The sequence below is a fragment of the Paenibacillus lacisediminis genome, from assembly GCF_046567315.2.
Window position 1 is genome coordinate 1 of sequence record NZ_JBKIAX020000001.1, and the last position, 57116, is coordinate 57116.

Below are 57116 nucleotides of genomic sequence, written 5' to 3' on the forward strand. Positions count from 1 at the left end.
GCTTTTTCCCACCGGGCAGTTTGTCTAGTCGATCCGGATGGAGATGCTGAATCGCTTGGACCAATTTCACAAATACAGCTTGTAGCGTATCGGTGCACAGGGTGGTCGTTTTCCGGGACAACGCCGATGGGCTGATGGACGAAAGCCCGGTAATTGCTTGCAACGGCACATGCGCCTGCAGTTGTTCGGTGATCATGTCGTACGACGTGGCGCCGAGCAGTTGGCCCGCGACATGCAGTTGAATGGTGTTGCCGGTGAAGAGCTTCTTTGCCCAGTGATCGCCCAGAAGTGAACGGAAATCTTGAAGCTCCAGCAACTTTAGGCATTGACAAATGGTCGATAAATTCGGTACGTTATCCATGGGATTTCTCCTTTTGTGAGTGTGACGGATAACGTGTGCCACACTTCCACATTAGGAGAATTTTTTTTACTTGGGAAGACCAAATCCTGGAAAGTGCTTGAACTTTTTCGTTCCCTTTAATTCCTAACGTTTCATGTTAGATTTTACGCATGGCTAGTGACCGGAGAGCTCTTATTTGCCCCAAAAAGTCCAAAAACCGCCGTTTAACCGCCAAATAAGGCCTCTGGTGTCCGTTACATTCCGAAAACTCTTGATTTCGCTAGAATAACGGCGCTGTGGTCCGTTAGGATCGGAGGCGGTACTGGATGTAGACTGCTGGCAACTTGGCTCACTTACACTAAACGGCCGGAGTGTGGTCAGCAGCCGCAATGTATGAGCCGCCACTGACATCTCCCCAACTGTGTATTGGCCGATGTGCTCTGCAACCGCCACGAACGAGCCGAAGCAGACATTTCGCCAGCCGCGTATGAGAAGCCAGCCTGTTATGAGAAGCCACCCGCGTATGAGAAGCTCCGCCTACCCCGGCCTACCCCCGTCCATGTCGCAGCATCGCAACTTTCGGCTTTTCGTACAGCTTGATCCGCACCCATACCGTGTTGAGCAGAAGCAGGATGCCAGAGATGATAAACAGGCCTTCGATCCCGATAAAACCGGAGAGGAAACCGCCGATCAGCGAGCCCAGCATGTTGCCAAGGGCGAGCGTGCTGCTGTTGAAGCCAAACGCCCGGCTCTCCATTCCGTCGGGGGTGTAAAAGCGGATCAGCGCGTTGACGCTTGGCAGCAGCCCGCCCATAAAGACGCCCATCAGAAACCGGATCACGATGAGCTGCCAGACGGTATGGACAAACGCCTGCGGGATCAGCGTGGCCGCCGCCCCGATCAGGCAGTAAGTCAGGATGCGGTGGGCTCCGACCTTGTCGCTGACCCGGCCAAGCACCGGCGAGGTGACCATGTTGGAAATGCCGGTGACCGCGCTGACGAACCCGGCCCAAAACGAAACGTTGGCTGCGGCGCCATGCAGTTTCTCCACGTACAGCGGCAGCAGCGACATCGGGCTAAGCATGGCGAACTGCAGCAGAAAGGTGACGGCGAACAGCGCCGTCAGCTGCGGCGTTTTATTCAGTTCCAAAAAGCCTTGCAGCACCGAAGGTTGCGGGGTATGCGCCGCTTCCTCGCGGTTGAAGTTTTCCCGTACGAACACGAGCGCCAGCAGCGTGCCGATAAACATCAAAGCACCGGTTATGTAAAAGATCGGGCGGAAGCCGATCCATTCGGCCATCAAGCCGCCGATGAGCGGTCCCAGAATCGTGCCGGCGACGTTGCCGGATTGAATCGTGCCCATGGCAAAGCCCATCCGTTCTTTTGGCGCCGTGCCGGAGATGAGCGAAACCGAGGCGGGATTAAAGCCGGAGATCGTCCCATTGAGCAGGCGCAGCGCCAGCAAGTGCCACGGCTGGGTCGCGAAGCCCATCAAAGTGATGACGATAGCCATGCCGAACCCCGAACGAAGCAGCATGATTTTGCGTCCGTACTTATCGGAGAGCTTGCCCCAAATCGGCTGAAAAATAAATGATGTCGCAAAGTTGGCGGCGAAAATCGTCCCCGCCCACAGGCCGATGGCGTGTTCGCCCTGCACATGCAAATCCCTGGCCAGATACAGCGAGAGAAACGGTGTAATCATCGTCATCCCCGCATTGACCAAAAACGCTCCAAACCAAAGCACGATGAGATTGATCTTCCACGTCTGCAAAGTGCCTTCACTTCCTTTCCGCGCATCTGGTTGCAAACAACATCCTTTAAGAGGTAGTTTAAAAAGTCCGCTTACGATCATGTCTTTTAAGTATATCACAACTAGGCTGGCGTAGTTTGCGGGCGACTTCATTGCATTTTCATGCGATTGTCATGTGATCGTCATCCGATTCGCCGTTGTGACAGTTGTTACTTACATTTAAAAAGGGCATAATGTAAATTAGAATGTTTATAGTGTAAGTTCGCAGACATCTGTATTTAGAATTGCTCTTATAGCGTATTGGAGGCGTGTTGGTTGGTTTATAACGATCGTTTGATCCTGGCCTTGAGAGGGCAGGAGGTAGATCGTCTTCCTGTTTGGTACATGCGCCAGGCGGGCAGATATGATCCCGATTACCGAAAAATCAAAGAAAAATACAGCTTGCTGGAAATTTGCCGGCAGCCGGAGCTCGCGGCGGAAGTCACCCTGATGCCGGTCCGCAAGCTCGGGGTGGACGCGGCTATTTTGTATTCCGACATTATGAATCCGGTTGCTTCGCTTGGCGTCGAATTCGACATCGTCAAAAATATCGGTCCGGTCATCGATCACCCGATTCGCACGGCGGCGGATATCGATCGTTTGAAGCCGATTGAGGTGGAAAAGGATCTGTCCCATATTTTGGAGACCATCTCCATTCTCGACCGGGAGCTGGACGTGCCGCTGATTACGTTTGCCGGCGCACCGTTTACGATCGCCAGCTATTTGATCGAAGGCAGTCCGTCCAAAAGCTATATCCGCACCAAAGAGATGATGTACGGCGAACCGGAGCTTTGGTTCCGGCTCATGGACAAACTTGGCGATATGGTCATCGCTTATTTGCGGGCCCATGTACGAAGCGGCGGCAAAGCGTTTCAACTGTTCGACAGCTGGGTTGGTGCACTGGCGCCGAAAGATTTTCAGAAGTATGTGCTGCCGACGATCACTCGTATTTTTGCCGAACTTCAGGATTTGGATGTACCGAAAATTTATTTCCCCGGGGTAAGTTCGGGCGAGCTGCTGCCGACGCTGACCGGACTTGCGGCGGATTGCATCGGTTTGGACTGGCGCGTGTCGATTTCGGAAGGCCGTCGCCGCACGGGCGGGAAGTTTGCGGTGCAGGGCAATCTGGACCCGTACGTGTTGACCGCGCCGATGAACGTCATCAAACAGCAGGCCAAGGAAATTATCGACGATGGCGTCAAGGCCCCCGGCTTTGTGTTTAATCTCGGCCATGGCCTGTTCCCGGAAGCTTCGATCGACAAGCTGCGGGAGCTGACCGAATTTGTGCATGCCTACTCGGCCGAAGCGATCGCCAGCCAGACGGTGCCGCGGACGTAGGCAGACAGTGTAATCGCAATGGCAATTAATTTAATATCGAAATCATAGATCAGAGGTGACCCCATAATCGTGAAAACGAAAATCGGTGTTCTGGTGATGTCTTACGGCACGCCGGAAAGTATGGATCAGGTAGAGGCTTATTATACGCACATTCGGCGCGGCCATCCGCCAACCGCGGAGCAGCTCGCCGAACTCGTCGGCCGCTACGAGGCGATCGTCGGCGGCGTTTTTCCGCTGCGCGCCAACACGGACAAACAGGTCGCCGCGCTGCAGGAAACGTTAAACCGCCTGAACGCGAACGCGGACCGGGAATTCGTTTGTTATCAGGGCCTGAAGCACGCCCGGCCGTTTATCGAAGACGGCGTGGCCGAGATGGCCAAAGACGGGATCAAGGACGCGGTCGGCATTGTGCTGGCCCCCCATTATTCCGTGATGAGCATCGGCGGCTACATCAAACGGGCCGAAGCAAAAGCACAGGAAATTGGCATCCGCATGAGCTTTGTACATAGCTATCATCTGCATCCGAAGCTGATTGAGGCTTTTGCCGGCCGGGTGTCCCGCAAGCTGGATCAGTTCGAGGAAGCCGGCGCCAAGCGGGACGAGGTGAAAGTGCTGTTCAGCGCCCACAGCCTGCCGGAGAAAATTTTGGACATGGGCGACCCGTACCGCGACCAACTGCTGGAAACGTCGCAAGCCGTTGCGGACAAAGCCGGGGTATCCAATTGGCAGTTCACCTGGCAAAGCGCGGGGCGGACGGCCGATCCATGGCTTGGTCCGGACATCCTGGACACTTTGAAGGACTTGAGTCAGGAGCAGGTGGAAGACGTGCTTGTGGCTCCCGTCGGATTCGTGTCCGACCATTTGGAAGTGCTGTACGACCTCGACATTGAGGCCAAAACGATCGCCAAAGAGCTGGATATGCGGCTGGAACGGATCGAATCGCTGAATACCGAACCGCTGTATATGGAAGCGCTAAGCGACGTCATTATGAATACATGGGAAAAGAGATGAGAACGATGAGCGAATCTTCCCGCAGGGTTGTCGTCATTGGCGGAGGATTGACCGGACTCAGCGCGGCTTTTTACATTCGCAAATTTTATATGGAAAAGGGCCTGGAACCGCAAATCACGCTGCTTGAAAAAGGAAACACCCTGGGCGGCAAAATCGACACCTTGGAGCAAGACGAGTTCGTGATCGAAAAAGGACCGGACTCCTTCCTCGCCCGCAAAACGGCGATGATCGATCTGGCGCGGGAGCTGGGGCTGGAGCAGGAACTGGTGCAAATGAACCCGAACGCGAAAAAAACGTACATCGTCAGCGGCGGCCGTCTGCATCCGATGCCGTCCGGCCTGGTGCTCGGCATTCCTACCGAACTGGAGCCTTTCCTCACAACCGATCTGGTGTCCTGGAACGGCAAAATGCGGGCGATGCTCGACCTGGTCACGCCGCCGCGCATGAGCGAGGAGGACGAATCGCTGGGGGCCTTTATTGAACGGCGGCTCGGCGCCGAGGTGCTGCAAAATATCACCGAGCCGCTGCTGGCCGGCATTTACGCGGGCGACACCTACAAGCTCAGTCTGCAGTCGACCTTCCCGCAGTTTGGCGAGGTGGAGCGGGCCTACGGCAGCTTGATCAAAGGCATGATGAGCGGGAAAAAGCCGGTCGAGACTCACACCGGAACGAAGCGCAGCGCCTTCCTGACGTTCCGCAAAGGCTTGAAAACGCTCGTGGAAGGCCTGGTGGCAGGGCTTTCCGACGTGGATCAGCGCCTGGAAAGCGAAGTGGCGGAAATCCGCCGTACGGAGGAAAACCGGTACGAGGTCGTTTTGGCTTCTGGCGCAAAGCTGGCGGCGGACGACGTTATCGTGACCGTGCCGGCGTTTGCCGCGGCCGACCTGCTTAGACCGCATGTCGACGTAGCCGCGCTTGATGCGGTCAATTACGTCTCTGTGGCGAACGTTGTGCTCGCTTTTGAACGGGAAGACGTGACCGGCAGCTTCGACGGCTCGGGATTCCTCGTGCCGCGCAAGGAAGGGCTGAACATCACGGCCTGCACGTGGACCGGGATCAAATGGCTGCATACGAGCCCGGAGGATAAAATGCTGCTCCGCTGCTACGTCGGCCGCTCCGGCGATGAGGACAAAGTGTTCCTGTCCGATGAGGAGATCACCGAACTGGTGCTGGGGGATTTGCACAAGCTGATGGGCGTGACGGCCCGGCCGCTGTTTGCGGAAATTACCCGCCTGCCGAAATCGATGCCGCAGTATCCGGTAGGCCATTTGCAGAACATCGCCGCTTTCCGCAAGCGGCTGGAGACTTTGCTGCCGAACGTTTACGCGACAGGGGCTGCGTTTGAAGGCGTAGGCCTGCCCGATTGCATTAAACAGGCCAAAGAGCTGGCCGAGCGGATGGCGGCCAAATTGACAGTCGCACAGACCTAGAGACAATCCCTTTGGAGAGGGACTTTGCGACCCCTTGCCTATAAAATAGGCGAGGGGTTCTATTTATTTTCCGATCCCTGATATAATAAAATTATACGGTCAAATACAGCGTTAAAAGGAGTCTGTAATGTACCCGCGAAGATCGGATAAACACAAGCAACGGAAACTTGAAAAACAGCGGCGGCAAAACCGCATGTGGGTGTTGATCAATCTGACTCTCATCTCGTTGATCATCGTGCTGGGAACTTATTTCTATTTGGAAGAACGTACGCGGCAGGACAGCGCAAGGAACGGCGCGGAACAAGCGGGCGACGATCTGAACATAGCTCTGGGAAATCAGGGGAATAACGAAACGCCGGAGGTCTCGTCTGACGATTCCTCGTCTGGAAACGAGAACTCCGGCGAAGGAGACGCTGCCGCGAATGACGGAGCAGCCCTGGACCCGGACGAACCCGGGGTGGAGGAGACGCCGGATCCGGACGGTGCCAAAACGGAGAGCGGGGCGGAGCTGCTGATTCATTTTGCGGGCGATACGATTTTTTCCGGCAAGGTGGAGGAACAGCTCGAGAAAACCGGTTATGATTATCCTTATAAGTACGTCCAAGATTTGTTTCAAAACGATGATTTGAGCGTGCTGAACCTGGAAACGCCGATAACTGCGGGCGGAGAAGCGGCCGAAAACAAAACATTTGTGTTCAAATCCCCGCCCAAGGCGCTGGGCCCGATGGCCGCTGCCGGCGTCGACGCGGTGAACCTGGCCAACAACCATGTATTGGACCAAGGCGTGCCCGGTCTCAAAGATACGCTAAAGAATTTGCGGAAGAACGGAATTTTATATGTGGGTGCGGGCGAAAACAGCAAGGAAGCGTACGCGCCGGTTTATGTTGAACGCAAAGGCGTGAAAATCGCTTTGTTCGGCTTCAGCCGCGTCATCCCGGAGTATGAGTGGACCGCTTTGAAAAAGCACCCGGGCGTGGCGGCCGTATATGATCCCGAACCGGCGCTTGCAGCGATCCGCGAGGCGCGCAAGCAGGCCGATCTGGTGCTGGTGGTGGCTCATTGGGGCAAGGAGCGTGTGACCGAACTTGAAGATCATCAGCAGGAATTGGCCCATGCGTTTATCGACGCCGGAGCCGATCTGGTGATCGGCGGCCATCCGCATGTGATGCAGGGTTTAGAGGAGTATAAAGGGAAGTGGATTGCCTACAGTACGGGCAACTTTATTTTTACGAAATCGCTGGATCAGAAAACTTGGGAAACCGCCGTATTTGCGGCCAAATGTACACGTGAGGGAGATTGCAGTCTGCAGCTCATCCCGTATCGCACGGAGCTGGGGCAGCCAGTGCCGATGGCGGCGGAGGACGGGAAGAAACTGCTTGAAGAAGTAGAGAGCTTATCGCCGGGCGTAACCATCGATGAGAAAGGCGATGTGTCCGCCTCAGGATAATTGGCGAGCATGTCTGAACATGAGGACGAACGTCATGATCGCAGGGAGGCGATAAGCTTGCGTAATCAATGTGTAGGCCATCGCGGGTTTTCCGGCATCGCGCCGGAGAATACGATGGCCGCGGTCAAGCTGGCGATGGAGCAGCCCGATGTCCACTGGATCGAGGTCGACGTTCAGCTCTCCAAAGACGGCGTTCCGCTGCTGATTCATGATTTTACGCTCAACCGGACAACAAGCGGGCGCGGTCCGGTCAAGGACAAAACGTGGGCCGAACTGCAGGAGCTCGACGCCGGCAGTTGGAAATCGCAAGTTTACGCGGGCGAACGGTTGCTTGGCCTCAGCGAGTTCCTGGACGCGATTGCCGGCCGTCTGCGGGCCAATATCGAAATCAAGACGGAAGGCGATCTTTACACCGGCCTGGAGGAAAAAGTGATTTCCGCTGTCAAGCGGCGGCATATGGAGCAGGAGGTTGTGCTTACCTCTTTTGAGCCTCGTGTGCTGGCGAAAATCAGAGAAATCGGCCGCGGAATCCGCACCGGTCTGATCATCGACCACTATCCGAAAGATCTGCTGCTTCGGATGCAGCTTCTGCGCTGCAATTTTCTGTCCATCCATTACCGCGCCTTAACGGCGGAGCTTGCGGACAAAGCGTTTAAGCGGGGGATCGAGGTGATGGCTTGGACGATGGACGAGGTGCGGACGCTGCGGAAGGTTGCGGCGCTTCATCCCGGTATTCTGCTGTGCACGAACCGGCCGGATGTTTGGCACAAGGCTATTTTAAATTGGAGGAAATACCATGATGAACAAATTGATCGCTAATGTGTATTGCGTCGGCCGGAATTACCGGGCCCACGCCGAGGAACTGGGCAACGACGTCCCGGCCGAGCCGATGATCTTTCTGAAACCGTCCCACGCCGTAACCGTGATGGACGGAAACGGGATCTCGCTGCCGGCGGATCGGGGAGAAGTGCATTACGAAGCCGAACTCGTGCTGCGGATCGGCCGCCGTTATGAGCCGGGCATGTCGGTCGACGAGTTGGTGGACGTGATGGCGTTTGGCATCGATTTTACGCTGCGGGACGTGCAGAGCGAACTCAAAAAGAAAGGCCATCCCTGGACGGCGGCAAAAGGCTTTCTTCAATCTGCGCCGATCACGCCTTACATCGCTTTCCCCGGTGCGGCCGAAACCGCGCGGGAGGATTTCCTGCTGCGCAAAAACGGGGAAATCGTGCAGCGCGGCAACATCAGCCGGATGATTTTGTCGCTGCAGCAGATTGTGGATTACATCGCCGGACATTATGGGCTTGGTGAAGGAGATCTTATTTTTACCGGAACGCCTGAAGGAGTAGGGCCTGCTTATCAAGGGGACAAGCTGGAGCTCGCGTACGGTTCGCGAACGCTTGGCAGCTGTGTGATTGAGGCCGGCCCGTCCGCAATATGATGATGGATTGGATCGTAGGGGCGCTGTGCGCCCTGCTTGTGTCTGGAGCGGCTTACCTGAAACGCTCCTTATCCCTGTCGGGGATGGTTGCGGCTGCGGTAATGGGGACGGTGTATTATGGCGCAGGCAACCTGTTTTGGTTTGGCCTGCTTTTGCTGTTTTTCATCAGCTCGTCCGTGCTGTCTCATTATCGCGGCGACCGCAAGGAGGAATTGGAGCGCTCTTATGCCAAAAGCGGGCGCAGGGACGCCTCGCAGGTGCTGGCGAACGGCGGGCTCGGCATGTTGGCCTGCCTGGGCAACTGGATCTGGCCTGATCCGGGCTGGGGCTGGTTTTTTGCCGGCACGATGGCCGCGGTCACCGCGGACACCTGGGCGACCGAACTGGGCGGCCTTAGCCGGACGGCGCCGCGCTCCATTGTGACCGGACGGCGGATCCCTCCGGGAACGTCAGGCGGGGTGACCCTCCTCGGCAGCGCTGCGGCGCTGGCCGGGGCCGTTTTCATCGGCGGGGCGGCCTGGCTGCTGCTTGCCTGGACTGGGGGTGCGGCGGGCGCTAAGCCCGCTGGCACTGGTACTGGCGCATTTGAGCTCGTGCAGTGGGTGCTGATCGCCGGCCTGTCCGGCCTGCTCGGCGCGTTCGCCGACTCCTGGCTTGGCGCGACGGTGCAGTGGATGCACCGCTGCACCGTCTGCGGCAAAGAGGTGGAGGTCGCTTCCCACTGCGGCCGGGAGACCGTGCCGGTGCGCGGCTTCCGCTGGATGAACAACGATGCGGTGAATTTACTCAGTTCCCTGGCCGCCGGCGGGCTGGCTTGGGGAATCGGGATGATACTATAAACTATAAAGTGAAAGTTCAAAAAGTCAGGTTTTCAGCACCGAGAAGGTTGGATGAAGCTAGGGACTGAGTAGCGGAGCGTACGTTTTGGGTACGTGAGCAACGGAAGGCCCGGCTGAATTCAAGATTCGACGCCCGATCCGCTTCCTGACCTGCTTCGTGATAAGAAAAACTCTATCGGCGAACAATCAAAGAAGACAGACCGCCCTAAGCTGAAGTTTTTCTTGCGATTTAAGGAAGGCACGCTTCGGTGACTATTCATTCTTAAATCTTCAAAAGCTGACTTTTTGAACAACATCTAAATAAAGTAGGGATTAAGCATGAATATACTAACCGTGGAACATATCACGAAAACCTATGGAGAAAAGGTGCTGTTTCAGGACGTCTCCTTTGGCATGGAAGAAAATGACAAGATCGGCGTCATCGGCGTCAACGGCACGGGCAAATCGACGTTTTTGCGAGTGATTGCCGGGCTGGAGCCGGCCGATGACGGACGCATTGCCATAAACCGGGATGTGCGGGTGAATTTCCTGGCCCAGAACCCGGAATACGATCCGGAAATTTCTGTCTTGCGCGGAGTGTTTCAAGGCGGCGGGCCCGAGCTGCAGGTGGTGTCCGCTTATATGGAGGCCGAGGAAGCGCTGGAGCAAAGTCCGGAGGATGCCGCCCTGCAGGCGGAGCTCACGCGGCTGGCCCAAGAGATGGACCGGCTGCAGGCCTGGACGCTGGTCAGCGACGCTAAAAGCGTGTTGTCCAAGCTGGGCATTGGCGATTTTGGCCAGAAGATGGGCACCATGTCCGGCGGGCAGCGGAAACGGGTGGCGCTTGCTTCCGCCCTGATCGTCCCGTCCGAGCTGCTGATTATGGACGAACCGACGAACCATATCGACAACGATTCCGTGGCCTGGCTGGAAACTTATTTGCAGAAACGGCGCGGGGCGCTGCTGCTGATTACCCATGACCGCTATTTTCTCGACCGGGTCTGCAACGTTATGCTGGAGCTTGACCATGGGCGGCTGTTCCGCTACGAGGCGAATTACAGCCGTTTCCTGGAGCTGAAAAGCGAACGCGAGGAGCGGGAGGCCGCATCCGAGCAAAAGCGGCAAAATTTGCTGCGCACCGAGCTGGCCTGGATCCGGCGGGGAGCGAAAGCGCGCTCGACGAAGCAAAAGGCGCGGATCGAACGGTTTGAGCAGCTGCAGGCGGCAAAAACCGAATATAAAAGCGATACGCTTGATATTTCGGTGGCCTCTACGCGGCTAGGGCGCAAAATCGTGGAGATTCAAGGCATCCGCAAATCGGCGGAGGACCGGCTGTTAATCGGCGAGCTGACCTATACGGCGGTGCCCGGAGACCGTGTCGGCATCGTTGGCCCAAACGGCAGCGGCAAATCGACGCTGCTGAACATGATCGCCGGGCGGATCGAGCCGGATCAGGGAGAAATCGTAGTCGGCCAAACGGTTAATTTGGGGTATTTCACCCAGGAGCACCAGGAGATGGACGGCAAACAACGGGTGATCGAATATATCAAGGAAGCCGCGGAGGTCGTCACCACGGCCGATGGGACGCGGATCACCGCCGCGCAAATGCTGGAGCGCTTCCTGTTTCCGCCGGACATGCAGTGGACGCCCATATCCAAGCTGTCGGGCGGGGAAAAGCGGCGGTTGTATTTGCTGCGCGTGCTGATGGGTGCGCCAAACGTGCTGCTGCTGGACGAACCGACAAACGATCTCGACATCCAGACGTTGACCGTGCTGGAGGCGTATTTGGACGAGTTCCCCGGCGCCGTATTCGTCGTCTCCCATGACCGCTATTTCCTTGACCGGACCGTCGATAAAATCATGGCGTTCGAGGGCGGCGGCGTGGTGGCTGTGCATGTCGGGGACTACAGCGATTATGAGGAGCGGCAGCGGGCGGGCGGCGGCGGATTAAGCAAGACCGCGGTTGGCGGCGGAGCGGGCAAGCCGGCAGCCGGCGGGCCGAAAGCTTCCACCGGGAGCGGTTCGTCCGGGCCATCGGGACCGGGAGCCGGCCAATCGGACGCGGCAGCGGTAGTAAACGCCGCGAACAACCGCAGTGCTTCCCGCGGCGACAAGCTGAAATTCAGCTATAATGAACAGCGGGAATTTGAAACGATCGAGGCGACGATCGAAGCGGCCGAACAGCGCCTGGCGAACATTGCCGGGGAGATGGCAGCGGCGGTGAGCGACGCTGCCCGGCTGCAGGAGCTGATGAAGCAGCAGGAGGAGGCTGAAGCTGAGCTTGAGCGGCTAATGGAGCGCTGGACTTATTTGAACGAGCTGGCCGAAAAAATCGAAGCCCAGCGGAACTCGTAAAGCGGCTGGCTTCACGTCTGCGGAATGCACTATGCACACATCTTTTTTGGATAACTCTAAAAAATGGAGCTATTCTAGGACTTGAGCGCCAAAAAATGGATTCAACTTAAAAATCAGCGTTTGATGCCATGTCACTGAATCAACTAACCATCATCCTTCAAAAATAGCGGAACTTTATGTACTTATTATCCGGATATGATCAGGCCCAACTCCCATTAGCGGCATTTTTTGTGCTTATTTTCCTATGAATGGTGCAGATCGCGGGCATTTCCTTGCGATTCGAGAAAATAGCGGCATAAATTTCCTCTATTTCTCTATCAATGGGGATATCGCCGGAATAGGGACATTTTTTACTCTTATCTTTTTCGCCGGAGTTTCTCACATCTACATCCTAACCCGATGCGCTGAGAAATCCTGAAACCAGGCTGCCTATTCCCGGCAGGAGGGCCTAAAAAGGCGGTTTATGCATGTCTGGGGGGGAATAACGCCATAATTTTTAGCTATGAATGAGCGATGAAACGGACAACTTTACCCGAATGATGGCCACTCCGCAAAAGGTGGCCTCATCCGGGTTTTTATTTTTAATCATCCTCGGCAAAATTGCAGGGCATGTCACAAAACGGTATTTTCGGGTTGTTATATAGGTGTAAACAGCAAAGGAGGTGAGCTTTTTGCAACCAGTCATCCCCGGGGAAACGACGGACAGGAACCTAGAAATCGAAGCGCAGATTGAGCGCGTAAAAGCAGGCGACAAAGAGGCTTACGCTCCCATTATCCTCCAGTTTGAACGGCAGATGTATACGTATTGTTATTACATTTTGCGAAATCACGCGGAAACGGAGGACGCGGTTCAGGAGATTTTTATCAGGGCCTATATGAATCTTCATCAGTACAGTAATCAAGTTTCGTTTTCCGCCTGGCTGTACAAGGTAGCCTACCATCATTTGATCAATATGAAGAAGAAGCAGGGCCGATTATTGAAATTGATTGACCGCTGCCAGGAGCAGCATCCGGTGCAGGAGATTTCCACGCATCAGTCGGCGGTAGAGGAACTATTAACGTATCTGACGGCGGAGGAACGCCATATCCTGCTGCTCAAGTCGGTAGAGCAATACCGTTTTGAGGAGATTGGCGAAGTGATGGGAATTAAACCGGCGACCTTGCGCAAGAAGTATGAGCGTATACGCAAAAAGCTGATGGAAAAAGCAAATGAAAAAGGAGTGTTGGCCCATGGGACATTTGCCGGATCAAGCGGAGTCCGCTGAAATGGAGGCGATCGAGCGAATGATTCGTCATTCGGCGATGCCGAAAACAAGCATGAGCGATGAAATTATGAACAAAATTGGAGGGATAAATATGAGCAGAACGAGAAAATACGCTGCAAACAAAGGAAAAGTATGGAAACGGACCGTAGTCGCCGCTTCGGCCGCCGCTATTCTCGGAGGCGGGATCATCGGCTCGGGATTCGTGTCCCCGGCGATGGCGGAGGCTTTAAAGCAAGTTCCGGTGTTCGGTACGATTTTTAAGGGCACCACCGAAGAGGCTGTGAAGGCCGCGATGGATCAGGGGCTCGTTAAAGACCCGAACCTAAGCATAACGCATGACGGTGTGACGCTGAAACTGAGAGATCTATTGTATGACGGGACAAGATTGTCCTTTGTGCTGGACCGGGAAGGTGTGGACCTTGAGGGTGTTGTCGTACCTTTTGCCGAAAGAGAGAAGCCTGAAGACCAAATACCAAAAGGTTATATTAGAGAGGCAGGACCGACAGGATCGACGGTACTTGTTGATGGCAAAGATATCATGTTCGGTGAAGATAGCTTCGCTAAAGCTGGCGTTAGCACAGCCGGATTTGGAGATACTTCGCTTCGGGATAATGCCTACCGCGGAGAGGTGCAGTTAACCGACAAAGCGGCTTGGGGAAATGATTTTGAGCTGACGATCCGCTCCAAAGTGACGGGCGTTGATGAAGCCTTCGAATTCAAGGTTCCGGTGAAAATCGAGGACAATGCCGTGCTGCTCAAGCCTAACGCTACCAAAACTTACGAGGATTTCAGTTATACGGTAAATGAGCTGGTCATTACACCGGTGACCACCCGGCTGGTCATCGACAGCACCGGGAAAGTGCCGAGCTCCGCGGAGCAAACCGGCGATTATATCGCCAGCATGATGTATTACGATATCGTGGACGATCAGGGCAATCTGCTGACCCAGAATAAGTTCGGATATTTCCACAGCGAACCCAAAACTGAATACCATGTCGACGAGCTGTACAGTCCGTTTAACGGGACGCCGAAGTCAATCACCATCAAACCGTTTACTCTCACGGTGAATAAAAACGACTGGAGTGTTGTAGGACAGGGTAAAGATAGCAATGGAACATACAGCCGTGGCGACAAAACTTATATCAAAGAACTCGAAGTAACGATTCCGGTTGAGAAATAAGTGACGAACGGGGCGGTTCTCGGGGCGAAAGCTCGGAGAATCGCCCTTTTGACTCACTACGGCAGGTGGAGGTACGATTTTCCTTTTTATGATATCATGGGGCTAAAGATTGAATGTTCGGAGCCCATCTTGAATCAGGAGAGTGAGGAACATGGAATTTTACGGCGGCGATCATCAGCGCCCTTTTTTGAATTCGCTGGATGAAGAGGCAGCCAAGCTTAAATTCAAGGAAAATGAACAGCGGCTTCTAAATGAGGGAGTGCGGGGAGTTTTTCGTGAAGCGGCGAATTTGCTGATCACTGTGGGGATTCTCGCGCTGATTTTTGCCCTGTTCATCGCCTTTAGATGAGGACCTTTAAAAACGGAAGCTCCGGAGAGATAAATGGGGATTGGTCCCTATTAATCTCTCTTTTTTTCAGATAAACGGGGAATTGGACGATTTCAGCGGGGAGCCTTTATTTATAATTGCTGATATAATATTGTGCGGACCATTTAAGACGATCCATAAAGCTGTGACTGATAGAACTCTTCGCGCTGAAGAGTCTTTTATTTTTTCTCTTTAAATTTTTGACGAAAAAGAAGTGATTACGTGGTTAACGCAGCCATTCGCGCCAAAACGCACCGTTTTTTGCACAAACATTTCTCCGCCGAATCGATGGATTACCGGCAGATTATCGCCTTGATCATTCCGATTCTGATCGACCAGGCGTTTATCGTCGGACTCAATCTGGTTAACACGGCGATGATCAGTTCCTCCGGGGTTGCCGCGGTCAGCGCCGTCAATATGGTCGATTCGCTGAACATTTTTCTGATCAACGTTTTTGTCGGCGTCGCGACCGGGGGCACTGTCGTGGTGGCGCAGTACAAGGGAAACCGGAACGATCAGATGGTGTCCAAATCGGCGGCCGGCTCGGTTTCCTCGGTATTTTTGCTGGCGCTGGCGATCAGCTTGCTGATTATTTTGCTTCATAATCCAACCTTGAACCTGCTGTTCGGTTCCGCGGAGGCTGACGTGTTCAGCAACGCCAAAACATACTTGATCGGCAGCAGTGTTTCCTTTTGCGGGATTGCCATCGTCGAGGCGGTATGCGGGGTGCTGCGGGGGATCGGGAGGTCGCGGGCATCGCTTTTTCTGTCGCTAATCATGAACTTATCTTACGTCCTGCTGAACTTCGTGTTCATTAATCTGGCCGACATGGGCGTGTTTGGGATGACCATAGCCGTCAATGTTTCGCGGTATTTGGCCGCCGCCTGCGCGATTTATTATTTGGTCAGGGTGGACGCTGCCCTGCACATTCGGATCCGGGACATGTTGATGGCCAACTGGGGGATGCTGAAAAAAATCATGTCCATCGGCATGCCGTTTGCCGCGGAGCAGATGTTTTTTAACGGCGGGAAGATCCTGACGCAAATTTTTATCGTCAGCCTGGGAACTTACGCGATCGCAGCCAATGCGATCAGCTCGTCGCTGGCGGGCGTGGTGCAAATTCCGGCCAACGCCTTGTCGATCGCCATCGTCACCGTGGTGGGGCAATGCATCGGGCGGGGAGACGTTGGGGACGCCAAAAAGTTGACGCGCTCCTTCATCTGGCTGTCGTCGGCCACGTTCATCGTCATGGGGCTGATCATCCTGCCGCTGTTCCACCCGCTCGTGTCGCTGTTTCATCCGCCCGCCGAAATCGTGGGCGAAATCTTTGCGATTATCCTGATTAACACGATCATGCAAATTCCGCTTTGGTCGATCAGCTTTATTACTCCATCGGCTTTACGGGCGGCGGGCGACGCCAAATATACTTCGGTCGTGTCGATGCTCTCCATGTGGCTGTTCCGCGTCGTGCTTGGCTACATTTTGGGCGTCGTCCTGCCGTTTGGCGTCATTGGCGTATGGCTGGCCATGAATATTGAATGGGGGATCCGGGGAGCCATCTTCCTGCGCCGGTTCTACGGGACAAAATGGTACCGACACCGGTTGGTGGAGGCTGAGCCGGCGAAAATTGTAGCGGAGTAATCGGGATTGGTCTGCCCATGCGGTAACCTTAGCCGAAGCGCAATAGGCGGCGGTCCATCACGCCTTGATCCGCTACGTTCCCCGCCACCGCTGGCCGAAACCGCGAAAATGATAGCTTAATCGAAAGAAGCCTTAGTTGACTTTATGCCAACTAAGGCTTTTTTGTCTGGCGAATGAAACTAATCGATGGCTCCCAGCTTCCATTGGCCGCTTTTGTCCTTGACTAACCAATAATCTTCAGTGCGTTCAAAGACTTCACTTTCCATTCTGGCTTTTGTTTTGACTCTAACAATTAATCTATCATGGTCCTTCGAAATACCTTCCAAAGACTCAAAACGATAATCTCTTCCTAATAAATAATCTTCTAGAATTGCTTCGGATGGCTCGCTGTAATATACGCTGCGGAACTCCTTTTCATCCTTATTTGCCAAGGCTTCCAACGTGGTTTTCATAAGTGACCTGATTTCCTCCGTGTACAATGGATCGTCCAAGGCATCGAAGTCTACAAAAACACCGGTCTTAAAGGAATCCGTATTTTCTTCCTTCGATTGCTGATTCTGAGGGACGGTTGTACTGGTTGTGGGAACTTCGTTTTGCCCTTGAAGATCGGCATTTTTACTATCTCGTGCACATGACGTTAATATTCCTAGAGCAGCAATTGCGGTTACAGTATAGACGATTAACTTGTTCATAAACTTATTCTCCCATATTTTGCTTTTTATCTATATTGACGTTTGTGAGCTGGAAATGTTTCGTAACGGACCTGAATGACGCTAATTGCTCATTTCCCGGATATTTCCTGATTTAACGGACACAGTTGACGCTATTCGGCGCAAAATGCGGTTATTTCAGCTGATTCCATGGGAATAAGGTCGTCTGGGTCCGTTACAATTTGGGAACCGCCATTTTGAACCAAATAAGGTCTCTGGTGTCCGTTACGTCAACTGGGGGCGGCACTTTACGTGTCCTACTCTTATGCGATCGTAAATGACCCGCTTGTTTGGAACTTTCCACAACGAAAAAAAAGACAATTTTCCGGCAGATATCCTTCAAATTGTCTTTTCATTAATTCATCTTGTATGCTGTTCTTTCACTACTGAATCGCAATAATCTGCCGCAGATCGCGCGAGTCGCCGTGGAGTTTGGCTTCGGCGGCGTTCAGTTGCGAGGAGCCGTCGCCGTCGAGGAAGATGCCGTCCACGGCCGAGCCGGGGGCGATCGTCTCCTTGACGGCGGCGCGGAAGGCCTCCGCCGTGCAGCGGGTCGGCGTAACGATCAGCCACAGCCGGCCCGCATCGTCGTAGACGAGGCCGGAGCGGAGGCGCTCCTCGTCCGGGTAGGGCAGATGCTCGGCGTCCACGGCGGCCGCCCGCCATCCGGCATCGTCCCGCAGCTTCATGCTGACGCCGCCCTGGGCGAAATAGCGGCTGCGGTTGGTGACGGTAAGCTCGGCGGCGGCGGAGACGACCTGCACGGAAAAGCGGCTGTCCGCCGCGTCCCAAACGAGCGTGCCGCGCGCGTATTTGGCGTTGAACCAGCCGGAGCCGTAATCGCCGGCAGCGCCTTGGACCGGCCGGTCATCGTTGACCGCGATGGACAAAACGGCGTCATTATAAAAGAATCCGCCGTTAATACCGTACAGGCGGTAATCGCCCAGCGGCCGGTCCGCGTCCCGCAGCTCGATATGCTCCGGCGAAGCGGCCAGCGCGTGCAGCTTCACGCCATTATCCGCAGCGGTTTCATAATAAGCGTAAGCGTGGGGAAGGAGGAACCGGCTTCCCCACAAGAGCATCGCAAGGATGCCGAGAAAGATGACCGCCGCCGCGGTGGGGGCAACGGCCCAACGTCCGAGTCCACCGAGTTCTCCCGGCCTTTTGGCTCTGTCCGGACCGGTGAATTCGGACGATTCAGGGCCTTTGGTTCCGGACATTTCGGTTTCCTCGGGCGATCCTGGGCCCTTGGTTCTGGACATCCCAGTTTTCCCAGGCCGATCCGGGCTGCCGGTCCCAGGCATCCCCTTTCTGCCGTGCCGGACCTGTTCCCCGGTTCTCTCGGATCCTCCCCTGTCCTTGCTGCGCGAACGCCCTGCTTCCGGGGCATCAAGCTCCCGGCCCGGCCCGTTACTCGGCCACATACGCGGCGAGCAGGCGGGTCGTGTTGATGACGGCCTGCTTGTGCGTCCGCTCCATGGCGTGCGAAGCGTGCACGCCCGGACCGATCAGCGCGGCGCGGATGTTGTGCCCGCCGCGCAGCGCTGCCGAGGCGTCCGAGCCGTAATGCGGGTAAATGTCGACCGCATGCGGGATCCCCAAACCTCGGGCGAGCTCGATCAGCTTGCCGGTCATGTCGTAATCGTACGGCCCGCTGGAGTCCTTGGCGCAAATCGACACATCGGTTTCTTTGCAGCTTAAATCGTCGCCCATCGCGCCCATGTCGACAGCGATCATTTCGTTCACGCCGTCCGGAATCCACGATGCGCCGTGCCCGACTTCCTCATAGTTGGAAATGAGGAAAACCAGATCATGGCGCGGCGTCCAGCCCTCGCGCCGGCTCGATTCCAGCAGGCCGAACAGGGCGGCCACGCTCGCTTTGTCGTCGAGATGGCGGGATTTGATGTACCCGCTGGGCGTAATGACCGCGCGGGAATCAAAGGAAATAAAATCACCGGCGGAGATGCCCAGCTTCAGCACGTCATCCTTATTTTCCACCAGCTCATCGATCCGTATCTCCATGTTTTTCTCCTCGCGTTTGAAGTCGCGGGCGTCGGTGTAAACGTGGACGGAAGGTTGCGTCGACAAGATCGTTCCCGTGTAAATCTTGCCGCTGCGGGTGTGGATTTGGCAGTATTCGTTTTCGATGCTGTGCATCATAAATCCGCCTACCGAGGTGATTTTCAGTGTGCCTTTTTCGGTGATCGAACGGACCATCGCCCCCAAAGTATCGACGTGAGCGCTCAGCGCGATCCGCCGGGACGAATCGCGGCCGGGCAGCGTCAGGATGGCGCCGCCTTTTTCGTTTTGCGCGAAGGGGACGCCCAAAGCCTCCGCTTCACGCTGGATCAGGCTCATAATGCCGCGCGTAAAACCGCTGGGGCTTGGCGTATCGAGCAACATTTTCAAAATGTTTAAAATATAGGTTTCATTGGGTTGAATCTTCATGGGAACCTCCTCAAAAATTAGGAACTCGCTGCCGCCGGATCAATGATCGGACGAAGATAAATCTTCCGCGGAAGGTTCCGTCTTGCCGGCGGCTTTTTCGCTTTTGCCGGCCGCTTTCTGCTTTTTTTCGGGCTTTTCCGGTTCGGGGAAGGTGTAGCCGGTCGCTTCCTGGATATGTACAAGCTTGGCCTGCAGGCCTTTTACTTCCCGCTGCAGCCGGTATCCGCGGTAGATGCCAAACGAGCCGACGATGATGCCGCCAAGCAGCGTGCAACCGAGGATCAGCAAAATCAGCGGAAGGCTGACGGCGCCGAACAATAAATTGACCTGCACCGGGTTGACGTTGATAACGGCAAACACGGCGGTGATCAAGGCGAAAATAAGCGCTAAGATCAAGGACCATTGAATTCGCATGAGGTAACACCTCCTTTAGGTCAGTATAAAATCCCTTGCCCGCTTGGGGCAAGGGATTTTATGGAACCGGGCTGCCGGGAAAGGCGGGACGCTATTTCGTCAGTTGCTCCATTTGCTCAATGACGTCTTCGAACACGCTCATCGCTTCGCGGATCGGCTCCGGCGAAGACATGTCGACACCGGCTTTTTTCAAAATATTGATCGAATAGTCACTGCCGCCGCTCTTCAGGAACCCGAGATAGCGATCGACCGCCGGCTGGCCTTCCTCCAAAATCTGCTTGGAGAAGCTGGTCGCCGCGGAGAAGCCGGTAGCGTATTTATACACGTAGAAGCTGGTGTAGAAATGGGGGATGCGCGCCCATTCCATTTCGATATCCTGGTCGACGGCCATGCCTTTGCCGTGGTATTTTGCGTTCAAATCGTAATAAATCGAAGACAGCTCCTGCGGGGTCAGCGATTCGCCGGCTTCCGCCTTCTCGTGAATGATTTTCTCGAACTCGGCGAACATCGTCTGCCGGAACACGGTCGTCCGGAACTGGTCGGCATAATACGTCAGCAGGTACAGCTTTTGCTTCGGATCGGTCGATTTTTTCAACAAATAATCCATCAGCAACGCCTCGTTGGTCGTCGAAGCGACCTCGGCCAGGAAAATCGTGTATTGGGCATCGCGGTACTTCAAAGCTTCGTCCGAAAAATGGGAATGCAAGGCATGGCCCATCTCGTGCGCGAGCGTAAACATGCTGTTCAGGTTGTCCTTGTGGTTCAGCAGCACGTAAGGGTGGGTGCCGTAAGCTCCCCAGCTGTAAGCGCCCGTCCGCTTGCCTTCGTTCTCGTACACGTCGATCCAGCGGTTTTCGAAGCCGGAACGAAGCGACTTGAGGTAATCTTCGCCAAGCGGCTTCAGGCCATCTTCAACCAGCTTTTTCGCTTCCTCATAGCTGATGTCCCATTTGTATTCCTCTACGAGCGGCGCAAACAGGTCGTACATATGCAGCTCATCGACGCCAAGCAGCTTCTTCCGCAGCTTCATGTAGCGGTGCAGCAGCGGGAGGCTTTCATGAATCGTGTCGATCAGGTTCGTGTACACTTCCTTCGGAATGTTGTCGCCATACAAGGACATTTCCAGCACGGAAGGGTATTTGCGCACCCGGGAATAAAACATGTTTTTGTTGATGTTGGCGGTTAAGGTTGCCGCAATCGTATTTTTTTGCTTGCGGTACGTTTCGTAAACGGCTTTAAACGCCCGCTCCCGCACTTCGCGATTGGGATTTTCCAGGAACTGAATGTAGCTGCCGTGCGTCAACTCGACTTCGTTCCCGTGTTCGTCCTTGATTTTCGGGAACTTCATATCCGCATTGTTGATCATGCCAAAAATTTGCTGCGGCGCCTGCGACAGATTGCCGACCTGGGCGAGCAGCGCTTCTTCTGTTTTGCTCAGCACATGCGCTTTCTCGCGTTTGATTTCCTGCAGCGTAAATTTATAATCCGCAAGCTCCGGAGCGCTGATCAGACGGTCAAGCTCCTGCTCCGGCAGGGACAATATCTCCGGGGTGATGAACGAAAGCGCTTCGTTGACTTCGACGCTCAGCTTTTTCGCTTTCTGCACAAGCGCCTGATATGTAGGGTTGGTCGTATCCTCATCATGATGCAGGTGGGCGTAAACGTACAACCGTTCGATTTTTAGAGAAAGATCGTCTTCCAGCTCGAAAACGGCTTTGATATTTTGGGCATTGTTCAGTTTGCCTTCGAATTCGGCGGCTTTCCCCTTCAATGCCTTCAGTTCGTCATACGATTTGTCCCAAGAAGCCTGGTCGGGAAACAGATCTCCCAGCTTCCATGTATTCTCCTGTGATACTTCCGAGCGTTTCATTAAGGTGCTCATCGGAATCCTCCTTTGTTTTGGGTAAGGTGAAGCCGCGGGCTGGCCCGCGGCGGAGCCGCCCTGCAGCGTGGAAATCAGCAGGCAGCAGGATAGCAGCAAAGGGATGGTGCGCGGCCATTTCATAACTAGGAAACCTCCCTGTCTTGATCAGGAACCCGAAGCACTCGCTGCCGCGGGCATTATCCTAGTATGGGCCGGCTGCCGAAGAAATATTTGCCACCCTCTCCTCTTCCTAGGCCAGAAAGCTGTAGATGATTAACCCAAACGCCGCCACTACCATAATCAAGGCGGTGAGGGCAAGCCCGCGTTTGAGACGGGGGTGGATGTTGTTCTTGTTCATGATCAGTATGACGGCCAGCGCAAACGCACAAATAATGAAGATTAAAATGCTGGAACTATACATTTACCGTTGCTCCGTTTCATTAAAATGATTGGCCAAGCAAGCTTGGCCGGCAGGCTAGACCTGCTTGAAAGCGTTCATGATGTCGTTCCATTCCTCTTCGTTGCCGGCAAAATCCTCTTTGGGAAAACGGCGCTTCACCCAATCCATCATCGCCGGGCGGCTTAGGAAGGTGTGCGATTCTTCGCCCCACTGATCGGAAATTTCGCGGAGAACGATATATTTGCCCTGAACTTCTACAGTCATCATATTCCACTTGTCTTTTTTGTATATTTCGTGTTTTTTGATCATCGCAATTTCTCCAATCATTGGCTTCGCTCACGGATTTAAACGCTGCGTAAAATTGGTAATATTTTTATGTAAAATGATAACTCACGCTCTGAAGGAAAGCAAATAAAACCGTTGGTTTCTCCGCAGCCCGCGCCCAAAAAAACCTTTCGAAAATTGTCACGTTGCATTGTCTGAGGGCATAGAGTATAATATGGATATTCGCCAATGATGGCGGTTATTTTTAGGAGGTTGTTCATTTGAAAGGTACAGTTAAATGGTTTAACGCAGAAAAAGGCTATGGCTTCATCCAAGTTGAAGGTGGCGAAGACGTATTCGTACACTTCTCCGCAATCCAAGGTGACGGCTTCAAAACTCTGGAAGAAGGTCAAGCCGTAGAATTCGAGATCACTGAAGGCAACCGTGGTCCTCAAGCTGCTAACGTAATCAAATTATAAGATCACTTCCGGTAACGGATCACTTATAAAGTTTGGTTCCAGGCGCGATAATGAAAAGCACAGCTCTTTATAGGGCTGTGTTTTTTTGTATATATTTGTATTCTAAAAAGACAGGGCAAATTGGTGACAATCTGTTGTCACTAATAGCCTGATATAGTGGACATAGGCGGGAGGCAAAGAGCAGGATGAAGCGAATGGACAGGATGATGGCCATCGTCATGGCGCTGCAGCAGCGCCCGGAAACGGCGTCGTCTCTGGCGGACAAGCTTGAGGTTTCCAAACGGACGGTGCTGCGCGATATACAGGCTTTGTCGGAGATCGGCGTTCCGATCAGCGCCCTGACCGGGCCGGGCGGGGGCTACCGGCTGATGGACGGCTTCCGGCTGCCGCCGCTGCAGTTTGATGCCGGCGAGGCCTTAACCGTTTTGCTTGCTTTGGACGCGATGGCCAAATACAGCGACAGTCCTTTCGGGCAGGCGAAATGGACGGCGGCCGACAAAATCCGGTCGGCGCTGCCGGGGCCTATGCTTGGTCAAATCGCTCCGCTGCTCCGCCATGTGGAGATGGAGGTGCCGGACCGCCGTTACAAGACGCCGCATTTGAAGGCGCTGATGTCCCACGCCGCCGAGGGGCGATGGCTGCGCGTGTTGTACCGGTCGCAAAACTACCGCCGGCACCTTACGCTTCAGCCGAAACGGGTGTACGCCGCAAACGGATTTTGGTACTGCGAAGCCGAGTCGCTGGAGCATGGGGAAGTGCGCACCTTCCGCGTCGACCGGTTCGAGGATATCGCCGAGACTTCTCCCCCACTGGCGATAGGGGCCGAAAGGGGAGGTAAGGGAGGTAAGGACGGCGCGGGAGGCAAGGGGGCCAAGGATGTGACGGCCACCAACGGTGGTAAGGGTGTTTTAGGCGGCAAGGACAATTCCGCCCCTCCGGCAGGGGGAGACACCGTACATCTCCGCGTGAAGCTTACCTATCGCGGTTCACTGCTTGCGGAACAGGACCCGCATTTCGGCCATAAGGTCGAGCAGACAAGCGATGAGGAGTGGCTGCTGGATTGCCGCTTGCCCGCTTCAGAACTGGATTGGGCGGTGGTGTTCTTCTCTTCGATGGGGCCGGATGCGGAAGTGGCCCAGCCTCAGGAATTGCGCCTGGCGATTCGCGAACGGGCGTTGGCTTTAGCGCAAAAATACCAATGAAGGCAAACAACTGCCATACCACGCGATCAGACGGTATAACGAACATGAACATGAACATGAACTTGAACCTATTTGAAGGGAATGAAGCGGCATGGAAAAAAAGGAAGAGGCTACTTTGCAGCGCGCCAGGGAGTTTATATACACGAACGCCAGATTGTTGGATCGGAAACGGTTTGCGTTCCATTTTGAAAATGGTTCGGCAGAAGAGGTTCTGGAGGCGCTTAAACCTTACCAAAACGCGGACGGTGGCTTTGGAAACGCGCTTGAGCCCGATATGCGCTGCCCGCACAGCCAGCCGGTCACGACGGAAACGGCGCTGTTTGTGATCCGGGAAGTGGGCGGGTTAAGCTCGGACATGGTGGGCGGGGTGCTGAAGTATTTGCGGAGCATCACATTGGAAGGCGGCGGATTGCCGAGGGCGACCACGGACGTGAACGCCTATCCCCACGCGCCTTGGTGGACCACCGAGCGGGACGGGGTTCCTTCGCTGAATCCGACCGGCAGCATCATCGGGATGCTGCTTGCCCAGCGGGAGCGGACGGATTTTACGGAGGAAGCGTGGTTCCGGAGCAATATCGCTTTCTTGTGGCGCTCGCTGGAGAACGGAGGCGTCCCGGGGGATTACCATGACGCTGTGCAATGGATCGCTTTTCTGGAGCATGCACCGGAGCCGGACCAGGGAAGGGCGGACCGGTTGAAGGCGGTGCTTGATGACTGGCTGGCCGGGCCAGATGGCATCGAGCGGAATCCGCTGGCAGGCGGTTATGTCCACAAGGTGCTGGATTATGCACCTGCGCCGGACAGCTACGCCGCCCGCCTCGTGACCGAAGAGGAGGTAAACCGTCATCTCAACGTGCTGATCGAATCGCAGCAGGAGGACGGCGGTTGGCCCTTATCGTTTCCGGCGGTAAGTCCGGCAGGGGAACAGGAATGGCGGGGCTGGCTCACTGTGGAAAGGCTAAAGACGCTCAAGGCTTACGGGCGGTTATAAGATAAAAGAGGTCTCACGAGCAGCTTTTGCAGCTGTCGGGGGACCTCTTTTTACTGAAGCATGTCTTTCCATCTTACATTGGAAAAAATCCAATAGATTGACGGAAATCGGACGTATATTGGAGCGCTCATTGGAAAAAATCCAATAGAATTCGCTCAACCCGCCCATTTTCCGCCCTGCCAACCTAATCTATTGGAAATATCCATTCACGCCGCCGTATTTACCATTCAATTCCCAGTTCTATTGGATATATCCAACCTGGCTTCAAAAGTAGAGCCGAATTGCGTCATCTATTGGATATTTCCAACGTATCTTGGCACTTAACCGCGCTACTCCACGATTCTAAGAATTTCCGCGACCTCTTTGCGGGGCACGGGTTTCGGCGCGATGGCCGGGTGGCCAAGCGCGATCACCATGTTCACGCCGCGGTCCGCGGGGATGTCGAGAAATTCGCGCAGCTTGTCCTCGGCCAGCAGCACCGGGCCGGTCATCGGGCAGGTGGCGAGGCCTTTGGCGTGAGCGGCGAGCATCAGGTTTTGGGAGGCGAGGCAGCTGCTTTTCAGCCCTTCCTCTTGCCATACTTCCGGCGAAACGAAGTCGATCGGATCGAAGATTTTTTCACGGAATTTGGAAGCGTATGGGGTCGAAAGGCAGACGATCAGGGCCGGTGCCCCGGAAAATGCGGTGGCATAAGGTCCAAATGATTTCACGAGCAGCTTCGCTTCCCGCTCCAACCCTTTCTCCGCCGCACGGGCCGCCGTCTCATGCAGCTTTTCCCAGGTAAACTCTTCGATCCGTTTGATTTTCTCCGAATTAATCACTACGATAAATTCCCAGGTTTGCGAGTTGGTATCGCTGGGCGCATAACGGGCGCAGTCGATAATGTCCTCGATATCGGAAAGACTGACGTGCTCCTCGGTAAATTCCCGGATGCTGCGGCGGGTTTTGAGCACGTCCTGGAACAATGCAAACTCCATATTTTCACCTGCTTTATATTTTTTAATACCAGGTACTATCATCTGATAATAACTATTATATAGTAACAACCCTATTGCAACAACTGATCTTTCAGCAGGTTAATAGGGAGAGCGTTCTGCGACAAAGTGGTCTCTCGGGTGCGGTCCGGCTACTTGTGAAAGGTGAAAGGTGAAGCGCCTCAGGCTTCTTCATCCAGACCGGCGGATTTGTTCAGGTTGGCCCGGCGGACTAAATAACGGCCGGCAAAGCCGATAAACGCGATAAGCGAGGAGCCCATGGCCACCCAATAAAAAATAGGTCTTCCCAACTGCTCGAACACGATGCCGCCAAACGTGCCGCTGAGCAGGCCGGACAGGCTCGACCACATGATGGTGTATAGCGCCATTCCCGTTGCCCGGAACTGCTCCGGAATCAGCCGGGTCAGCATGCGGATCGCCGTCACGTAAAACACGCCAAACGTCAATCCGTGCATCGTTTGGATCAGCAGGATGCCGTAGGCCGATTGGGTTAATCCCATCAGGAAAAAGCGGGCTGCAAACAGCAGGCTGGCGAACAGCAGCAGCGGCAGTTCCTTGTATTTATCCCCATGGAAACTGAGATAGATAAACACGGGAATTTCCGACAGAGACGAGGCCAGCATCGCCCAGCCGATCAAGTTTTCGCCGGCGCCAAGCTCCTTAAGGGAAATCGCCAGGAAAGCGTCGTTCATCCGCATGCCGATCGCCAGGCAGAAGACGCAGCCGAAAAACCACAGCAACTCCTTCTGCTTTAAAATCGCCCAAATCCCCGACAAATTCATTTTTGCCAACGATGTCGGCTGATCCTTCACCCCAAGCACGAGCAGCAGCGCAAGTCCGGCGACCGCCATTTCCACCCACATCGTTTTTGCGGAGCCGACGCGGTCAAGCACATAACCGATAACGATGGCAAATACGGCGAATCCGACGGAACCGAACAAGCGGATCGAGATAAAATTGATGCGATGCCGGTTGGCGGTGGAGATGACGATTGTATCCGACAATGGGAACACGGGATAATAAAAAAAATAGAACACGGTAATCACGGCGATAATGACGGAAAACGCGGTGGACTCCGACAGGATGAACGCCAGCGCGGCCTGGCCGGCCAACAGAATCATCAAAATCCGTTTAATCGTTTTATAGCGGTCGCTTGCCAAACTCCACAGCAAATTGGAGAGCAGAGATATCATCGGTCCAAGGGCGTACAGGAGGCCGATTTGACTATTGGTAAAACCAAGCTGCGCATAAAAAATCGGAAAATAAGAGGAAACAAGGACGCTTGTTCCGTATACTGTAAAGGTAAAGGCGCGAAGCCACTGGATATCGGGCTCGGCCATCGGTCTTATTTTCATGCCGGTCTCAAAACTCCGTTTCTGAATGAATGAAGTTACCGCTAGTATAACAGAAAAAACCAAAGCGGGCGGCACTAAAATTTCCGCCAGAGAGACGGTATATTTTATACGATAAAAGGAGGCTTTTCGCCATGGATCATTCCTGTTTTGTTTACGACGAGCGGCTGGATATTCACGTTCCGCTGCTGGAGCGCCCTTTTGAGGAATACGCTTTGGAGGAACGGTTGTCGATGATCGAGGTTTGGGAGGACATCCGCGGCCGCATACCAAGCAAGGTGATGATTCTGGAGCATGCGATCGAACGGATGCTGCGGGAGATGAACGAGGAAAGCGATTTCGAGAAAAGCTGCTGGCTTAACGGGGAAATTGCCGAGCTCGCCAGCCAGATTAACGATCTGCATATTTGGTACCGGACGACCCAGGACGAACCGACGGTCAAAAGGCATATGTGATATTGATTATATTTGTGCTAAAAGTTGGATCATATTATAATAAAGAATGATTTTCTTTTCAGTTTGATTTTCAAACTGCGCATTACACAACGTAATGGGGGCAGGGCAGTGATTGAACTTAAGCAAAGTCGAAATCAGTTTCCGAGAGAGCCGATCCGGTTGATGAGCCGGGTATACAAGTTTATTTTGCCGGACGTCCGTCAGGAACTGGATGGCTGGAGAGAAGACGCGGAAGCGATTCCCGACCCCGAACTCAGAAGGCAGGCGCTCGCCAGCATCGCTACGAAAGAATTTCACTGCCAGGGCGGCGCCGTCTACGCTGCCGCTAACCTGCCGATGCGCCATATTTTGATCCCCTTAATCGTAGCATTTCAGACGATCAGCGATTATTTGGACAACCTGTGCGACCGCAGCACCTCCAAAGATGAGCAGGATTTCCGCTTATTGCACCAAAGCATGCTGGATGCCGTTAATCCTGGAGGCATGCTGCAAAACTACTACGCCCTGCGTGCGGAGCAGGACGATGGGGGCTATTTGCACCGGCTGGTGCGCACTTGCCGGGCCAACATTGCCGAGCTTAGCGGATATGCCGCGGCCATGCCGTTTATTATCGATTTGGTGGGGCTCTACTGCGATCTTCAGGTATACAAGCATATCGATCCGCAGCTGCGCGAAGCCAAACTGTTAAGCTGGTGGGAAACGCATGAATACCGGGCGCCGCAATTGCGCTGGAATGAATTTGCCGCAGCCACCGGTTCGACCTTGGGCGTGTTCATGTTGTTTTTGGCGGCCAGCACCCCGGGTTTGGACGGGAAGAGCGCCAAGGTGATTCATGATGCTTATTTCCCCCATGTTTGCGGGCTGCACATTATGCTGGATTACCTAATTGACCAGGCAGAGGACGAGCTTGGCGGGGATTTGAATTTTTGCAGCTATTATGATAATAAGGAAACGATGCTTGACCGAATTGCGTTTATCGTCGAGGGGGCGCGGCAGGACATTAAAAAGTTGCCTGCTTCCTCGTTTCATAAAATGATTATAGAAGGGCTGCTGGCGCTTTATTTATCCGATCCGAAAGTCAGCCAGCAGGAAGACATCCGTGAGGTATCCCGGCGACTAATGCGAAGAAGTCCGTTGATGAGGTTGTTTTTCTTTGTCAATAGCCGTTGGATTCGCAAATATCTGTAATTTTCTAGGAGGAATTATCATGTCAGCAGTGAAAAAGATCGCAATTCTTACGAGCGGAGGAGACTCCCAGGGCATGAACGCTGCAGTGCGGGCCGTCGTGCGCAGCGGATTGTTTTACGGGCTTGAGGTTTACGGTATTCAGCGCGGCTACCAAGGTCTGTTGAACAACGACATCTTCGCGATGGATATCCGCAGTGTGGGCGACATTATCCAACGCGGCGGCACGATTCTGCAGTCGGCGCGGTGCCTGGAGTTCAAGACGCCGGAAGGACAGCAGAAAGGGGCGCAAATTTTGCGCGACCGCGGCATCGACGGACTGGTGGTTGTCGGCGGGGACGGATCCTATCAAGGGGCCGAAAAGCTGAGCAAGCTGGGCATCAAAACGATGGGTCTGCCGGGAACGATCGACAATGACATTTCCTTTACGGATTACACGATCGGCTTTGATACGGCCGTCAGCATCGTCGTCGACGCCGTCAACAAGCTGCGCGACACGATGTCCTCCCATGAGCGTGCGTCCGTCGTCGAAGTCATGGGCCGTCACTGCGGGGACATCGCGCTGCACGCCGGTTTGGCTGCAGGCGCCGAAACGATCCTTGTGCCGGAAGTTCCGTTTGATCTGAACGAAGTGGCCGATCGCATGAGACAAAACTTCGACAACGGCAAGCGGCACAGTATCGTCATCGTGGCCGAAGGCGTGGGCAAAGGCGATGACGTCGTGGAGGCGATCAAGAAGCGCCAGCCTTCCCTGGAACCGCGGGCAACGGTGCTGGGCCATATCCAACGCGGGGGTTCGCCGACTCCGTTCGACCGCAACCTGGCCAGCCGGCTTGGCGACTTCGCCGTTCGCAGCCTGATCGCGGGCGAATCGAACAAAGCCTGCGGCATGATCGGCGGCGAAATGGTGCTCACCGACATCGAGAAGGTCGTTGCCACGAAGAAGGAGTTTAATATGGAGTTGTACGAGCTGGCTTCGCGGTTGTCGCAATAAGGACAGGGAGCTTCTCAAACGTTATTATTGAGTAAAATAATACGCGCAAGTTATAAGCTGAGCCGGGGTTTCCCCGGCTCTTTTGTATAGCTAGGGAGCGGGAATAACGATCTTCGGGCCGCTCTTGTCCGCCGCTTGTCTTTTGATTGGATAGAAGGGTGACAAAGCGGCTGGCTCCCAAATGCGGACGTAAACTCCCGGAGGGTTCGTTATTCTCTTCTCCTTTACTATGCAGCGAAAAGAAAAAAATCGAGCAAGTTTCCCTTGGCTCGATTTTTTTCTTTTCGCTGTAGAAAAAGGCTCAAAGAGATCTATGGGAAGCTTTGTGGGATGGCAAAATACTGGCCCGGGCCTTTTGTGGTCCCGGCTGGTGCGGTATCGTGGGGGACGTTCACGGAGGGTCAATGTTACTAATTACGTTTGATGTCTTGATTGAGGTTCTGCTTGAATGGGGGCGTTTCAGCTATAATAAGTGAACTGGGCGCTGCGTCTTATTCTAACGGACAGGAGTGCCGTTATTTCGGCGAAATCGGGAGGTTCTTGGACCTAACGGACACCAGAGACCTTATTTGGCATAGAAATGCGGATTTTCAGTCTTTTTCGAGCAAATAAGAGCTCTCCGGTCCGTTAGAATTTGAAACTCGGTTTTTTGGGGGCAATAAGGGCTCTCAGGTCCCTTAGCCCAAATGCGCTGCGCTAATCTTGGCCAGTTGCCTGCTGAGAATCAAAATGTTGCGCTGCTTGACGGCGGTCGACCAGAAGAAGCGAATCATGCCCGGCGCGGGAGCGGATCGTACCCAGCGCGGGAGCGGATCGTACCCGGCGTGGGATATGTGACTCAAAGCGGTTCGCCGGCCTGAAGCTTTTGGCCGATTCTCCGCTGAATGACGACGAGGCGGCGCAGCAGCAGGACGGCGGCGACGGCGAGCCCGGTGATGAGGCCGATCCAGTAGCCGTAAGGGCCTTGCGGCGTATAGTTGGCGAGCACATACCCGAGCGGCAGCCCGATGATCCAGTAGGCCAATAGCGAGATCCAGAAGCCCGGGTTAACGTCTTTGTATCCGCGCAGCACGCCCTGGGTAGGCGTGGCGATCGCATCCGACATTTGAAAGAAAATGGCGTAGATCAAAAAATGTTTGATCAGCGCGACGACTTCGGCATCACTGGAGTAAATTTCGGCCACGCTTTGGCGGAACAGCATCAGGAGGACGGCGGTAACAAGCGCCATCCCCGCGGCCGTGCCAACGCCCAAAGCGGCATATTGGCGGGCGTCCTTTAGGCGCGCGGCTCCGGTCTCGAAGCCGACCAAAATGGTCAGGGCAAGACAGATGCTTAACGGAATCATGTACAGTGTAGAAGCGAAGTTGTTGGCTGCTTGATGGGCGGCGATCGTAAGCGTGTCGAACCGGCTCATCAGCAAGGTGACGGCGGCAAACACCGCCGTTTCGAAGAAGATCGCGAAGCCGATCGGCACGCCGAGCTTGGTGAGCTCCAGCCATTTTTCGAGCGATACTTTATGCAGCTTGTGAAATACGCCGTAGGAAGCAAACGGCTCGCTGCGATGAACGATCCAGACGGCGATGAGAAAGATACACCAATACGTAAAGGCGCTGGCGATGCCCGACCCGATCCCCCCGAGCCGAGGAAAACCGCCGTGGCCGAAAATGAGCAGGTATCCGGCGCCAACATTGAGCGGCAAAGAGATCAAGGTAATGATCATCGATGTCCGGGTTTGCCCCAAAGCGTCGATAAAGGAGCGCAGCACGATGTATCCGAACAGCGGAACAATCCCGGTCGAGATGGCCACAAGAAAATAAAAAGCGACATGATGCACCTTCGGCTCGAGGTTCATCCCGTTCAACAGGGGGGAGATCGCGAAGCCGCCGGCAAGGAGAACAACCAGGCTAACGGCGAACGCGAGCCACAGCGCTTGAATCACTTGGTATCCGACTTTGTCGCGCTTGCCGCTGCCCACCAATTGCGAAACGATGGGGGTGATGCCCATCAAGATCCCGCTAAGCCCCGTCTGCACCGGAACCCAAAGGCTGGACCCGATCGCGGTTCCGGCCAGGTCAGCGGGGCTCGCGTGCCCCGACATCATCGTATCGAAAAAAGTCATTAAGGACATCGTCACTTGGGTCACTAAAATCGGGATAAGAATGCGAATAAATTGCCCGTATTTTTGTTTTAAGCTGTTAGTTTCATTCATTGGTCCATACTCCATTTCCTGTGCCGGAAACCATGCCAAAACGCAAAAACGCCAAACCAAACCCGGGCGCTTGTGGCCCGGGTTCGGTTTGCTCGATGATCCCGGGCGCTTATGGCCCGGGTTTGGTTGGATGGTTACCGTTAAATTCCCTATTATGTAGTCTGTCCGCAAAATCGTGCAACATAACGTTTTTTATTTATAGGAAACGCCCTGTGTATAGCGGTTGGACGCGTTCCATAACAGGTATTCGTCGACGTTCATGTCGCGGAGCGCGCGGATTTGCTCTTCGACTTCATGTTTGCCGTATTTGGTGTAATGGCCTTTCCCCAGCCAGCTTGCGGTAAAATCCTGAATCCACGGGCGCACAATCGGCTGCTCCTCGCCAAGCGAGGCCAGTTTGTCCTGGGTGTCCTTGATGGCCCCTTTGATCGTCTGATACGGCGCTTTGTCGGGATCTTTGGCGTTGAACCAGCCTGTCGTATAATGGCTTGGATAGATCATCGGGCAGATGATGTTGACGTTGTCGGAAATTTTGACAAAATCCTGGCCGATGCCTTCCGCGGCCGGCACCGAAGCCGCATAGCCGAAAATGTCAACCGAGACGCGGATACCGAGCGGCTCCAACTGCTCTTTGGCGTATTTCACGAACGAGGATACGGCGTCCACGCGGCTCATCTCGGTTTTTTCATATTTTAACGAATCGGCCCTTTTCTCAAAACCTTCGGGGAAGCGCACGTAATCGAACTGGATTTCCTTGAATCCGAGTTTGGCCGCTTCCTTGGCGATTTCGATGTTGTAGTCCCATACCTCTTTGCTGTACGGGTTGACGAAGCTGTCGCCGCCTCCGTTGCTCCACACGGAGTCGTCTTTTTGCACAAACGAATATTCCGGATGTTTTTTGGCCAAAATCGTATCCTTGAACACAACAATCCGGGCGATCGGGTAAATGTCGTGTTTTTCCAGCCGGTCCATCAAAGCGTCGATGTCGCGAATAAACGGCTGGGCTTTCCCCAGCTTGTTCAACTCGGGGTTTTTCGTTTTGTAAGTGATGTAGCCGGTATCATCCTTAATGTCGATGACCATGGCGTTTAGATCCGTCTTATCGACGAGGTCGACCAGCTCGCTCATACGCGAGCCTCCCGCGCTGTACGCCGTGACGTAAATCCCCTTCACTTTGGGAGCCTCCCCCAGCGAAACGCTCTTCAGATCGGCAGGCGTTAACGGATCGTCGATCCGGCCTGCGGCCAGATTGGCGGCCATCGTTTGCATGACGGATGGAAGGATGGACTCCGGGTTGCTGTTCCCCGCGGCTTGATCCGTCGCCGGCTGCGCGCCTCCATTCCCCATACTCAAGGCCAGAAGCAGCAGCGTCCAGATGATATTCATTTTCAAATTCCTCTCCCTTGTATGCACTCGCTTTTGATTATATCGGAAGGAAGATCCCCAGAAAGAACAGGATTGTCACAATTGGAAATATTTTTAAAAGTTTCATAGATTATCGCTTAAAAAAGGCCGCTTCTCTTGCCGGAGCAAAAGAAACGACCGGGTGTTACGGTTATCGCTTTGTTAATGAAGCAAAGCCGGATTTTGGTGCTCGCAGATGCTGAATTGGATGATCTCCAGCGCGTCCTGCGGTTCCAAGATGGTCATGCCATCCCGGAGGACAATCATCGAATCGAGTTCCTTCTGCTTCAAAAAAGGCCGCATGTCAGGGAACCACTTCATGACGATTTGTTCCAGTTTTACCGTTTCCATTTCCACATTCATCACCCTTTCCACTTAAGAAATATTCACCTCGGAATGTTCCTAAATCGGAAAAGCACAGAGCCTGTGAAAGCAGGTAAAGCTGATATTTATGGAATTGACAAGGAACCGCTTAATTCATTATAACAAATAAACCGGCGCTTGAAAACGGAGGATCGTTTAATCAAATGCCGTTATCTTCGGCGGAACGATCCCATCACGCCGACGGTCTCCACGATATTGACGAACGCCTGCGGATCGGTTTGTTTGATGATTTCCCGCAGCTCGGTCAGTTCGTATCTCGTCGTCACCGTCATCAGCATATCTTTTTCCTTATGGGTAAAAGCGCCTTCGGTTCTGATCTTTGTCACTCCCCGGGGCAGAGTCAGCAGACGCTGCACCATCGCATCGGTTTTGTCGGTCACGATAAACAAGGTGATTTTAATGTGGCTGACGTGAATGAGATCGACGACCTTGCCGGAAATGTAAATCGAAATCATGGAGGCCAGCGCGAGATCCCAGTTCCCCTCCAAATATCCCATCGCCAGAATGACGCTGGCGTTCAGGCCGACCAGCACGTTGCCTACCGGAAAATCGCGATACCGGGTGATGATCGAGCCGATGATATCGAACCCTCCGGACGATCCGCCTACCCGAAAAGAAATCCCGCTGCCGAGCCCCACAAGCACGCCGCCGAATACGGCGGAAATCAGCGTGTCGGAAGCGAGCAGCTTGTCCGGCGTCGGGATGAGTGAAATAAACCAGGTGGCTCCTGCTACCGACAGGATGCTTAGGCCGACGAAACGTCTGCCGAGCAAAAACCAGCCGGAGATCAGAATCGGCACGTTGTAGGCCAGGTACATCGTGCTGATGCTTAGGGGCGAGAAATAAGCGGTAAGCATGGCCAAACCGGATACCCCGCCGCTCAGCAGGTGAAGCGGAACGAGAAACAAATTGAAGCCTGCGGCGATCAGAAGCGCTCCAAGCAAAATGACTGCGACATTTCGAACCTCTTTAACCATGGATCTTCACCTCATAAATATATAGAAGTATCCCAACCTGCTTGCTGGTGTTCCGTTTATGTTTTGTGCTATAATGTTTTAGATATTCTTGAGTAGGGACCATTTTCCGTTTTCGACGATAGAGCGATGAGTAAAATTTCAGGCTGATTGGACAGTCTATAAACGTTTAAACGCTACTTAAGAATACAGTTAAGCCGGTGGTAATGTCCACTATATAGAAGGAGTAGAACAATTTGAGCACATTTACAGAATTCGGCCTAGAGCCTAAAGTATTACAAGCCATAACAGAACTCGGCTTCGAGGAAGCGACGCCGATTCAGGCGAAGTCGATTCCGATCGCTTTGACCGGACGGGATTTAATCGGACAAGCCCAAACAGGTACAGGGAAAACAGCGGCATTTGGCCTTCCGTTGATCCAAAAAATTGCGAAGGAAGAAGACCGCATCGTAGCCCTGGTCATGGCGCCGACCCGTGAACTCGCCATTCAGGTCGCCGAGGAAATCGGCAAGCTTTCCCGCTTCAAAGGCATACGCTCCCTTCCGATCTACGGCGGACAAGATATCGTACGCCAAATTCGCGCTTTGAAGAAAAAACCCCAAATTATTATCGGTACGCCGGGCCGTTTGCTTGACCACATTAACCGGAAAACGATCAAACTCGACGATGTGCAGACCGTCGTTCTCGATGAAGCGGATGAAATGCTCGATATGGGCTTCATGGATGACATTCAGTCGATCCTGAAGCTTGTGCCGGAAGAACGGCAGACGATGTTATTCTCGGCCACGATGCCGGCGAATATCCAAAAGCTGGCGCAGCAGTTCCTGAAAAATCCGGAGCATGTCTCCGTGATTCCGAAGCAGGTCAGCGCACCGCTGATCGATCAGGCCTATATCGAAGTGCATGAGCGCCAGAAATTCGACGCTTTGACCCGCTTGCTGGATATGGAATCGCCTGAGCTGGCGATCGTGTTCGGCCGGACCAAACGCCGGGTTGACGAGCTGTCGGAAGCTTTGCAAAAACGCGGTTATTCCGCCGACGGGCTGCACGGCGACCTGTCGCAGAATCAGCGCGACACGGTAATGCGCAAATTCCGCGACGGCAGCATCGATGTGCTGGTGGCTACGGACGTAGCGGCACGGGGGCTTGACGTATCCGGCGTAACCCATGTCGTCAACTTCGACCTGCCGCAGGACCCGGAAAGTTATGTCCACCGGATCGGCCGGACCGGGCGGGCAGGCAAGGAAGGGGCTGCCTATTCGTTTGTGACGCCGCGGGAAATCGACCACCTCCACTTTATCGAGCGGATCACGCGCCACAAAATTACCCGCAAGCCTCTGCCGAGCATCGCCGAAGCGATCGAAGGCAAGCAGCGGATCACCGCGGAGCGTCTGCTGGAGCTCGTTGAAGCCGGCGAACTGAACGAATATAAAGGCATCGCCATTCAACTGCTGGAGCAGTACGATTCGGTGAACCTGTTGGCGGCTGCATTCAAGCTGATTACCGGGGATAAAACGGAAAATTCGGCGATCGAATTAACGCCGGAAGAACCGATCCGGGTAAAACGCCGCAATCCGGACATCCGGTCCAGCGGACGCAAGCCTTCGGGATACGGCAGCCGTGGCGGAGGGTACCGTAGGGACAACCGCGAGAGCGGCAGCCGCGGCGGTTATGGTGGTTCCAAAGGCGGCTACAGCCGGGACGGCGGGCGCGACTCCTACCGTTCCTCCGACCGCAAACCTCGCTCCGGCGGCGACCGCAGACCTTCCAAGTACGGCGAAAACAAATCTTTTGACAATTGATTCATTCCAGCTCCGGAAACGGACAAAATAAAGAAGACGGAGACAAACTCCGTCTTCTTTGTTTTTCACTGTGCTTTGATTTAGATGAAAAGCGAACGGCTCACAATAACGAGCAAAATAAACAATACCAAAATCACACCTGTGGAAGTAAAGAAACCTCCTCCAAAACCAGCGGACACGGGAAAACCTCCTTTAAAGATTTGGGATGTTTGTGATGCATGGTATATAGTATGGCAAAGCCCGTGGTTGAGATTAGACGATGACCTATTATCGTCAAATTAGGCGCTGGAATGGGATGGACGAATCATGTATAGTTAAGATAGACGGAACCAAACTATGCTCGAGAGGAGATTTTTGCTTGGAATATAAAGGTTTTATGGGCGGTTTTTATAAAATTACCGAATGGATTATGAGAATCTCAGGCAGCAATTTGCTGTGGCTGCTGTGTTCATCTCCATTTTTGTTTTTCCTGCTGACGAAGCTTTTGCTGCTGCAAAGCCCCGGCGCGCCCCAGGAAAACCTGACGTTATGGGCGATGGGGATATTGGCACCGTTTACATTATTTCCCGCCACGGCCGCGTTGTTTTCGGTGACGCGGAAGTGGGTGATGGGCGAGGCCGATTTGAGCATCATCAAGGTCTATTTCAAAGGATACAAAGAAAATTACAAGCAAAGCATGCTGGGCGGTATTTTCTATACGCTATTGATCGTGATCATGTACGTGGATTACACGGTATACATGACTCAAATCAGCAATATGCAAATTATCGGCATGATCATGCTGTTTTTGCTGTTTCTGCTGCTGCTGTCCCTGTTCAACTTTTTCTCCCTGGTGGCGCATTATCATTTGGGCGCATTCCAACTGATCAAAAACGCGATTTTGTTCACGATCATCCGTCCGTTTCGCACATTGTCCACGCTGATCTGCGTGGTAGTGCTCGGATTTTTGACAATGCGCTTTACGTGGCTGATCTTGTTCGGTTTCGGCAGCTTGGCCGCGCTGGTCGCTTTCTACAATTTCTACGTTGCCTATAATAAGATCCAGGAGAAAGTGGAAAAAATGCGTGAGGCGGAAGAGGAATCAAACGGTATAAACTTGTCCAAAACCGATGACGATTTGGAGCTGAATCTGCCGGCGGGAGAAGACAAGGAGAAGGACTAAGCGAGCCGCTTGCGCGATCGAGTTCGATTTTGCCAATTAAAGTGTTTTCAATTTTCTTTATTTTTCCTTGCGGCGTTGGTTTACATTTCGTTTATGAAGCACTATAATAGGTTTACGTCCTGCGATGTGCGTTGCGGTTCCATGTTGTTTTGAACCAATGACAATGTCTCGGGAGACCTATATTGCGGCGCGGCTGAACGGCCCTATCCATAGGATGCGGGGACTTCAAAAACGACGTTGCGGTCACCCACCTGCGGGTGCAGGTTCGAGACTGTGAAACCGGACGGCATAGGCGGGTCCTACATACGAAATGAGAACGGCACCTTGTCCTCTTTTGAACAAAAGGGACTAGGTGCTTTTTTTGTTCGCGGGTCATGCTGCAGGCTCGCTTTTGTTTGTCTTCCAACAATGTTAAACTATAATAAAGAAAACGCATACCCTACAGGTTTTTAAGGATCGTGAAGGAGGAAAAACAGTTGTCATTGAAGCGAACGTTGACGGGAATATTCCGGAGCCAGGAAGGAACGAGCGATCGCGCGAAGGTGCCCGAACTGAAAACGAGATATTACCAGCTTTCGAAAGAGAAGCTCTGGGAGGAGGTGTCCTCCACACTCAAAAAAATCCCGGGGTACAAGGTGCTGCACGAGGTGCAGAATGTCGGCGAAATTACGCTGGAGAAACGCACCGCCTTGGGAAGAACGATGGACATTACGGTGTCGATCGTCGGCACGGGGCCGGTCCGGAGCGCGGTGGACATTTATTCCGCGACGCGCGGGTCGCTGGGCGATTTGGGGGCAAACTACCGAACGATTTTGCATTTGTTTTCCGTTTTGGACAAGAAGTTGTCCGCATATAAAACGTCCTCATCTACATAACCCGCGCATATCGTTCCAAGTTTGCCGAAACGGAACGCAGAAGCTCCGATGATGCGCCGCCATTCATTACAAAAAGCGAGCAGGGAGTTCTCTCTCCTACTCGCTTTTCGTTTTGACACGGGGTTAGGACAGCAATGCTTTGACGGCCGCTACCGGCTTGTCGTAATCGGGATGCTCGGTCATTTCGCCCAGCACTTGAACGTATTGGATTTTGTTCTCCTTATCCACTACGAACACGGCGCGCATATCCAGGGCAAACTCTTTGATGAGAACGCCGTATGCTTTACCGAAGGAATTGTCTTTGTAATCGGACAACGTAACGACGCGGTCAACGCCGGCGGCACCGCACCAGCGGGCTTGGGCGAAAGGAAGATCCGCGCTGACGGTCAGCACAACGACATCGTCGCCCAGACCGGAGGCTTCCTCGTTAAAGCGGCGGGTTTGCGCGTCGCATACGCCCGTATCCAGAGAAGGAACGACGCTGATCAGCTTGATTTTGCCGGCATAGTCCTGAAGGGTTGCTTCCTCCAGCAGATTTTTATTCAAGCGGAAGTCTGGGGCCGTGTCGCCAACCTTGAGCTCCGGTCCGACCAGGGTGAGCGGGTTGCCTTTGAATGTAGCTACGTTTGCACGTTCTTGCGCCATGTACATTTCCTCCTAAACAGATGGATTTATTCATTCAAAATTAATTATAATCTTTTTAAAAAGAAAATGTCCAACAACAGGAAAAAAAGAATGCAAAGGATGGATCCGATGATTTTTATCCGCTATGAAAACTGGAGAAGTTATATCCGGTATTATCCCGTGACTTGTTTGTTATTGGCCGCGAACATCATTATGTTTCTAGTTCTGACTGTTAACGGGGGTTCGCTAAACACCGATACGCTGCTGAAATATGGCGCGATAGCCAATTTTGGACCGTTTGAACACGAGTGGTGGCGGATGTTCACGGCGATGTTCCTGCATATGGGCTTCAGCCATTTATTTTCCAACAGCTTTGCGATTCTTGTGTTTGCCCCGCCGCTGGAGCGGCTGCTCGGCCACTGGCGGTACGCGCTGCTATATCTCGGCAGCGGCATCGTCGGCAATCTGCTCAGCTTTGGGATGTATCAGCAATCGGGGGAGCTGCACCTTTCCGCCGGCGCTTCAGGCGCCGTCTACGGGGTGTATGGGGCGTTTCTGTACATCGCCCTGCTCCAGCGTCATCTGATGGACGAAAGCTCGCGCAAGACCCTTTACAGTTTGCTGATCATCGGCGTCGTTTTTTCGCTGGTGGCCTCCCAAATCAACTGGATGGCGCATTTCGGCGGGCTTATCGGAGGCTTTTTCATCTATGGATTGATTATCCGAATGTTAAAACGGCGTTGAACCGGGGGCAAGTAAATGGTACATTTATGTTAAAAAGCCTTATTTTTTAAAAGCCCTAATTCGGATTATCAGCGGATGCGAAATGGAGCGATCAGAACTCGTGGAATTAAGACAATTGCAATATTTTGTGAAAGTAGCTAGAAAAGAACATGTCACACAGGCCGCCGAAGAGCTGCATGTGGCGCAATCTGCCGTAAGCCGGCAAATCCATCAGCTTGAGCAGGAACTGGGCGTCAATCTGTTTATGCAAAAGGGGAGAAACCTGCATTTGACGGCCGTCGGGCAGCTGTTCTGCAGCCGGGTGGAAACGATTCTGAAGGATTTGGACCGGGCGGTGAACGAGGTTCACGAGTTTATCGATCCGGAACAAGGGGAAATCCGGCTCGGATTTCCGAATAGCTTGGGCATTCACATCATTCCCAGCGTTGTGGCGGAATTCCGCAAGCTGTATCCCAACGTGAAATTTCGTTTCCGCCAGGGAACCTATCCCACGTTAATCCGTGACGTCGTATCGGGAGAAGTGGACCTGGCTTTTATTTCTCCGTTCCCGGAGAATCACGATCAAGTAACGGGCAACGTGGTGCTGACCGAGGATTTGGTGGCGATTTTGCCGCCGGGCCATCCTTTGGCCGAAGAGCAAAGCATCAAGCTAAGCCAGCTGAAGGACGAGAAATTTATTTTGTTCAGCAAAGGGTATTCCCTGCGGCCGATCGTTTGGCATGCCTGCCTGGAAGCGGGATTTACGCCGAAGATCGCCTTTGAAGGGGAGGAGACCGATACAATCCGGGGGCTGGTGGCCGCCGGCATGGGTGTCAGTCTGCTGCCGGAGACGGCGCTGTTTCAAAGCTTTTCCCTTCAGCCCAGCCGGGTGCGGATTTCCGAGCCTAAGGTGACGCGAACGATCGGACTTATCCATAGGATGGATGAAAAGCTGCCGCTGGTGGCCCAGTCGTTCCGGGTGTTTTTGCTGGAATATTTCGGACTGCAGGTCGATACGCCGCCGGCCCAATAGCGGGTACTGTAATTTTTGCCGGAATAGAATAAAACGCAGGCGGCCGGGGATGATTCCCCGGCCGCCTGCGTTTGCTTCGTGTAAATATCAAACTCAATTATTCTCGGTTGCTGCCGACAAACATCAAAATATAACGGAGCAACTCGAGAATAGAAATCAGTGCGGCAGCGACGTAGGTCAGAGCAGCGGCGTTCAATACTTTGGCTACTCCGCGTGTTTCATCGTGCGTAATGAAGCCTTGCTGCACCATGATTTTCCGGGCCCGGTTGCTGGCGTTGAACTCGACCGGAAGCGTAACGATCTGGAACAGAACCGCGGCCGAGAAGAAAATAATCCCGAGACCGATCAGGTTCAAGGCTCCAAATATAAAGCCGGCGAGCAGCAGAAAAGGCGCAATCCCCGAAGCGAAGTTAACGACAGGGAACATCCGGTGGCGCAGCACCAGCATCGGATATTTCTGCTTGTGCTGAATCGCGTGGCCCACTTCGTGGCAAGCCACCGCCACCGCCGAGATCGATCTTTCATAATATACGGGTTCCGACAAGCGGACGACGCGGTGAATCGGATCGTAATGGTCGGACAGGGCGCCGGGGACCGGTTCGATCGGCACATCGTACAGTCCATTGGCGTCCAGCATCCGTCTGGCGGCGTCATGTCCGGTCAAGCCGTACATGTTGGCAACCTGCGTGTATTTGTTGAAGGTGCCTTTGACTCGAAATTGCGCCCATAGAGACAGGCCAAACGCGAGCAGAATCGGAATCAGCATAACGTCTGAATACATACATCATTCCTCCATATACGATTAAAGTTGCTCGTTGATGAATCAGAGGTTTCCTGCTGCAGGCAATTATACGTTATGAAAAGGGGCCGTGATTGATCAGGAACCGGAGCGCTTCCATGCAGGCGAGGCTTTGCGGCATCAGGTGCGCGAAAGCGCGTTTCACCTGATTCGGCTGCAGATTGGAGATCAAGGGCTCCAATTCTTTAACTTCTCTTTCCAACTGCTGCAGGTGAATTTGCAGCGAACTCAGCTTCTCGGACACCTGTTCCTCGTGCGTGACGCGATCCCACTGCTCCAGCTTTTCATGGATTTCTTCCAACGTATATTTCTCCTGCTTCATTTGATTAATACGTTCCAGTCTGGTCAAGGTTTCAGCGCTGTATAAACGGTAATTTTTCTGCGTCCGTTTCTCCGGGAAAATCAGCCCGAGCTTGGTATAATAATCGATCGTGCGCTCGCTGACATTGGCCGCCTTGGCCAATTCCCCGATCCGGTACAATTTTTTTACTCCAATATGATCACCTCTCCCGCCTATCCAATGCTTATATTATATCTTATTCATATTTATGATACCGATCAACAAGCGTACAGTCAAACGTCATACTTTATTTTTTATAGTAGCCTTGGCTGAACAGGACTCCTCGATGGTTGTCCGGCGGCTTTATTTTTTTGGCAAGATAAAGAGATTCCAGCCTACCGAAGCAAATTTCATAATAAAAATCGCGTCTAAAAACATAACATTTTATGTTAGATTAAATGCGATTAATCAATTTTTTTCAAAAAAACTATTGTCATATCTGCTTCTTTAGTCTTATAATCACTTTAATAATTCATTTTGTGTTAGGAAACATGACATTAGGGGAGTGTGTAAGATGAAAAAGAAATGGCTCTACGGTTTATTGGCAGCATCGGCAGTATTTGCATTTCCGGTTTCGGCTTATGCAGCGGAAGGGGAGGTTACCGCATCGGTGCTTGAGCTGGGCCTGAACTCATTGTTTGTTTTCGTCGCGGCGATGTTGGTATTTTTCATGCAAGCCGGGTTCGCCTTGCTGGAGGCAGGCACGGTACGGATGAAGAATGCCGGGCACGTGGCCGGTAAAACGGTGCTGACGCTGGGCATTGCCGTAATTGCCTGGTGGCTGCTCGGTTTCGGCTTCGCCTTTGGCGACGGCAACAGCTTCCTCGGTACGACCGGGTTTATGTTCGGCGGCGCTGGGGATATTGGTTCCTTTAGTGTTTTTGCCGAAAACGGCGTACCGCTTAACCTGAACTTCTTGTTCCAAATGGCCTTTGCGGCCGTCTCGCTGGCCATCGCTTGCGGCGGCATGGCGGAACGCGCCAAGCTTAGCGTATATATCGTATTCGGAACGATCTTTATTGTCATCATTTATCCGATCGTGGCTCACTGGGTGTGGGGCGGCGGTTGGCTCGGCAATTTGGGCATGCAGGATTATGCGGGTTCGACCGTTGTCCACCTGACTGGCGCAACGGCGGCGCTGGCGGCAACGATTTTGCTTAAACCTCGTCTTGGCAAATACAACAAAGACGGCAAACCGAACAACATCCCAGGTCACAACCAAGTATTGACGGTTCTCGGCGTTATCATTTTGTGGATCGGCTGGTTCGGCTTTAACCCAGGCAGCGCTTTGACGCCGCTGAACGATGGATTTTTCGGTTATGTCCTGATGACGACGAATTTGGCCGCTGCGGCCGGCGCGGTTGCCGCGTTGCTTATCTCCTGGGCGGTTATGGGAAAATCCGACATTCCAAGCATGCTGAATGGGGTGCTGGCCGCACTCGTTGCGATCACCGGTTCTTGCGCTTTTGTCGATACTTGGGCTTCGGTCGTGATCGGCGCTGTCGCCGGGATCGTGACGTTCTTCACCGGAAGATGGCTCGAGCGCGCCGGGATAGACGATCCAATCTTCGCCGCCTCCGTGCACGGGATCGCCGGGGTATGGGGCGCGATTTCCACGGGGCTGTTCGCAACACCTGAGCTTGTAGAGAAGACCGGAGTAGGTGCGCCTGGCTTGCTTTACGGCGGCGGATTCGGACAATTGGGAGTACAGATCCTTGGGGTTATCGGCACGTTCGCGTTTGTTCTGGTTCTTTCCTTCCTGATTCTTGGCGCCATGAAGTGGCTGATGGGGCTGCGCGTTACCGAAGAAGAGGAAACGATGGGCCTCGATATCAGCGAACACGGCACCTACGGTTATCCTGAACAAATGAATCTGCTGAACAAAAATACTTCTTCCGGTGTTCCGGCTGAATAATAATAATGTGAGTTCAAATCGTGATCAAAATATGACTTTTTGAACTGCCTCTATAAAGTTTGGAGATCCGGGAACAGGAAGGGAGATGGGGGCCCATGAGCCACGAAACGGCCATGAACAACGGCGGTTTGCAAGCGATCCGGTCGGCTTCTTCTCCCGGATTGCTCAGGTCGGCCAGGATCGAGGAACAGAATGTGCTGCATGGCCGGTTCGCCTCGATGCCGATCCTGGAATGGAACCGCGCGGTTGGGGAAATGCATGACGCTGTCATGGGGCAGGCTTGCCATTTATGCGAAGAGATGTTGCGTCAGGAGGGCTTCGGCCCTCCTCCTTCACATTATGCCTTCGTCGCATTCGGAAGCGCCGGACGAGCGGAGCAGACGCTGTGGAGCGATCAGGACAACGGCCTGATTTACGGGGACGGCGATGAAGCGGAAAACGCCGCTTATTTTGAAGCGTTTGGGAACAAGCTCTCGCAAGTTTTGGAGCAGGTTGGTTATCCTCCATGCCCGGGCAATGTGATGCTGTCGAATCCGTTGTGGCGAGGCGATTTGAGCTGTTGGGAGAGGCAGTTCATGGAGTGGCGCGAAGTGCTTGGGTGGGAGCAGGTCCGCTATCTGATGATCGCTTCGGATATGCGCCATATTTATGGGGACCAGGTGCTGTCCGGCGTTTTGCGCAAAACGATGAAGCGGGTGATGGAGCTTGATCAAGGGACCGAGCGGGACGTGATCGCCGCAGTTTTGCGCAATACGGTACGCCATAAAGCGGCGCTCAACATCCTCGGGCAGGTGATTACCGAACCGGCCGGCGAGCATGCCGGAGATTTTGACGTGAAATACGGCCTTTATATTCCGATCGTAAACGCGGTGCGTTATTTTGCCCTGCAATATGGGATCGAGACTTCCTCGACTTGGGAAAGGATTTCACAGCTGTACCAGCTTGAAGCGGTTCCGGCCCGGTGGCTGGAATCGTGCCGGAAAGCTTTTGCCACCGCGGTCAAATTCCGCTCCATCGTTCCGCCAAAGCTCGAAGACGGGATGCTGACCGGTACCCATTATTTGCCGCAAGCGATGATTAAGCAAAAAGAGCTTCGGCGCGAGCTGCGGGAATCTCTCAGCACAGTCCGGCTGATGTATCGGACGTTGCAGAGACAGCATCGGTACGCAGAAAGGAAATGGCTATGAAAGAACCTATGAAAGGAAACGGCGGTTTTTGGGATGCGTTAAAGGCCGGCGGAGTACCTAGAATCGCTTCGATGCTTGGGGCTCCCAGCGCGCAGCAAATCGCGTTTGTCCGTTCGCTGACCAAAGGGCAGCGGCGGCCGGAGACGCTCCACGTTCCGCTCTCCGAACTAAAAACAGCGGTCTTTGATCTGGAGACTACGGGATTTCATTATCATTACGGCGATGAAATCCTGTCCTTCGGGGCCGTCAAAGTGGAAGGGGAGGACATTAGCGAAGAAGTCTACTATTCCCTGGCCAAACCGGCCTGCACGATCCCGGAGCGAATCAGCGAACTGACCGGGATTACGCCGGAAATGGTTCAGGATGCGCCGGCTCTGCTTGAAGCGCTGCGCGAGTTTATGGCGTTTGTGGACGACCGGGTGCTGGTTGCGCACGGAAGCGCCCATGATAAAGCTTTTCTCGATGTGGCACTGTGGAAAACGTCCAAGGCTCATCTGGGTCACCGGGTGCTCGATACGATGATGATTGCGCGCAAGCTCGAGCCGGACCGCTCGATTTCCGGGTTGGACGATTGGCTGAAGGTATGTGGGATTCCCATTACTCGGCGCCATCACGCCCTGGAAGACGCCAAAATGACGGCGCAGCTGTGGACGGTGTTGATCGGCCGCCTGAAGGACCGGGGAGTAATCACGTTAGGTGATCTGTACACGTTCTTGAGCAAAACTTGATGATAAGAAAGTGTTGACTACTAAGTATAGCTTCCCTTTATCGCAAGAGAAACCGCCGGAGAAATTCTCGCTGTAATCGTTCCGGCGGTCCCTTGATGTGCAAACCGGTAGCCTCTGCCGAAAATAGCGGTAATTTATGGCGTTATTTTGAGATTACTCCCCTTCTATGCGAAATAGCGGTAATTTTTACCGTTATTTAGGGGTTATACTTAGAAAAAGCGGTAGTTTGCCCCTTACTTTATAAAATAGAGGTAAAAAATTCCTCTATTTCACTCCATCCCCTTTTTTGATGAAAATAAGGCCTTTTTTTACCGTTATTTCTGCCGCTATGGGTTTAGACTGATCACGGACTGTCTTCCTACGGATGCGTGTTGCAGCGCAAAGCGGCCGTTCGCTTCGCGCACAATAGAATATGCGTTTAAACTCCAGCCGTCCGGTATGCCGGGCGGCTGATCGTCTCCCGCAGGCGAGCCGATGAGGTACAGCTGGATTTGGGCGGCGAAATGCTGCAGCTGCTTTAAATCCTCCGGTGAAGGTACAGGTTTTGAAGTAGGGTGGGTGTGAAAAATGCCAACTAATGCCGGGTCAAAGCAACTGCGCACCCATTCGGCGGGGGCCAATTCGAACCGGTGCAGCGGGGCAGGCGACGTATTGGCTACCGGGAGGTAGCTGGTGATGACCTTGACCGCGGATTCCGCGTTTGTGGCGAACAGAAGCCCGCAGCCTTCCTCGGGGTAACAGTCCCGTCCATGTTCTAGCATCTGCCTCCGTATATCAGCCGGTAAAATCCATTTATTCTCCACTCTTGCCCACTCGCTTTCCATGGCCTGCCGCACCAGGCTGTTTCGAATATTGTAACAAATCGCGAAAAAAGGGTACAATAGCGTAAAAAGAAGGCTATATAGGTTGAACAAATGAACTAGTGATTGCGCGGATAGGGGCAGCCGGGTGAAATGTTCTTATATAATAGCCGGAAAAGGAAGAACAGGATGAAACGAAACCGATGGATTTTGTCCGGGGTTCTGGTTGTGTTGCTGGTGCTTGTTCTGTTGGACCGGGGCACCCAGGAGGGCTGGCGGTCGATCTTTAAAGGGGCCGGTTCCGAGACGGTCGCCGGGAAGGACGGGCAATCGCTCACAGCCATGGCTGCGGCAGGAGCGCCGAAGCCGGGTACGCCGTCTCCGGCTTTTTCGTTGACGGGGCTCGATGGAAAGCGGTATGACGTCGGCGGCCAACGGGATAAACCGCTGCTTCTCAACTTTTGGGCTTCCTGGTGCGATCCTTGCAAGGAAGAGGCGCCGGAGCTGGTCAAACTTGCGGATAAATACAAGGATTCGCTTGACGTATACGGGGTAAACGTGACGTTTTATGATAAGCTGGACGATGCGAAGGCGTTTGTCAAAAACTACGGATATACTTTCCCCGTTTTGCTGGATGAGAAAGAGAAGGTATACAGCCAATTTAACGGCGTTGCTTTTCCCACCAATGTGCTGATCGACGAAAATGGCATCATTCAGGATGTCATCCTCGGCGTCATTTCTCCGGAAGAGCTGGAGGCGAAAATTAAAAAGCTGCTGTAAAGCAGGGATTGGCCAGCAAAAAAGCGCGGGCGGCAGGAGAGAAGTCTCCTGCCGCCCGCGCTTTACGTTTATTGATTCACCAAACCCGTGCCGGCGGCATACGGGATTTCTTCGTAGTCCTCGCGTTTCGTCAGCCCCAGCAGGGCATACCGGATACTGTCAACCAGCGCTTCCCAGCTCGCTTCGATCACGTTGCTCGAAACGCCGACGGTGTTCCAGGAGTTGGTGAAATCCTTGGATTCGATCAATACGCGCACCTTGGAGGCGGTGGCGTCCTTGTCGTCGAGCACACGGACTTTGTAGTCCGACAAATGCATATCCTTTAATCCCGGATAATACGAAATCAGTGCTTTGCGCAGCGCATTGTCGAGCGCGTTGACCGGGCCGTTGCCTTCGGCGGCCGTATAGACGCTTGCGCCGTCGATGTTCAGCTTGACAAAAGCTTCGGACACAACCGGTCTGTCGGCCGTTTTTTCCACCAGCATTTTAAAAGATTCGAACACGAACAGTTCTTTGAGTTCACCGTTCGCCTGGCGCAGCAGCAGTTCCAGGGAGGCGTCGGCCCCTTCGAATTGATAACCTTGGTGCTCCAGGTCCTTGATCTTGCTGATTACCGCCCGCGTGCTCTCGTTTTCCGGATCAAAGTCGATGCCCATTTCCTGCGCCTTGGACACGATGTTGCTTTGGCCGGCAAGCTCAGAGACGAGCACGCGCTGGCGGTTGCCGACCAGTTCCGGTGCGATGTGCTCGTACGTCCGGGAATCGCGAAGGATCGCCGATACGTGGATGCCGCCCTTATGCGCAAATGCAGCGGTGCCGACGTATGGCTGATTCACCGGCATATGCACATTGGCGATTTCGCTAATGTAGCGCGCCGTATTAGTTAGCTGCTTAAGCTGCTCCGGTTCGAGAACCTGGTAGCCCAGCTTGAGCTGCAAATTCGGGATGATCGAACATAAATTGGCGTTACCGCAGCGTTCGCCGTATCCGTTCATCGTCCCTTGAATTTGCGTGGCCCCTGCCCGCACCGCGCTGAGGGAATTGGCTACCGCCAGCTCGCAGTCGTTATGGGTATGAATGCCGAGCTGGGAGCCGGTGATCGCACCGGCCAGCACGCTGACGATATCATGCACCTCATGCGGCATCGTTCCGCCGTTCGTATCGCACATGACCAGCCAGTCGGCGCCGGCTTCCTCCGCTTTGCGCATCACGGACAAGGCGTATTCCGGGTTCTTTTTGTAGCCGTCAAAAAAATGCTCGGCGTCGAAAATAACCTCCAGTCCTTGCCGTTTCAAATACGCGATGGAATCGTAGATCATCGCTAAGTTTTCCTCCAGCGTCGTTTGCAGCGCGGTATGAACGTGAAAATCCCAAGATTTGCCCACCAGCGTTACCGCCTGCACGCCGGACTCAATCATGCGGTTCAAATTGGCATCATGTTCGGCCAAGCTGTCCTTCCGGCGCGTGCTGCCAAAAGCGGTGATTTTTGCCTGAAGCTTAAGCTCCTTGACCCGCTTGAAAAACTCGATGTCTTTGCTGTTGCTGCCCGGAATGCCACCTTCAATATAATGGACACCCAGCTGATCCAGCTTTTTGGCGATCTTCAACTTGTCGTCCGCCGACAGGCTGATGCCTTCGCTTTGAGTGCCGTCGCGCAAGGTGGTGTCGAAGATGGATAAAGCCTTTGACATGATGGAAGTGTCCCCCTTTGGTTATCATGAAAATACAAGCACCGAGTGTATTAATTTCTAATTATAGCATCTGTTTTTTTAAATGTAACACGCTTTTTGCGAAATTGCATGGTCCAATATTGACCGGTATTCCTTGGGAAGGTATGCTGAGGGGGAGAATAACGAATGATAAATGAGGGAAGCAACGTGAAAAATGCCGCTGATTATTATCCCGCTCGGGGCAGAGTCATTCTTCATGTCGATATGAATGCCTTCTACTGTTCGGTGCATGAGGCGGAGGAGCCGGAAAAATACCGGAACCGTCCCACGGCCGTGGCCGGCAGCGTGGAGCTGCGTAAAGGCGTCATCGTCACCTGCTCCTACACGGCGCGGAAAAAGGGGATTTCCACCGGAATGACGGTCAGCCAGGGGCTAAAAAAATGTCCCGAGCTGCTCGTTATCCAGCCGGATTTTCATTTGTACCGCAAATATTCCCGGGCGTTCATGGACATCGCATACGAATATACGCCTTTACTGCAGGCGATGTCGATCGACGAATGTTACCTGGATATTACCGGCTCCAAGCAGTTCGGCACGCCGCTGGAAATCGCGGCCCAAATCCAGCAGCGGATTAAAGACGAACTGGGCCTTCCGTGCAGCATCGGCGTTGCTCCCAATAAGCTGCTGGCGAAAATGGCCTCTGACATGAAGAAGCCAAATGGCATCACGGTGCTCCGAATCCGCGACGTTTCTCGCCTATTGTGGGACAAACCTTGCAACGAGTTGTTCGGCATCGGCCGCAAAACGGCGGAGAAGCTGAAGAAGATGCGGATCTACACGATCGGCCAACTGGCTGACGCCGATGAAAACAAGCTGATTGACCGTTTCGGCGTGGCCGGAGCTTGGATGAAGCGGGCGGCGAACGGCATCGACGATTCTCCGGTGACTGACGAACGCGAGAAAAACAAATCGATCGGCCATACGACGACGCTGCCGGCGGACATCAGCCGGATGGAAGACGTGCAGCGGGTTATGCTGAATTTGGCCGATCAGGTCACCCGCAGATTGCGGCGGCAGCAGCTGATGGCACAAACGGTGCAAATCACAATCCGCACGCCGGATATGAAGACGATTACGCGTTCGCAAAGCCTTGAGACGGTAACGGAGCAGGCGGAGGAAATTTACCGCGAAGCCTGCGAGCTGTACCGCCGCCACTGGAGCGAGGATAAGCCAGTTCGCCTGCTTGGCATCACGCTGCAAAATCTGGTGCCCAAAGAGGAGGCCGCGCTGCAGCTTGATCTGTTCGACTACGAGCAGCAGCCAAAGAAGGAATCGCTCACGCGGGTGATGGACATGCTGCGCGACAAGTTCGGCGAAAACGCCGTTTTGACGGCGGGCATGCTGACCGACGACCCGTCGGCGCTGATTCGCGACCACAAAATTCGCGGCACCTCGCTGCAGACCGATTTTCTCCGGGAACAACGGGGAAATGATCCTGATTCTCGATTGGAATAATACGGAAAATGAATTGAAATTGCTTTCTATTTATATTATAGTGGTCATGGTGATATAAAGCAGCGGACTAGTACCGTTTATTCAGGAGGCAGATTAAAGATGGCAAAATATACTTGGGTTGAGAAAGATACTTGCATTGCATGCGGCGCATGCGGCGCTACCGCGCCGGATATCTATGATTACGACGATGAAGGTTTGGCTGAAGTTATCTACGGTGAGGACAAGAACCGCGGCGTGACGGAAATCCCGGAAGATTTGTACGATGATCTTCAAGACGCTTGCGACGGCTGCCCGACCGACTCCATCAAAGTGGCGGATGAGCCGTTCAATAAAGAAGGTTAATTTCTGAAAGCGAGTTAAAACGGGCGACCTCACCGCAGCGGTGGGGTTTGTTTTTTTTACAGACAGTTTGAAGGGGCAGTTTGGGTGGACAGTTTGAGTGGATCAACTGCAAAAGTGCATTCCAAATACTGGGGATCACCACTTTTGGAGCGTCTGAAATGCAAAAGTGCATCTGATTATGAGCTTTTTGATAAAAAAGAGTTTTTTGACCGGAAATGAACTGTAGTTTTGCATTTGAACCACCCTTTTCGAGGAGTTTCGACGAAAATCGCATGCACTTTTGCATTTCGTGGGTTTCGTGCATTTCGTGGGAACTTCGCGGGAACTTCACGCGGAAATAGGCAGGCTAGGTCGGCCCACGGGGAAACGGCAATATGTTCTAGTATAGTTGGAATATTTTATGATAACATAGTAACAAATTGATAAATGAGGTGTTGTTTTTTGATCGGACGCAGTGGTAACCCAACTTTAAGAAGCGATACGTTTGACAGGCCGGATTCTTTCTCCGGAATGAACGCGATGACCGTCGAAGGGACGGTAAACAAATCGTTTATCACTTTGGTCATCCTCCTCGGCAGTGCGTTCAGCGCATGGATGCTGTATTTTGACGGGATGAACGTGATTCCGATGGCGATCGGGGGAGCGATTGTCGGCCTTATCCTGGCGCTGACCGTCAGCTTTGTGCCGAGAACGGCACCGTATCTGGTTCCGGTTTACGCCATTGCCGAAGGGATATTCCTGGGTGCCCTTTCAGCCACTTATGAAAGCCTATACCATGGAATTACGCTGCAGGCGACTCTTTTGACCATGGGCGTGTTTGTAGCTCTGCTCATCGCCTACAAGACCCGGCTAATCAGAGCGACGGAGAAGTTCAAACTTGGGGTCATCGCCGCGACCGGGGGCGTGGCTCTCGTCTATTTGCTCAGCTTTATTCTCGGTTTGTTCGGAATTCAGGTGCCGTATCTTCACAGCAACGACTGGATTGGCATCGGCATCTCGGTCGTGATCGTCATCATCGCCGCCTTGAACCTGGTGCTGGATTTCGATTTTATCGAAGAGGGAGCACACCGGGGAGCACCGAAATTCATGGAATGGTACGGCGCGTTCGGCTTGATGGTCACGCTGGTATGGCTGTACCTGGAGATCCTTCGCCTGCTGGCGAAATTGGCCAGCCGGGATTAAGGAATTTTAAATCAAGCGACTATATATGCTGAACCTAGAAAAGGCGGGAGTCAGGCAACTTATATAGTTCTAAAGCGCGGAAAAGCAGGACTTCCTGCTAACCGCGCTTTTTGCTTTTTCCGAAATGTCCCGGGAAATGATGAATCGATGTAGGTACTAAGTCGCAAAAATACACTTTTATCGCAAGTTCGGGTTAGAAACGCCATCCGTTTTGCCGATATAGTAATAATAGTAATCGTTGATTGATGGAGGAACCGTATGGGGGATTCAGCCTACCTCAAAAAATTTGTGGAAGACCACCCGAAAAATAAAATGGCCTGGTATTTGCTGGGCAAGGAATACGAAGCGAGCGGCCAGACGGGCAAAGCGCGTTACTGCTATATTCAAGCGGGCGGCGTCTATGAAGCTTTCGAAGCGAGCAAAATTCCGGAGGATTTATGGATGGGCTACAAAGCCGATCTGCTGCAGGAGACGAAGCGGCGGGAGAAACGCGGCCGCTTTTTGCGCAAGTTGGGTATCGCTCTGCTGATCGCCCTGCTGGTGGTCGGGCTCCCTTCGGCGTATGCGCCGGGAGAAAAGACGGCGGAACCTGCTACGGCAGGCATTCAGAACGAACCGGGAGCGGAGACGAACCCCGCTGCGCCGGATGCCAAGCCGGGCGAGATTCCGGGGAAAGCGGGTGCGGCGGCGAACGCCGTCAAGGGGCCGGTATTTACGGCGCAAGGCTACGCCTTCGGTAAGCCGCAGGCCGGGGCCGAAGCGCTCGGCGGGCTGGTCGATTTGCAGCGCCGCACCGGCGCGCCGATTCTAAATGCCGCGGTGCTGGGCATGGAGCGGAAAGGCGATTATTTGCTCTGGACGGACGACATGCCGGTCGTTTATGAACTGGAGCAAAGTCCGAATCAAGGAACGACGACGATCCAGTCCTACGACGCGGAAGCATGCCGCTGTACCCCGCCGGACGCCTCCGGCTTGCAGACGGCGGCCGAGCGGTGGATTCCGTACCAGGAGTCGCTGGGCGTGCTTGCTTCGGCGATGCAGAGATACAAAGAGGGTACGGGGGGATGGCCGTCCAGTCTGGACGATTTGACCGGCCCTTTTCCGGACAATTGGCTTGCCGGCAGCGATCCTGTCATGGTCAAGGCTTTTGGGCCGCTGCTGAAGACGCTGCAAAACGCCGGTTCCGGCACGGCGGGACAGCAGGGCGCGGAATCGGACACGGCAAAAGAAGGTCTGACCCCGGAGGAACAGCCGTATTTTACCGAGCCATTTGAGATTATCGTGGATACGAAAGCACATGTGCTGGCCGTTGTTAGCGGAGATAAGCTGATCCGCAGCTATCCCGTCGGACTGGGCGGGGACAGGACGCCGGAAGGCTCGTTCGTCATTTCGGACAAAGTAATCAACCCGAACGGAAGAGACAACGGAGAGTTCGGCAGCCGCGGCATGCAGCTGTCGGATACGAACTACGCGATTCACGGGACGAACGATCCGGACAGCATCGGCAAAGACGAATCGCTGGGCTGCATCCGCATGGGGAAAAAAGACGTGGAAGAATTGTTCGATCTCGCTCCAAAAGGAACGAAGGTGACGATCGGAAAGGGGATTTTGCCCGCTTTGGAAAGCGTTCCGAAAAAAAGATTCAAGCTCGGACACCGCCAGGAACAGACCAATCCCCATCGAGTATATCACTGGCTTGACTAAAAAAGCTTTAAGTTTACGTCAAAATCAAGAGGACGGTAGTTGCCACAATAAGCACCGCGGCGATGGAAATCGACCAGATGAGCGCTTTCTTGTTGACTTCGTCCTTTTTTTGCTGGAGTGTGGGTGGTACACGTTTGGTTGACACAGCTACATCCCCTCCCTTTTAGAGGTTGTTCAAAAAGTCAACTTTTGATCACGAAGCAGGTCAGGAAGCGGAATCGACGTCGAATCTTGAATTCAGCCGGGCCAAGCATATGCTTACGAAGCATGTTTCCTGCGGAAACATTTCAGGTACTCACGTACCCAAAACGTACGCTCCGCTCCTCAATCCCTAGCTTCATCCAACTAAAGCGTTTTGAAAAAACGCACTTCGGAAGCATACGCTTCGGTGCTGAAAACCTGACTTTTTGAACACACACTTTTACAACTGCTATATCCCTATTGTAATGGCTTTCATTTTAAAATTCCATCACTTTGTAGCGGTTTTCACATGGCGCGAGGTTAAACTTTTCTTTTCGGCCGGAAACGGCTAAACTGTTTATAGAAAAAATGCACAGGAAACAGCGATCGGAGTGGACAAATAACGTGTTGTATCGGCTTTTGGGGAAACCTGTTTTTTTTCGGATGGATCCGGAAAATGCCCATCATCTAGTCATTGACAGTTTGCATAATGCGGCAAAAATACCGGGGGCCCTCACCCTCATGCGCGGTATGTACGGCGTTCCGGAAGTGCCGGAGCTGGCCACGGACTTATTTGGAATTCATTTTCCTTCCCCGGTGGGTCTCGCCGCCGGACTCGATAAAAACGCGGATGCGGTGGAGGGATTTTCGGCCATCGGCTTCGGCTTTATGGAAGTGGGGACGGTGACGCCGGTCGGGCAGCCGGGCAACGACAGGCCGCGGCTGTTCAGACTTCCTCCGGAGGAAGCGCTGATCAACCGGATGGGCTTCAACAATCGCGGCGCGGAGGAGATGGCGGCAAGGCTGGGGGCGTTAAAACAGCGGCCGATTCCCGTCGCCGTGAACATCGGGAAGAACAAAACGACGCCCAATGAAGAGGCGTTTCGCGATTATGAAAAATGCGTTTCGGCACTGTACCCGTACGCGGACTTTTTTGTCGTTAACATCAGCTCGCCTAACACGCCGGACTTGCGTAATCTGCAGCATGGCGACGAGTTGTCCGCGCTGCTGCAGGCGGTGACGAACCAGATGGCGGCGGAGGCAAAGAAACATGGCGCAAGTAAAGCGGTGCTGGTGAAGATTGCCCCTGACGTAAGCGACCGGGAACTGGAGTATATGGTCGATACGATCGAAAAAAGCGGTGTCTCCGGCTTGATCGCCACGAATACGACCATTTCCAGAGAAGGGATTCACCACAAGAACGCCAAGGAGACCGGCGGGCTTAGCGGCAAGCCGCTGGCCGCCAGATCGACGGAAATCGTCTCCCGCGTTTATCGCCAAACGGGCGGCAGACTGCCGATTATCGGTTCGGGCGGGATTTTTTCCGCTGCCGACGCCTATGACAAAATACGTGCGGGCGCCAGCCTGGTGGAAATTTATACCGCGCTGATTTATGAGGGACCGGAGATCAACCGGAAGCTGCACCGCGGCTTGAGGGAGCTGCTTGCCCGCGACGGATTTAACCATATTTCCGAGGCGGTGGGGGCCGACCACCGATAGAAAACCGGGTTACAGAAGACAGGAGGCATAGGGATGGACAGTAGAGATTGGGGAACATTTTTGCTTCCATATGATCAAGCTGTTGAGGAGTTAAAAGTGAAATTCAAAACGATGCGGTCCGAACTAAAAAAACGCGAGGAATACGCGCCGATTGAATTCGTGACCGGACGGGTCAAAAAAATTTCCAGCATTTTAGAAAAAGCCAAACGGCTTAATGTATCCATGGATGATCTGGAGACGGGCATCGAGGATATCGCTGGCATCCGCATTATGTGCCAGTTCGTGGAGGATATCCGGCGGGTGGCGGAATATATCCGCATGCGCAAAGACCTCAAGGTGCTGTACGAGAAGGACTACATCACAAACTACAAGGAAAGTGGCTACCGCAGCTTCCATATGATCGTCGAATACCCGGTGCAAACCGCGCTTGGGCAAAAAAACGTGCTCGCCGAAATCCAGATTCGCACGCTGGCGATGAACTTCTGGGCGACGATTGAGCACTCGCTGAACTACAAATACCGCGAAAGCCTGCCGGAGGAAATGCGCGCCCGGCTGAAGAAAGCGGCCGAGGCCGCTTTTGTGCTGGACAACGAAATGTCGAGCATCCGCCAGGAAATCCTGTTGGCGCAAAAAAGCTTTGAGGACGACTCCAATATCGTGTCATCGCTGCTCGCGGCCATTCACCAGCTATATTTCTATCATCTCGTCTCGGAGGCGATCGACGCGCAGCGCCGGTTTAACGAGCTTTGGGAAGCGAAGGATTTCGAAGGCTTCAAGGATCTGCTGACCGAGGTCAAAGAGTTGATCAAGCGGCACAAAAAAGTGGAGGAGCCCGGCGATGAGCTATGAGCCGCTGTACGTGGCGTATCTGGTTTATTTTAACCGGGACCGCGATTACTTCGAGTGCCATGAGGTGCTGGAGGAGCTATGGCTGGAGCGGGATCACGATCCGCTGTACAAAGGGCTGCTGCAAGTAGCGGTCGGGCTGTTCCATGCGCGGAGCGGAAACGTTTCGGGCGGCCGGAAAATGCTGCTGTCGGCGCTGGAACGGCTCGCGCCGTATCCGGAAGGAGCGCTGGGGATCGACCTCGGCAAGCTGCGTAGGGAGA

Annotated in this window: 58 protein-coding genes and 1 other RNA gene (1 of these 59 running past the window's edge); 36 read left to right on the top strand and 23 right to left on the bottom strand. The window is 53.7% G+C overall.

Annotation, left to right across the window (positions count from 1 at the left end; translation table 11 throughout):
- Together ACLD72_RS00005 and ACLD72_RS00010 are read right to left on the bottom strand one after the other, a co-directional pair.
- Positions 1-361, bottom strand: a 361-nt coding sequence (locus ACLD72_RS00005) for a hypothetical protein (protein WP_458475435.1), incomplete at its 3' end; no start/stop codon positions are given.
- A gap of 526 nt (positions 362-887) precedes the next feature.
- Positions 888-2111 carry an MFS transporter gene (locus tag ACLD72_RS00010; RefSeq protein WP_410995275.1) on the bottom strand — a complete coding sequence of 408 codons (1224 nt, stop codon included), beginning with the start codon at positions 2109-2111 and terminating at the stop codon, positions 888-890.
- 294 nt (positions 2112-2405) lie between these two features.
- Here ACLD72_RS00010 and hemE point away from each other — a divergent pair, with 294 nt between their 5' ends.
- From hemE to ACLD72_RS00070, 12 genes are all read left to right on the top strand, one after another.
- The gene (gene hemE, locus ACLD72_RS00015; RefSeq protein WP_410995273.1) at positions 2406-3467 is read left to right on the top strand and encodes a uroporphyrinogen decarboxylase; all 1062 of its coding nucleotides are present in this window, start codon (positions 2406-2408) and stop codon (positions 3465-3467) included.
- A 69-nt stretch (positions 3468-3536) separates the two neighbouring features.
- Positions 3537-4478 (top strand): ferrochelatase, encoded by a 942-nt coding sequence (gene hemH, locus ACLD72_RS00020; protein ID WP_410995271.1) that lies wholly within the window; start codon positions 3537-3539, stop codon positions 4476-4478.
- A 5-nt stretch (positions 4479-4483) separates the two neighbouring features.
- Entirely contained in the window at positions 4484-5908 is a 1425-nt protein-coding gene (hemG, locus tag ACLD72_RS00025) for a protoporphyrinogen oxidase (protein WP_410995270.1), read from the top strand.
- 127 nt (positions 5909-6035) lie between these two features.
- Entirely contained in the window at positions 6036-7355 is a 1320-nt protein-coding gene (locus ACLD72_RS00030) for a CapA family protein (protein ID WP_410995269.1), read from the top strand.
- Between the two features lie 57 nt (positions 7356-7412).
- A complete protein-coding gene (locus tag ACLD72_RS00035; protein WP_410995306.1) occupies positions 7413-8174 on the top strand; it encodes a glycerophosphodiester phosphodiesterase in 762 nt (253 codons plus the stop codon).
- Complete coding sequence (locus ACLD72_RS00040) at positions 8155-8796, top strand: fumarylacetoacetate hydrolase family protein (RefSeq protein ID WP_410995304.1); 642 nt, start codon at positions 8155-8157, stop codon at positions 8794-8796. The genes ACLD72_RS00035 and ACLD72_RS00040 overlap by 20 nt, the downstream gene beginning before the upstream one ends.
- A 2-nt stretch (positions 8797-8798) precedes the next feature.
- Positions 8799-9635 (top strand): DUF92 domain-containing protein, encoded by an 837-nt coding sequence (locus ACLD72_RS00045; protein ID WP_410995303.1) that lies wholly within the window; start codon positions 8799-8801, stop codon positions 9633-9635.
- A gap of 318 nt (positions 9636-9953) precedes the next feature.
- Positions 9954-11969 carry an ABC-F family ATP-binding cassette domain-containing protein gene (locus tag ACLD72_RS00050; protein ID WP_410995268.1) on the top strand — a complete coding sequence of 672 codons (2016 nt, stop codon included), beginning with the start codon at positions 9954-9956 and terminating at the stop codon, positions 11967-11969.
- A 671-nt stretch (positions 11970-12640) separates the two neighbouring features.
- Positions 12641-13234: an RNA polymerase sigma factor gene (locus tag ACLD72_RS00055; protein ID WP_410995267.1), complete on the top strand. Its 594-nt coding sequence runs from the start codon at positions 12641-12643 to the stop codon at positions 13232-13234.
- On the top strand, positions 13200-14414 hold the full coding sequence (locus ACLD72_RS00060) for a DUF4179 domain-containing protein (RefSeq protein ID WP_410995266.1): 1215 nt from the start codon (positions 13200-13202) through the stop codon (positions 14412-14414). The genes ACLD72_RS00055 and ACLD72_RS00060 overlap by 35 nt, the downstream gene beginning before the upstream one ends.
- Positions 14415-14565: 151 nt before the next feature.
- Positions 14566-14763 (top strand): hypothetical protein, encoded by a 198-nt coding sequence (locus ACLD72_RS00065; protein WP_410995265.1) that lies wholly within the window; start codon positions 14566-14568, stop codon positions 14761-14763.
- A gap of 306 nt (positions 14764-15069) precedes the next feature.
- Positions 15070-16422 (top strand): MATE family efflux transporter, encoded by a 1353-nt coding sequence (locus ACLD72_RS00070; protein ID WP_410995301.1) that lies wholly within the window; start codon positions 15070-15072, stop codon positions 16420-16422.
- Between the two features lie 179 nt (positions 16423-16601).
- On the opposite strand, the gene ACLD72_RS00075 is transcribed toward ACLD72_RS00070, so the two are convergent.
- From ACLD72_RS00075 to ACLD72_RS00105, 7 genes are all read right to left on the bottom strand, one after another.
- Positions 16602-17114, bottom strand: a complete 513-nt coding sequence (locus ACLD72_RS00075) for a hypothetical protein (RefSeq protein WP_410995264.1) — start codon at positions 17112-17114, stop codon at positions 16602-16604.
- 401 nt (positions 17115-17515) lie between these two features.
- On the bottom strand, positions 17516-18394 hold the full coding sequence (locus ACLD72_RS00080) for a hypothetical protein (protein WP_458475436.1): 879 nt from the start codon (positions 18392-18394) through the stop codon (positions 17516-17518).
- A gap of 148 nt (positions 18395-18542) precedes the next feature.
- Positions 18543-19580: a M42 family metallopeptidase gene (locus tag ACLD72_RS00085; RefSeq protein WP_410995261.1), complete on the bottom strand. Its 1038-nt coding sequence runs from the start codon at positions 19578-19580 to the stop codon at positions 18543-18545.
- Between the two features lie 39 nt (positions 19581-19619).
- Positions 19620-19994, bottom strand: a complete 375-nt coding sequence (locus tag ACLD72_RS00090) for a lipopolysaccharide assembly LapA domain-containing protein (protein ID WP_410995259.1) — start codon at positions 19992-19994, stop codon at positions 19620-19622.
- Between the two features lie 91 nt (positions 19995-20085).
- Positions 20086-21876 (bottom strand): oligoendopeptidase F, encoded by a 1791-nt coding sequence (pepF, locus tag ACLD72_RS00095; protein ID WP_410995300.1) that lies wholly within the window; start codon positions 21874-21876, stop codon positions 20086-20088.
- Positions 21877-22108: 232 nt separating this feature from the next.
- A complete protein-coding gene (locus tag ACLD72_RS00100) occupies positions 22109-22279 on the bottom strand; it encodes a hypothetical protein (RefSeq protein ID WP_410995258.1) in 171 nt (56 codons plus the stop codon).
- Between the two features lie 54 nt (positions 22280-22333).
- Complete coding sequence (locus tag ACLD72_RS00105) at positions 22334-22567, bottom strand: hypothetical protein (RefSeq protein ID WP_410995257.1); 234 nt, start codon at positions 22565-22567, stop codon at positions 22334-22336.
- Positions 22568-22803: 236 nt separating this feature from the next.
- On the opposite strand from ACLD72_RS00105, the gene ACLD72_RS00110 reads away from it, so the two are divergent.
- The 3 genes from ACLD72_RS00110 to ACLD72_RS00120 all read left to right on the top strand — a co-directional run bounded on the left by ACLD72_RS00110 (position 22804) and on the right by ACLD72_RS00120 (position 25194).
- On the top strand, positions 22804-23001 hold the full coding sequence (locus ACLD72_RS00110; RefSeq protein WP_036624279.1) for a cold shock domain-containing protein: 198 nt from the start codon (positions 22804-22806) through the stop codon (positions 22999-23001).
- Between the two features lie 185 nt (positions 23002-23186).
- On the top strand, positions 23187-24203 hold the full coding sequence (locus ACLD72_RS00115; protein WP_410995256.1) for a helix-turn-helix transcriptional regulator: 1017 nt from the start codon (positions 23187-23189) through the stop codon (positions 24201-24203).
- A 91-nt stretch (positions 24204-24294) separates the two neighbouring features.
- Positions 24295-25194: a hypothetical protein gene (locus ACLD72_RS00120; protein ID WP_458475438.1), complete on the top strand. Its 900-nt coding sequence runs from the start codon at positions 24295-24297 to the stop codon at positions 25192-25194.
- Positions 25195-25523: 329 nt separating this feature from the next.
- On the opposite strand, the gene ACLD72_RS00125 is transcribed toward ACLD72_RS00120, so the two are convergent.
- Positions 25524-26171, bottom strand: coding sequence for a nitroreductase family protein (locus ACLD72_RS00125; RefSeq protein ID WP_410995299.1), 648 nt, complete (start codon positions 26169-26171; stop codon positions 25524-25526).
- A 179-nt stretch (positions 26172-26350) separates the two neighbouring features.
- A complete protein-coding gene (locus tag ACLD72_RS00130) occupies positions 26351-27544 on the bottom strand; it encodes an MFS transporter (protein WP_410995254.1) in 1194 nt (397 codons plus the stop codon).
- Positions 27545-27675: 131 nt separating this feature from the next.
- On the opposite strand from ACLD72_RS00130, the gene ACLD72_RS00135 reads away from it, so the two are divergent.
- The 3 genes from ACLD72_RS00135 (at position 27676) to pfkA (ending at position 30175) form a co-directional block, all read left to right on the top strand.
- Positions 27676-27996 carry a hypothetical protein gene (locus ACLD72_RS00135; RefSeq protein ID WP_410995253.1) on the top strand — a complete coding sequence of 107 codons (321 nt, stop codon included), beginning with the start codon at positions 27676-27678 and terminating at the stop codon, positions 27994-27996.
- 108 nt (positions 27997-28104) lie between these two features.
- On the top strand, positions 28105-29184 hold the full coding sequence (locus tag ACLD72_RS00140) for a tetraprenyl-beta-curcumene synthase family protein (RefSeq protein WP_410995252.1): 1080 nt from the start codon (positions 28105-28107) through the stop codon (positions 29182-29184).
- A gap of 19 nt (positions 29185-29203) precedes the next feature.
- The gene (gene pfkA / locus ACLD72_RS00145; RefSeq protein WP_251590118.1) at positions 29204-30175 is read left to right on the top strand and encodes a 6-phosphofructokinase; all 972 of its coding nucleotides are present in this window, start codon (positions 29204-29206) and stop codon (positions 30173-30175) included.
- A 677-nt stretch (positions 30176-30852) separates the two neighbouring features.
- Here the strand turns inward: pfkA and ACLD72_RS00150 are convergent.
- The 5 genes from ACLD72_RS00150 to ACLD72_RS00170 all read right to left on the bottom strand — a co-directional run bounded on the left by ACLD72_RS00150 (position 30853) and on the right by ACLD72_RS00170 (position 35149).
- Positions 30853-31017: a hypothetical protein gene (locus ACLD72_RS00150; RefSeq protein ID WP_458475439.1), complete on the bottom strand. Its 165-nt coding sequence runs from the start codon at positions 31015-31017 to the stop codon at positions 30853-30855.
- The gene (locus ACLD72_RS00155; RefSeq protein ID WP_410995250.1) at positions 31014-32384 is read right to left on the bottom strand and encodes an MATE family efflux transporter; all 1371 of its coding nucleotides are present in this window, start codon (positions 32382-32384) and stop codon (positions 31014-31016) included. The genes ACLD72_RS00150 and ACLD72_RS00155 overlap by 4 nt, the downstream gene beginning before the upstream one ends.
- Before the next feature lie 192 nt (positions 32385-32576).
- Entirely contained in the window at positions 32577-33770 is a 1194-nt protein-coding gene (locus ACLD72_RS00160; RefSeq protein ID WP_410995248.1) for a putative glycoside hydrolase, read from the bottom strand.
- A gap of 180 nt (positions 33771-33950) precedes the next feature.
- A complete protein-coding gene (locus ACLD72_RS00165; protein ID WP_251590107.1) occupies positions 33951-34151 on the bottom strand; it encodes a hypothetical protein in 201 nt (66 codons plus the stop codon).
- A 170-nt stretch (positions 34152-34321) separates the two neighbouring features.
- Positions 34322-35149 (bottom strand): YitT family protein, encoded by an 828-nt coding sequence (locus tag ACLD72_RS00170; protein WP_410995247.1) that lies wholly within the window; start codon positions 35147-35149, stop codon positions 34322-34324.
- A 233-nt stretch (positions 35150-35382) separates the two neighbouring features.
- Here ACLD72_RS00170 and ACLD72_RS00175 point away from each other — a divergent pair, with 233 nt between their 5' ends.
- A complete protein-coding gene (locus ACLD72_RS00175) occupies positions 35383-36948 on the top strand; it encodes a DEAD/DEAH box helicase (protein ID WP_410995246.1) in 1566 nt (521 codons plus the stop codon).
- Between the two features lie 80 nt (positions 36949-37028).
- On the opposite strand, the gene ACLD72_RS00180 is transcribed toward ACLD72_RS00175, so the two are convergent.
- Positions 37029-37127 (bottom strand): sporulation protein YjcZ, encoded by a 99-nt coding sequence (locus ACLD72_RS00180; protein ID WP_251590104.1) that lies wholly within the window; start codon positions 37125-37127, stop codon positions 37029-37031.
- Between the two features lie 179 nt (positions 37128-37306).
- On the opposite strand from ACLD72_RS00180, the gene ACLD72_RS00185 reads away from it, so the two are divergent.
- From ACLD72_RS00185 to ACLD72_RS00195, 3 genes are all read left to right on the top strand, one after another.
- Positions 37307-38110 (top strand): YesL family protein, encoded by an 804-nt coding sequence (locus ACLD72_RS00185; RefSeq protein ID WP_410995245.1) that lies wholly within the window; start codon positions 37307-37309, stop codon positions 38108-38110.
- A 113-nt stretch (positions 38111-38223) separates the two neighbouring features.
- Positions 38224-38413, top strand: a non-coding RNA gene (ssrS, locus tag ACLD72_RS00190) — 6S RNA.
- A 173-nt stretch (positions 38414-38586) separates the two neighbouring features.
- Positions 38587-38985 carry a DUF1499 domain-containing protein gene (locus tag ACLD72_RS00195; RefSeq protein ID WP_251590101.1) on the top strand — a complete coding sequence of 133 codons (399 nt, stop codon included), beginning with the start codon at positions 38587-38589 and terminating at the stop codon, positions 38983-38985.
- 123 nt (positions 38986-39108) lie between these two features.
- On the opposite strand, the gene tpx is transcribed toward ACLD72_RS00195, so the two are convergent.
- Positions 39109-39630: a thiol peroxidase gene (gene tpx, locus ACLD72_RS00200; protein WP_251590099.1), complete on the bottom strand. Its 522-nt coding sequence runs from the start codon at positions 39628-39630 to the stop codon at positions 39109-39111.
- A 108-nt stretch (positions 39631-39738) separates the two neighbouring features.
- Here tpx and ACLD72_RS00205 point away from each other — a divergent pair, with 108 nt between their 5' ends.
- Entirely contained in the window at positions 39739-40353 is a 615-nt protein-coding gene (locus tag ACLD72_RS00205; protein WP_251590273.1) for a rhomboid family intramembrane serine protease, read from the top strand.
- A gap of 100 nt (positions 40354-40453) precedes the next feature.
- Positions 40454-41365: a LysR family transcriptional regulator gene (locus ACLD72_RS00210; RefSeq protein WP_410995298.1), complete on the top strand. Its 912-nt coding sequence runs from the start codon at positions 40454-40456 to the stop codon at positions 41363-41365.
- 97 nt (positions 41366-41462) lie between these two features.
- Here the strand turns inward: ACLD72_RS00210 and ACLD72_RS00215 are convergent, their stop codons facing one another.
- Positions 41463-42146, bottom strand: a complete 684-nt coding sequence (locus ACLD72_RS00215) for a zinc metallopeptidase (protein WP_251590095.1) — start codon at positions 42144-42146, stop codon at positions 41463-41465.
- A gap of 73 nt (positions 42147-42219) precedes the next feature.
- The gene (locus tag ACLD72_RS00220; RefSeq protein WP_251590093.1) at positions 42220-42645 is read right to left on the bottom strand and encodes a MerR family transcriptional regulator; all 426 of its coding nucleotides are present in this window, start codon (positions 42643-42645) and stop codon (positions 42220-42222) included.
- Positions 42646-43018: 373 nt separating this feature from the next.
- On the opposite strand from ACLD72_RS00220, the gene ACLD72_RS00225 reads away from it, so the two are divergent.
- The 3 genes from ACLD72_RS00225 (at position 43019) to ACLD72_RS00235 (ending at position 46334) form a co-directional block, all read left to right on the top strand.
- On the top strand, positions 43019-44419 hold the full coding sequence (locus ACLD72_RS00225) for an ammonium transporter (protein ID WP_410995243.1): 1401 nt from the start codon (positions 43019-43021) through the stop codon (positions 44417-44419).
- Between the two features lie 95 nt (positions 44420-44514).
- Positions 44515-45606 (top strand): DUF294 nucleotidyltransferase-like domain-containing protein, encoded by a 1092-nt coding sequence (locus ACLD72_RS00230; protein WP_410995242.1) that lies wholly within the window; start codon positions 44515-44517, stop codon positions 45604-45606.
- Positions 45603-46334, top strand: a complete 732-nt coding sequence (locus ACLD72_RS00235) for an exonuclease domain-containing protein (protein ID WP_410995241.1) — start codon at positions 45603-45605, stop codon at positions 46332-46334. Before ACLD72_RS00230 ends, ACLD72_RS00235 begins: the two co-directional genes overlap by 4 nt.
- Before the next feature lie 326 nt (positions 46335-46660).
- Here ACLD72_RS00235 and ACLD72_RS00240 read toward each other — a convergent pair whose 3' ends face one another.
- Positions 46661-47158, bottom strand: coding sequence for a M67 family metallopeptidase (locus ACLD72_RS00240; protein WP_410995240.1), 498 nt, complete (start codon positions 47156-47158; stop codon positions 46661-46663).
- 165 nt (positions 47159-47323) lie between these two features.
- Between ACLD72_RS00240 and ACLD72_RS00245 the strand changes: the two genes are divergently transcribed.
- Positions 47324-47914: a TlpA family protein disulfide reductase gene (locus tag ACLD72_RS00245; protein WP_458475440.1), complete on the top strand. Its 591-nt coding sequence runs from the start codon at positions 47324-47326 to the stop codon at positions 47912-47914.
- A gap of 68 nt (positions 47915-47982) precedes the next feature.
- Here ACLD72_RS00245 and cimA read toward each other — a convergent pair whose 3' ends face one another.
- A complete protein-coding gene (cimA, locus tag ACLD72_RS00250) occupies positions 47983-49605 on the bottom strand; it encodes a citramalate synthase (protein ID WP_410995238.1) in 1623 nt (540 codons plus the stop codon).
- A gap of 165 nt (positions 49606-49770) precedes the next feature.
- Here cimA and ACLD72_RS00255 point away from each other — a divergent pair, with 165 nt between their 5' ends.
- The 5 genes from ACLD72_RS00255 (at position 49771) to ACLD72_RS00275 (ending at position 54327) form a co-directional block, all read left to right on the top strand.
- On the top strand, positions 49771-51099 hold the full coding sequence (locus tag ACLD72_RS00255; RefSeq protein WP_410995237.1) for a DNA polymerase IV: 1329 nt from the start codon (positions 49771-49773) through the stop codon (positions 51097-51099).
- A 99-nt stretch (positions 51100-51198) separates the two neighbouring features.
- Positions 51199-51441, top strand: coding sequence for a ferredoxin (locus ACLD72_RS00260; RefSeq protein ID WP_036624247.1), 243 nt, complete (start codon positions 51199-51201; stop codon positions 51439-51441).
- Between the two features lie 84 nt (positions 51442-51525).
- Positions 51526-51660 (top strand): hypothetical protein, encoded by a 135-nt coding sequence (locus tag ACLD72_RS00265; protein ID WP_410995236.1) that lies wholly within the window; start codon positions 51526-51528, stop codon positions 51658-51660.
- A 222-nt stretch (positions 51661-51882) separates the two neighbouring features.
- Positions 51883-52623 carry a Bax inhibitor-1/YccA family membrane protein gene (locus ACLD72_RS00270; protein ID WP_410995235.1) on the top strand — a complete coding sequence of 247 codons (741 nt, stop codon included), beginning with the start codon at positions 51883-51885 and terminating at the stop codon, positions 52621-52623.
- Positions 52624-52881: 258 nt separating this feature from the next.
- Positions 52882-54327, top strand: a complete 1446-nt coding sequence (locus ACLD72_RS00275) for a L,D-transpeptidase family protein (RefSeq protein WP_410995233.1) — start codon at positions 52882-52884, stop codon at positions 54325-54327.
- 13 nt (positions 54328-54340) lie between these two features.
- Here ACLD72_RS00275 and ACLD72_RS00280 read toward each other — a convergent pair whose 3' ends face one another.
- Positions 54341-54472, bottom strand: a complete 132-nt coding sequence (locus ACLD72_RS00280) for a hypothetical protein (protein WP_285889959.1) — start codon at positions 54470-54472, stop codon at positions 54341-54343.
- Between the two features lie 440 nt (positions 54473-54912).
- Here ACLD72_RS00280 and ACLD72_RS00285 point away from each other — a divergent pair, with 440 nt between their 5' ends.
- The 3 genes in view from ACLD72_RS00285 to ACLD72_RS00295 are tightly spaced (at most 33 nt apart) and all read left to right on the top strand, a layout consistent with a single transcriptional unit that may run on beyond the window.
- Positions 54913-56007, top strand: a complete 1095-nt coding sequence (locus tag ACLD72_RS00285) for a quinone-dependent dihydroorotate dehydrogenase (protein WP_410995232.1) — start codon at positions 54913-54915, stop codon at positions 56005-56007.
- A 33-nt stretch (positions 56008-56040) separates the two neighbouring features.
- On the top strand, positions 56041-56856 hold the full coding sequence (locus ACLD72_RS00290; RefSeq protein ID WP_410995231.1) for a GTP pyrophosphokinase family protein: 816 nt from the start codon (positions 56041-56043) through the stop codon (positions 56854-56856).
- Positions 56846-57116, top strand: the 5' portion of a protein-coding gene (locus ACLD72_RS00295; RefSeq protein WP_410995229.1) for a DUF309 domain-containing protein. It continues 221 nt past the right edge of the window; the window shows 271 of its 492 coding nt (coding positions 1-271); its start codon is at positions 56846-56848; its stop codon lies off the right edge, out of view. The genes ACLD72_RS00290 and ACLD72_RS00295 overlap by 11 nt, the downstream gene beginning before the upstream one ends.

Excerpts from the sequence above, each read along its gene's own strand:
- hemG (WP_410995270.1), top strand. The coding sequence starts at position 4,484 with ATGAGCGAATCTTCCCGCAGGGTTGTCGTCATTGGCGGAGGATTGACC.
- ACLD72_RS00030 (WP_410995269.1), top strand. The coding sequence starts at position 6,036 with ATGTACCCGCGAAGATCGGATAAACACAAGCAACGGAAACTTGAAAAA.
- ACLD72_RS00040 (WP_410995304.1), top strand. The coding sequence starts at position 8,155 with ATGAACAAATTGATCGCTAATGTGTATTGCGTCGGCCGGAATTACCGG.
- ACLD72_RS00045 (WP_410995303.1), top strand. The coding sequence starts at position 8,799 with ATGGATTGGATCGTAGGGGCGCTGTGCGCCCTGCTTGTGTCTGGAGCG.
- ACLD72_RS00050 (WP_410995268.1), top strand. The coding sequence starts at position 9,954 with ATGAATATACTAACCGTGGAACATATCACGAAAACCTATGGAGAAAAG.
- ACLD72_RS00060 (WP_410995266.1), top strand. The coding sequence starts at position 13,200 with ATGGGACATTTGCCGGATCAAGCGGAGTCCGCTGAAATGGAGGCGATC.
- ACLD72_RS00065 (WP_410995265.1), top strand. The coding sequence starts at position 14,566 with ATGGAATTTTACGGCGGCGATCATCAGCGCCCTTTTTTGAATTCGCTG.
- ACLD72_RS00070 (WP_410995301.1), top strand. The coding sequence starts at position 15,070 with ATGGATTACCGGCAGATTATCGCCTTGATCATTCCGATTCTGATCGAC.
- ACLD72_RS00075 (WP_410995264.1), bottom strand. The coding sequence starts at position 17,114 with ATGAACAAGTTAATCGTCTATACTGTAACCGCAATTGCTGCTCTAGGA.
- ACLD72_RS00080 (WP_458475436.1), bottom strand. The coding sequence starts at position 18,394 with ATGTCCAGAACCAAGGGCCCAGGATCGCCCGAGGAAACCGAAATGTCC.
- ACLD72_RS00085 (WP_410995261.1), bottom strand. The coding sequence starts at position 19,580 with ATGAAGATTCAACCCAATGAAACCTATATTTTAAACATTTTGAAAATG.
- ACLD72_RS00090 (WP_410995259.1), bottom strand. The coding sequence starts at position 19,994 with ATGCGAATTCAATGGTCCTTGATCTTAGCGCTTATTTTCGCCTTGATC.
- pepF (WP_410995300.1), bottom strand. The coding sequence starts at position 21,876 with ATGAGCACCTTAATGAAACGCTCGGAAGTATCACAGGAGAATACATGG.
- ACLD72_RS00100 (WP_410995258.1), bottom strand. The coding sequence starts at position 22,279 with ATGTATAGTTCCAGCATTTTAATCTTCATTATTTGTGCGTTTGCGCTG.
- ACLD72_RS00105 (WP_410995257.1), bottom strand. The coding sequence starts at position 22,567 with ATGATCAAAAAACACGAAATATACAAAAAAGACAAGTGGAATATGATG.
- ACLD72_RS00115 (WP_410995256.1), top strand. The coding sequence starts at position 23,187 with ATGAAGCGAATGGACAGGATGATGGCCATCGTCATGGCGCTGCAGCAG.
- ACLD72_RS00120 (WP_458475438.1), top strand. The coding sequence starts at position 24,295 with ATGGAAAAAAAGGAAGAGGCTACTTTGCAGCGCGCCAGGGAGTTTATA.
- ACLD72_RS00125 (WP_410995299.1), bottom strand. The coding sequence starts at position 26,171 with ATGGAGTTTGCATTGTTCCAGGACGTGCTCAAAACCCGCCGCAGCATC.
- ACLD72_RS00130 (WP_410995254.1), bottom strand. The coding sequence starts at position 27,544 with ATGAAAATAAGACCGATGGCCGAGCCCGATATCCAGTGGCTTCGCGCC.
- ACLD72_RS00135 (WP_410995253.1), top strand. The coding sequence starts at position 27,676 with ATGGATCATTCCTGTTTTGTTTACGACGAGCGGCTGGATATTCACGTT.
- pfkA (WP_251590118.1), top strand. The coding sequence starts at position 29,204 with ATGTCAGCAGTGAAAAAGATCGCAATTCTTACGAGCGGAGGAGACTCC.
- ACLD72_RS00155 (WP_410995250.1), bottom strand. The coding sequence starts at position 32,384 with ATGAATGAAACTAACAGCTTAAAACAAAAATACGGGCAATTTATTCGC.
- ACLD72_RS00160 (WP_410995248.1), bottom strand. The coding sequence starts at position 33,770 with ATGAATATCATCTGGACGCTGCTGCTTCTGGCCTTGAGTATGGGGAAT.
- ACLD72_RS00165 (WP_251590107.1), bottom strand. The coding sequence starts at position 34,151 with ATGAATGTGGAAATGGAAACGGTAAAACTGGAACAAATCGTCATGAAG.
- ACLD72_RS00170 (WP_410995247.1), bottom strand. The coding sequence starts at position 35,149 with ATGGTTAAAGAGGTTCGAAATGTCGCAGTCATTTTGCTTGGAGCGCTT.
- tpx (WP_251590099.1), bottom strand. The coding sequence starts at position 39,630 with ATGGCGCAAGAACGTGCAAACGTAGCTACATTCAAAGGCAACCCGCTC.
- ACLD72_RS00205 (WP_251590273.1), top strand. The coding sequence starts at position 39,739 with ATGATTTTTATCCGCTATGAAAACTGGAGAAGTTATATCCGGTATTAT.
- ACLD72_RS00215 (WP_251590095.1), bottom strand. The coding sequence starts at position 42,146 with ATGTATTCAGACGTTATGCTGATTCCGATTCTGCTCGCGTTTGGCCTG.
- ACLD72_RS00225 (WP_410995243.1), top strand. The coding sequence starts at position 43,019 with ATGAAAAAGAAATGGCTCTACGGTTTATTGGCAGCATCGGCAGTATTT.
- ACLD72_RS00230 (WP_410995242.1), top strand. The coding sequence starts at position 44,515 with ATGAGCCACGAAACGGCCATGAACAACGGCGGTTTGCAAGCGATCCGG.
- ACLD72_RS00235 (WP_410995241.1), top strand. The coding sequence starts at position 45,603 with ATGAAAGAACCTATGAAAGGAAACGGCGGTTTTTGGGATGCGTTAAAG.
- ACLD72_RS00240 (WP_410995240.1), bottom strand. The coding sequence starts at position 47,158 with ATGGAAAGCGAGTGGGCAAGAGTGGAGAATAAATGGATTTTACCGGCT.
- ACLD72_RS00245 (WP_458475440.1), top strand. The coding sequence starts at position 47,324 with ATGAAACGAAACCGATGGATTTTGTCCGGGGTTCTGGTTGTGTTGCTG.
- cimA (WP_410995238.1), bottom strand. The coding sequence starts at position 49,605 with ATGTCAAAGGCTTTATCCATCTTCGACACCACCTTGCGCGACGGCACT.
- ACLD72_RS00255 (WP_410995237.1), top strand. The coding sequence starts at position 49,771 with ATGATAAATGAGGGAAGCAACGTGAAAAATGCCGCTGATTATTATCCC.
- ACLD72_RS00260 (WP_036624247.1), top strand. The coding sequence starts at position 51,199 with ATGGCAAAATATACTTGGGTTGAGAAAGATACTTGCATTGCATGCGGC.
- ACLD72_RS00275 (WP_410995233.1), top strand. The coding sequence starts at position 52,882 with ATGGGGGATTCAGCCTACCTCAAAAAATTTGTGGAAGACCACCCGAAA.
- ACLD72_RS00290 (WP_410995231.1), top strand. The coding sequence starts at position 56,041 with ATGGACAGTAGAGATTGGGGAACATTTTTGCTTCCATATGATCAAGCT.